Here is a 57,671-nt window from a genome sequence, read left to right on the forward strand (position 1 = left end):
GCGCTTTTCGTTTACTCTAAAAAATTATTCAGATACTGCTTTTCCCTCTTGTACATGCTCCATCGCCATATGAACAAGCGACGACACATGATGGTCATCTAAAGAATAATACACGACTTTTCCATCTTTACGAAACTTGACGAGCCCTTGTTTCAACAGGGAGCGAAGATGATGAGATGCTGTCGCAATCGAGCAGTCGACAGAAGCAGAGACGTCACAAACGCACAATTCCTCTTCGATCGTCAACGCATAAACGATTCGTAGTCGTGTCGCATCTGAAAGGATCTTAAATAATTTTCCGATTTCAAGCGTCGGAATCGTATCAACGACTTGTCCAATCTCAGACGCACGCTGTTCATCAATAGCAATCGTTTCACAACGGGGAATGTCCATGTCCGTCACCTCGTTTCTATTTCTATATTGCACCATGAGAAACAGGACATTTGCAAGTTCAGCGCATCCGCCTACGAATGAGCCAAAATACAAACCATCCCCCTACGTAATCACCGATATCCCAAACGATTCGATTTTGATCGACCGCACGTACACCGATATCGATGATCTTCGTACTCTCCAATCGATTCCTATAACGCTTACGTAATCGAGCAGGAATCGGGAGACGAAGCAGTATTCGATAATAGATGTCTAAGTGGGTGTGTCCCCAAATTTCTGTAGCGATCGAACTTGTCTTGATATACAACGGACGTTTGTAGCGTCTTTCATACTTTTCCTTCAGCAAGAGAGCCATTTCATAAGATACACGATTAGGACGCGGAAATAAAATTTTCCCCAAATGGTAGATCCCCCGATTATCCACGCGAATGATTTGTGGTTCCAATCGATACCGGATCCAATAGCCCCGAAAACGGATCATCTGCCATTTCAATACAATCACCTCTGAACGGATTATACCCTGTTCTGAAGAGATTGATGCCATTCCCATACAGCATCTGTCATATGTTGTGCAGCACGTCGTCGATCTTCTTTAGCAAAAATTTCCGAGATGACCGCATATCCTTCTAATGGGATAGGAAGAGAAGCGACATTCGTTGCCGTAATTCCACCAATGCCGATTAAAGGTAAGCGCACGGCTTCGCGAATCGCTTGAAGCATCGTGTGTGACATCGAGTCGGCGTCTGCTTTCGATGACGTCGCAAATAGAGAACCTACACCTAAATAAGATGCTCCATCTCGTTCTGCTTCAATCGCTTGCGCGACGGTTGCTACCGATACGCCGATCACAGTGTTCGGTAAGAGACGGCGCGCTGCGGTTAGAGGAATATCTTCTTGTCCGATATGCAAACCAGCTCCGACAAGTAACGCAATATCAATTCGGTCATTGATAATCAAAGGAACATCATGACGATCCGTCAATCTCTTTAACCGGACTGCCTGTTCGAAGAATTCCTTTCCCTGCGCTGTTTTTTCCCGTAATTGTATAATCGTTGCACCACCTAAAATCGCTTCTTCAACGACCGTTTCGATTGCAACTCCCGGATGATATCGACGATCTGTCACCGCATAAATGGAATAATCAATTGACATGTTCTACCACCTCCATCAAATCTTGCTCCGTCATCAGACTGATTGCATTGAACAACTCTCGTTTGAAATTACCTAGACCTTTTTCTGATGCTGCCTGTCCTCCTGCTTTTCCCATGATAAATGTTCCGTGGACTGCTGCCTCAAACGCAGAATATCCTGCACCAAGAAAACTCGCAATCAAAGAAGCTGTCATACACCCCGTACCTGTGACGTCTCCGAGACGCGGCGTACCTACTTGTAGTTCCACTTCGCGCATGCCATCCGTGATGTAGTCGATTGGACCTGTGACGACAATGACGGACTTTTGTTTACGAGCGAATGCACGAATGATTTCTCGATCCATGATCTCATCACTAGCAGCATCGACTCCTTTTGTTCGTCCATTCTCCCCAAGCAATGTCTTGATTTCTGAAGCATTTCCTTTAACGACCGTACATCCGAGTCTACTCAATTCTTTTGAAAAGGACGTACGCAATGATGTAGCTCCCGCTCCAACTGGATCAAGGATGATCGGAACGTTCAAGCGTCTCGCTTCGCTTGCGGCGAGTCGTTGAGCTGCTTGCATGTCTGCATCAATTGTTCCAATGTTCAAGACAAGAGCTTGCGCAAGTCGAACCATCTCTTCCACTTCGCGAATATCCTCCGCCATGACTGGAGATGCGCCAACGGCGAGTGTGACATTGGCGCAATCATTGATCGTGACTGTGTTCGTCAAATGATGAATGAGTGGTTTGTGTTTAAGAATGGTCGTAAACATGTGTATCCCTCCAAAGTGAATGAAAATGATGTGTCGGTCCAATCCCTTGTCCGAGAGCAAATCCATGACGAATCGCCTCTGTAACATACTTCTTGGCCTGACGTACACTGTCCGGTAAAGCTTCTCCAAGTGCCATCCGTGCCGCAATCGCTGCAGATAAGGTACAGCCTGTTCCATGAGTATGTTGATTATCTAACCGATCTGATGTGAAACGGTATTCCTCTTGCCCGTCCCATAATAAATCCGTGGCAGCTCCCGGTAGATGTCCACCTTTTAGCAAGACGGCTCCAGTCTTCATAGCCAACTGATGCATCGCCAGTCGCATCTCCTCTAGATTAGTAACTGACTGCCCTGTTAAGCGCTCTGCTTCCGGTAAATTTGGTGTGACGAGTGTCGCAAGTGGCAGTAACTCCGCGATTAGTGCTTCCTCTGCCTCCGTCCGCAATAGGGCATGCCCGCCTTTTGCGACCATGACAGGGTCTAGTATGATCGGAACTGTCTGTTTGCGAAGATGTGTTGCAATGACGTGAATCGTTTGTGCATTCGAGACCATACCGATTTTGATAGCATCCACACGAATATCTGAAAAGATTGAAGCTAATTGGGCATCAACGATTTCCGATGATAACTCTTCTACTGCTTGAACGCCCAGTGTATTTTGAGCCGTTACCGCCGTCAAAACACTCATCCCATAAACGCCCAATGCCGAAAATGTCTTTAAATCTGCCTGAATTCCAGCTCCACCACCGGAGTCAGATCCCGCAATCGTCAATACATGTTTCATATTTTTCTCACCTTTCCATCGAGCAATGTAAGGGAGTTGTTACCGACAAAAAAAAGCGTCGACCGCTGTAAAAAAGCAGTCGACGCTATACGAAATCGTTATCCAACCATTTCGGTATTCGTTCGGCTCAACTTTCCTACGCTGGTATTATCCAGTTCAGGTAATAGGGTCGAAAACAGATTGGTTTTCCTCTCAGCCGGATTCCTCCAGCTCCCCTAGTTGCTCAAGTATTCATTTCGCCTTAACTGTAGCATAGCGGCAAGAAAAAAACGAGCCGAAGCTCGTTTTGAATTATAGGTATGCTAATGGATTAACTGCATTCAGAGGAGAAGAGGCACTGTACTGATAGCCTCCGACATGTAGTTCGAAATGCAAGTGTGGTCCTGTTGAATTCCCAGTACTACCAAGTGTTCCAACTTGCTGACCTTGAGAAACTGTTTGTCCTGCATGAACAGATAATGAACTCATATGAGCGTAGACTGTCGTATAGACTTTCCCGTCAAGGAAGTGAGAAATCATGACGTGATTTCCATAAGGCCCACCACCTGAAGCTGTAATGACCGTTCCAGCTGCTGCTGCGACGATTGGTGAGCCGACCGAACCACTGAAATCGACACCATTATGGAACGTATAGCCGTTCGCACCGCTTGCTGGTCCAAACCCTTGTGATACGCCACCAGAAGATGGACGAACGAATTTCCCACCGCTCGAAACAACGGGTGGGGCAACTGAAGTAGGTGATTCTGAACTCTTACCTGCTTGTTTTGCTGCTTGAGCATTCGCTTTAGCGGCTTTTTCAGCTGCTGCTTTCTCGGCTGCTGCTCTTTCAGCCGCTGCTTTAGCTGCTGCCTTCGCTGCCGCAATCGCACGTTCTTGAGCTTCAAGTGTGGCTTGTAGTTCTTTCGCGTCTAGAAGTTCTGTCGTAAACTTCGTCTTACCTTTTCGTAATTTTTTAAGCGTAGCACTGCGTTCTTTCATTTGAACTTTCAACGCTTTTTTTTGTTCGATTAATGTTTTCTTCTCTTCAACCTGCTCCGCCTTTTTTTCAACGAGCGCTTGTTTTGCTTCCGCTAGCTTTTGTTGGGTTGCGATGTAATCCGAAATCATTTTATCATCTTGCTCCGCGATTTTTTTCCCTGCCATGACACGACTAAATAAATCACCTAAATCCTTCGATCCAAAAATGACTTCTTCCCATTTGATTGAGTTTCCATCGTTTTCTTGGAAGACACGTAGACGATCACCGAGTAGTTCTTCTTGTTTTTTCAACATCTCTTCGTAGCGAACGATGTCTGCTTTTAATTCATCAATTCGCAAATTCAATTTCTCGATTTGTTTATTTTTTTCGGAAATCTGAAAAATCTTTTCGTTGATCGCTGCATCGATTCGATTGATTTGACGTTGTTCTTTCGAAATTTTCGACTCTTGTTTTTTAATTGCTTTTTCTAATTTACGTTGTTCTGCGGCATTTTCAGCCTTTTTTTCTTTGATCGTTGCTGCCGCAATTGGTTGTGTTCCTGTTATAAGTAATGCTCCTAAAACAATGGTAGAAATTAGTTTTTTTAGCATATATCGTTTTCCTCACTTATGTTTTTCATATTTTATTATAGTATTCAAGTTTCTCTCATATCTGAAATAGATTATAGCACCCTAATCGTTTCAAAAAAATTTCATTTACATTTCAAATGAAAACGTTTTTTTGTAATATAATCATTTATTTTTTGAAAATCGCAAAAAAAGAACCGCTGCATAAGCAACGATTCTTTACTGTTTAAAACATCGTCATTGGGTTCACTGAGCTAGCTGGACCAGTTGCACTATAGCTGTATCCACCGACGTGGATTTCAAAGTGTAAGTGTGGACCAGTTGAATTCCCAGTACTTCCACGTAAACCGATTTGTTCACCTTGACTGACGCGTTGACCTGCGTGAGCATTGAGTGCGCTCATATGAGCATACAATGTTGTGTACGTTTTACCGTTTAATTGGTGAGCAATCATGATGTGGTTTCCGTAAGGACCACCACCTGATGCTGTAATGACTGTTCCTGTTGCAGCTGCAACGATTGGAGTTCCAACCGGACCACCAAAGTCGATCCCGTTATGGAACGTATAACCGTTTTCTCCACCTGCTGAGCCATAGCCTTGCGTGACAGCCCCAACCGTTGGATGGATGAACAGACCACCGGATGATGGTGACGGTTTAGGTGTCGCAGGTGCTGACGGTGTTGGCGCAGCTGGTGCTGGCGCAGCTGGTGCTGGCGCAGGTGTAGATGCTTTTGGAGTCGATTGTTTCGTCGAACCAGAAGGTTTCGCTGCTTGCGACGCTTTCTCTTGTGCTGCCTGCTGAGCCGCTGCTTCTTTAGCTGCTTGTTGCTCAGCTTCTTTTTGAGCCGCTGCTTGAGCTGCTTCAGCTTCTGCTCGCGCTTTTGCTTCACGTGCTGCTTGAGCTTGACGCTCTTTTTCGATACGTGCTTCACGTTCACGTGCTGCCTTTTCAGCTGCAATCGCTTTTTCTTGAGCAATCAGAATTTGCTGGACTTCTTTTGCATCCATCAATTGTGTTTCAAATTTCTCTTTTTTCTTACGTAATTCTTTTAAGCGTTTGTTTCGCTCTTTTAATTGCGATTCAAGTTCTGCTTGTTGGCGTTTCAATTCTTGCTTTTCAACAACCAATTGTGCTTTCTTGTCTTTCACTTCTTGTTGTGCATCCGCTAATTGCTTTTGCGTATTTTGATAATCCGTGATCATTTTATCATCTTGCTTTGAAATCGATTTTCCGGCCATGACACGGCTAACGAGGTCACCGACGTTTTTTGCCCCAAAAATGACTTCTTCCCATTTAATCGAGTTCCCGTCATTTTCTTGCATGACACGAAGACGATCCCCAAGTAGTTTTTCTTGGCGTTTTAATTTCGCTTTATACTTTTCGATTTCTTTTCCAAGTTGAACGATTTCTCGTTCCGTCGCCTTAATTTGACGATCTTTCGTTTCGACAGCAAAGATCTTTTCATTCAAGGCTTCGTCTAATCGATTGACTTCTTGTTGCGTCTTAGAAATTTTTTGACCCTCCTGATTAACGGAAGACTCTAAGTTTTTTTGTTTTTTAGCATTGTCTTGTTGCTGTTGTTCGTTTTTAGCTTTCTGTTCACTTAAATCGTCAGCTGCTGCAAAATGAGGTGCTGATGAAAGAACTAGTGCGGAAACGATGAGCGACGCGAACGTTTTTTTCATGTAGTATTCCCTCTTTTTCTCTAGTAGTATGTCGATGCATTATATGGAATAACAGTTACGTTAAAATTAAATTCTATAATAGTTTTTCTTATTTATAGGAACGTTTTTGATTATAGCATTCATTCCTCTTCCATAATATTTCAGTGATATTTCATTTTAAATAAATTGTTCCTCTTCTATGTAATAGAAAATGATGGAAAACAGCTTCCCATTGCAACTTTGATTCATTTTTGGGAAACTGAAGCGAATGGAGGGAAACATCAGATGAAACTAGATCATACCGGCATCGCCGTTCGCGATATGCAAGAAGCAATCTCATTTTATACAAAAGTACTTGGTGGAACATTAACAAAAGAGTACTCAAACCCCGCACCTGGTGTCGCTTCCAACATCGCCGTCATCGAGTTCGATGATGCGCATATCGAGCTGTTGACACCAACTAGCCAGGATAGTCCAATCGCTCGTTTTTTAAAACAACGTGGAAAAGGAGTCCATCACATTGCCTACCGTGTTGATGATTTAGATCAAGCAATCGCCGAAGCAAAACAACAAGGCTTAACATTTTTAGAAGATACGTATCGAACGACGCCGTTTGGACGACGACTGATTTATATGAACCCTCGTCATTCACATGGGGTTATCACGGAACTCTGTGATTATCCAGAGAACTCATAAAAAAATCAGCACTGCGACAACGCAGTGCTGATTTTTGTTTTATACGATTAGCCGAGTTTTGCAACGATTTCTCGATTGAATGCAGGAATGTCATCCGGTTGTCGACTTGAGATAAAATTATCATCAACGACGACTTCTTCGTCCGCGAAATCTACTCCAGCATTTTCTAGGTCGATGCGAATTGATTTATAACCTGTCATTTTTCTTCCTTTAACGATTTTGGCGTTAATCATCAACTGAGGTCCATGACAGATCGAGAAGATCGGTTTTTTTGACATATCGAATTCTTCGACGAATGAGACGAAACGCTCATCTTCGCGTAGTAAATCTGGTGAAAATCCACCTGGTATCAAAAGGGCATCATAGTCTGCCGCCGATGTCTCATCAATTGAGAGATCAACGGTTACTTTTGCATCTTCCTGTTTACCAACAAGCTCTGCACCTTTTTTGGCACCAATGACAGTAATGTCGTGCCCCGCTTCTTTTAACGCATCAACCGGTCCAGTGAATTCTACATCTTCAAAATGATCGGCGAGTACGACTGCTACTTTTTTAGACATGTGATTCATCTCCCAAGTTGTTTGAATTTAAATCGGATCTTCTCCGCGATCTCGTGGAGAAACCGGATCATCTGGCATCTCGTTTTTCCCTTTTAGGATTTCCTTTTGCTGCTCCTCTGTCAGTTTCCGTTCTTTATCAGACAGACGATCCCGTTCATCTTCCAATTTTTCATTTGGACGATCGGTTTCTTTTGGTGCCATCGAAAACCCTCCTTAAGGATGCATTTCTTATAACGAATCGACGACTTTAACAGAAAGGTCAACATCGATGTTGCCACGAGTCGCTTTTGAATACGGGCAGAAATTGTGTGTCTTCTCAAGTAGTTCTTCTGCTTCTTCTTGCGATACCCCAACGACTTCGACGACGAGTTTCGCCGCAATTTTCACACCGTTATCCGCTTCGTCCTGTAAGAGGCTGACTTCTGAATTCGTCCGCGTCTCGACTCGTTTTTTCGCTTGGCGCGCCATCAAATTGTAGGCACCATCAAAACAAGCGGCATATCCTGCTGCGAATAACTGTTCCGGGTTTGATGTCGGAATGTCTTCTTTGCCTTTTGTTCCAGGCATGACTAAATCAAGATTAATGACGTTATCATCTGAAGCGACTTTCCCGTCGCGACCACCGACTGCAGATGCGCGTGAAGTAAGAATGACGTTTGACATGATAGAAAACCCCTTTTCCTGTTGAATTAAAAAAGACTTTTTTGCCACATAAACAGTAATACCCGTCACTGGCGGAGATAAACACAAGGAGTGTTCAATCCCTTTACCCTGCCATTCTTTCAATAACGAAAAAAGACGATGAACTTAATGTCCATCGTCTTTTGATTTTGCTATTTTATCCGATATCCTCTGCTGCAACTTCTTCTTGATCAGGCAATTGAAGATAAATCGACTTCACTTGGTGGTTATCGACTTCCATGACCTTGATCGTATACGCTTGATAGCGGAATTCTTGACCACTTGATACTTCTGTATCCTGTGCCATGACCCAACCACCAATCGTATCAATATCTTCTTCTTCGATACCTAGGTTAAAGCGTTCATTTAAGTCATCAATCAAGACACGACCTGAAATCCGGTATAATCGCTCATGAATCTGTTCGATATCCGCTTTCTCATCTTTATCGAATTCATCTCGGATTTCTCCGACGATTTCCTCCAATATGTCTTCCATTGTGATGACACCAGCTGTCCCTCCGTATTCATCAATGACGAGTGCCATTGGCGTCCGTTCCACTTGCATCTTCAGCATCGCGTCTTGAAGAGGTGAATACTCGGATACGATCGGCAAGTTGTGGATATAATAACTTAATGCTTTCCCCTTGTTCGCCATATGGTCCGTAAATAATTGTTTTGCATTGATGAAGCCAAGTATTTTATCCTTATCTCCTTCTTCCGCTACCGGATAACGTGTGAACTGATACTCTTCAACGAGACGAATAATGTCCTCCATCGATGCATCGTTCGAAATCGTGATTAAATCTGTCCGCGGTAACATGATGTCTTTCGCGATCCGCTCATCGAACGAGAAGATATTTTGCATGTAGGAAAGTTCAGTCTGGTTGATTTCTCCACTCTTGTAACTCTGCGTCATGATGATTTTAATTTCTTCTTCCGAGTGAACTTCTTCGTGACCAGCAGGTTCAACACCAAACAAACGAAGAATGACCCGGGCTGAACCGTTCAATGTCCAAATGAAAGGTTTCATGACCTTACCGAACCAATAAAGCGGTGGTGCGAGTAACATCGTGATGGCTTCCGTCTTTTGAATAGCCAAGGACTTAGGAGCTAGTTCTCCAAGCACGACATGAAGAAACGTTACAATTGAGAATGCAAGGACGAACGAAATGATCGTCGAAACGGAGTTTGGGATGTCGATTTCTTCGAACAACATACTGAGAATCGCACCTACCGTCGATTCTCCTAACCACCCGAGACCAAGCGCTGTCACGGTAATTCCAAGTTGACAGGCTGATAAATAATAATCCAAATTCTCAAGCAGCCTTTTCGCTACTTTCGCAGTCTTGCTTCCTTCTGTAATCAACTGATCGATTCGAGACATTCGCATTTTGACGACCGAAAATTCGGCGGCAACAAAAAAAGCGGTTAAAATGATGAGTAGTGCAATGACGAGTAGTCGAATAATGATCGTCGTCGTGTCGAATGTCTCCATTGAGTGTGTACTGTCCAATCGTTTCCCCGAAGAAAGGGGATTCACCTCCATTAATATAAAGCCAGATGCAAAGGCATCTGGTCGTTTACAGCAAAAAGAAGCTTTATTCTTTCAAAGCTTCCTTACTTTTTCATATTCATACTATAACGGAACTTTTGCAAAATGTGTACTTGAAGACACGATTTCAATCGGTCAGACCACGTATAGGATGAAGATTACAATCATGAGCAACATCGCGATTCCCTTTAACAACGCACTTGATAAGATACCGAGAACCGTACCGATTCCTACTGAAACGGCTGTTTGCCATGTTTTTTTACTAATGATTTTTTCCGTCAAGATGGCAAAGACGAACGGGAAAATCAATAGTCCGATTCCTGGTAAAATAAACGGTCCAGCAATCAATCCCACTGTCGTCGCGATTTTAGCCGCTTGAGATCCTCCCCGTCGATCAACAGTGTAGGCGCTGACGAGATAATCCAGTGTGAACAAGAGAATGATGAAAATCGCTTGAATCACCCAAAAACTAATCGATAATTCAGAGAAACCGAATCCGAATCCATAAATCAAAAAGCCTACTACTAAAATCGGCGCACTTGGGATGATCGGATATACGAGTCCTGCAAAAGCGACGAGAAAACACACGACGATTAGACTCCATAATAAAATTGTCACTTCCATCCCTCCCTTCTTCTAAAGTTCTTGCTTTTATTACGAACGTGAAGAGGCAAAGGTTTCATCAAGCGCTTGTTTCAATCGTCCTTCTAAAAAAGAACGATCCCACTCATTTTTATAGCATTATATTGATTAAATTCCTGGTTTAAAGTTCTTTAAAACCCGCTTGACTGACTGATTTTGAGCAATATGTTTGGTAGAAGTGTATGGATGTGTTTTACTTCTTTTCATAACGTGAATAACTTAATTGTTATAATAACGAATGGAGGATGAAATGAGATGGCTCAACAAAACGAAGCTACATTGCATACGGATTTTACGAAGATTTATATTGACGGTCAGTGGCGCACAGGCGCAAGTGACAGCAACATGACGAACACAAATCCATTCACTGGAGAAGAGCTCTTTACGATCTCTGCCGCGAACCAACAAGATTTAGATGACGCGTATGAAGCGGCTCAAGTTGCTCAAAAAGACTGGGCGAAAGTTCCTGCCTTAAAACGCCAAGGTCTCATCGAAAACTTCCTGAAGGTGTTGTACGAAGAAAAAGAGACTATCATCGATTGGCTAATCAAAGAGTCAGGAAGTACACGTATTAAAGCGGAAGGTGAATTCCTTGCCTCAGTCTTGATCGTAAAGGAAGCTGCTACCTTCCCATTACGGATGCACGGTGAAATTCGTCCATCGGTCGTACCAGGCAAAGAAAACCGAATCTATCGTAAAGCACTTGGCGTCATCGGTGTCATCAGTCCATGGAACTTCCCGTTCCACTTAGCTGTGCGGTCGATCGCTACTGCTATCGCTATTGGGAATGCAGTCGTCGTTAAACCGGCAACAGACACACCTGTCTCAGGCGGTTTAATTTTTGCTAGCCTGTTTGAAAAAGCTGGATTACCAAAAGGTGTTTTAAATGTTATCGTCGGTCGTGGTTCAGAAATCGGTGACGCCATCGTCGAACACCCTGTCCCACGCTTGATTTCCTTTACAGGATCAACTGAAGTCGGTCGCCACATCGGAGAACTTGCCGGTAAACACCTGAAGAAAACAGCGCTTGAACTTGGCGGAAACAACGTCTTCGTCGTACTTGATGATGCTGATCTCGATCGTGCGGTTGAATCTGCTGTCTACAGCAAGTTCTATCATCAAGGTCAAATCTGTATGTCGACGAACCGAATTCTTGTCGCTTCTTCGATTCATGATGAGTTCGTCGAAAAATACGTTGCTCGTGTGAAAGAATTAAAGTATGGTGATCCATCACATGACCGGACACAAGTCGGACCACTCATCAATCAATCACAAGTCGAACGCATCCTTGAAGATCTTGAAAAAACAAAAGCTGCCGGTGCAACCGTTCGTGTAGGTGGAGAAGCAAAAGACAACGTCATTGCGCCAACTGTCGTCACAGGCGTCACGAACGATATGCCGCTTGCTAAAAATGAAATTTTTGGACCAGTTGCCGTCATCATCCCATTCGATACAGATGAAGAGGCACTTGAAATCGCAAACTCTCTTCCATACGGATTGAGTGGTGCAGTGCACGGTTCATCTATTGAACGTGCGACCGCTTTTGCACTGGAAGTCGAGACAGGTATGATTCACATCAACGACCAATCGGTCAACGATGAGCCACATATGCCATTTGGTGGTGAAAAAGATTCAGGACTTGGTCGCTTTAACGGTGAATGGGTACTTGAAGAATTCTCAACTGTACAATGGTTGTCCGTCATGCATGATCGACGCCAATACAAACCATTCTTTGAATAAATAATCGAGAGCAGGGAACTCTTCCCTGCTCTACATACTTAAAAAAGGAGCTGAACGGTTATGCCATTATTACGATTCGACATCATTGAAGGACGTTCTGAAGAAGAGTTGAACGTGTTACTCAACACTGCACATGACGCGATGGTCGAAGCATTCGACGTGCCGGAACGTGATCGGTATCAAATCGTGCATACACACAAAGCCCACGAAATGGTCATTCAAGATACAGGTCTTGGTTTTAAGCGGAGTAAAGATATCGTCCTTATCAGTGTGACAAGTAAAACGCGGACGAAAGAGAAGAAGCAACGTCTCTATCAATTGCTCGCTGAACGATTAGAAGCAAATTGTGGACTTGCTCCGACTGATTTAATGGTTTCAATCGTCGAAAATGATGCGGCGGACTGGAGTTTCGGTCTCGGTGAAGCACAGTTTTTAACAGGTAAACTATGAGCGTTCAACAAATGAAACAATTAAAGGGGGGGGGTGTTACCGATGATTTCCGGTAACACCCCCCCTTTTTCTTCATTCATTAAACTATTAACATAAACCCTAACATGACTTATTCCACAGTGACTTCGACCTTCTCACGGGGATTTTCTCGCTGTAACGGCGCTTTCCAACTAAACTGATCAGGTTCTGGAACGAAATCGAGACCTCCTGGATGAAACGGTTGGCAACGGAGCAAACGGCGTGTCGTCAAATAACTCCCTTTTACTGCACCATGACGTTCAATTGCCTCCATCCCGTAATGGGAACACGTCGGATAGAATCGACATGTGGCTGGTTTCATGGGAGAAATGACTTTTTGATAAAAGCGAATGCCTCCCATTAAGACACGTTTCATAACGTCCCTTCTTTCTTCTTTTTTTCTAGTGTAACGCATCTGTCCATCATTTTCAGATGTTCTGCTTTATACTATAAGCAGATTTAAAAGAAGGATGTGTTGAGATGAAGGCATTAACATTCCACGAATTCGGAGGTTCTGATGTATTACGCTTCGAAGACGTGCCAACGCCAACAATCAGCGAACAGGAAGTTCTGATTGAAATGAAAGCGATCGGTCTGAATTTTGCAGATATTTATCGTCGAAAAGGAAACTATCATTTAGAAGGACAGCCTCCCTATATTTTAGGTTACGAAGGAGCAGGAGTCATCACCGCAATCGGTGCAGCCGTTTCAACGTTCCATGTAGGTCAACGGATTGCTTTTGCGGACGTTCCGCTTGCGAACGCTGAGTACGTGGCGGCACCCGTTGATAAATTGATTCCGCTTCCTGACGGTATCTCATACGAAACAGCAGCTTCTGTCTTATTACAAGGATTGACGGCACATTATTTGACTCGCGACAGTTATCACGTTCAACCAGGAGATACCGTCTTAGTTCACGCTGCTGCCGGTGGCGTGGGGCAATTACTGACACAACTCATTCGTTTACTTGGTGCAACTCCGATTGGCTTAACTTCTTCTCCCGATAAGGCACAGATCGCAAAAACTGCCGGTTGTGAGTCTGTCTATTTGTACTCAGAGAACTGGGTCGAGCAAGTGCTTACACAAACTTCTGGTAGAGGGGTCGATGTCGTTTATGAGTCTATCGGTTCTACGCTAATGGACAGTTTCCATGTAACGAAAGTACATGGGACCGTCGTCTTCTATGGTATGGCAGGCGGTGATCCCGCACCTGTCGATCCACGTTTTTTAATGGATACATCCAAAACATTAACAGGTGGCGACCTTTGGAATGTGTTAACGTCTTCTGAGGAACGCATCCGCAGATCGGGTGAGCTGTTTGATTGGATTTTATCTAGTCACCTTAACCTGTCCTCTCCGACAATTTTTGCTTTATCTGATGGAAAAGCAGCGCATGACTTTTTAGAAAGCCGACGTAGTACAGGAAAGTTACTGTTAATTCCTTAATCATTTTCTAGAGACGACTCTCCGTGAGTCGTTTTTTTGTGTGAAATTGGAATTATCGATTGATTTTTTATAATGAAGAGAGTAAAGTAAATCTCATCAAAACCTAAAACTCAAATTAGTTTTGAGTTTTAGAAAGGGGATTTGTATTTATGTTTCGCTCAGAATGGAAGAAATTGAAGAGTCCGATGATGATCGTCGTTATTCTCGCCCTCATCCTCGTACCGTTTCTTTACAACTCCATCTTCTTATCTGCATTCTGGGACCCGTACGGTCGTACAGAAGATATTAAGGTAGCTATCGTCAACGAAGATCAGGCGACAAAGTTTAAAGGAGAGAAAGTCGACATCGGGGATCAATTCGTCGATAAACTCAAAAAAAATGATGATTTTGATTGGCAGTTCTTGTCTCAGGATAAGGCAGAGAAAGAATTGCGTGACGGAAAAGTCTACATGACAGTCGTCATTCCAAAGAATTTTTCTAAAAATGCAACGACACTACTCGATGATCACCCGAAGAAGATTGAGTTAGAATATTACTTGAATCCAGCGAAAAACTACTCGGGAACACAAATTTCGAGTACTGCCGCAAAACAGTTAAACGAAAAAATCCGAAAATCCGTTACGAAACAATATAGTAGTGCTATATTCGGTGCGTTAAAGAAAATCGCAAACGGAATGGAAAAAGCGTCGGACGGTTCCTCTAAACTCGAGGACGGTAACCATAAAACAGCGGATGGCGCTAGAACACTAGCAACAAATCTTGGAAAACTCGCAGATGGCAGTCTGACACTGTCCGAAAAACTCGGGGAAGCGAATCAAGGTTCGAAAAAACTGAGTGATGGTGTCACGACACTCGACGAAAAGACCACCCTCTTCGCTCAAAAAACGGGTGAGCTATCTTCTGGATTGAACACACTCGATGAAAACGGTGGCAATTTACAGGCAGGTGCCGCGCAACTTCAAGAAGGCGCAACAAAACTCAGCGGTGGCTCAACACAGGTACGCCAAGGGGCAGAACAACTGGCTGCGGGTACTGCTCAGCTTAATGAAAAAATTCCTCAGTTGACGGACGGATTAAATCAACTGGATGAAAAAGCACAAGCTGCGAATGCCTTTTTAACACAACTCAATCAAGATGCTGAACAGGCGAAACAGGACTTACGGGCCCGTCGCCAAGCACTTGAGGCAAACGTCGCTCAACTAAAAGAAGTTATTTCTGCTTCTGAACAGTTATCAGATGAAGAAAAACAAACATTACTCGGTTCTATTGGTTCATTAGAAGAAAATATTCAAAGTCTTGCTGCTCAAGAAGGTGCAATTGATCAGAGTCTTGCTCAAGCAACAGAAGCAACGAAGAAAATCGGTCAACTCGCCGCAGGTGGTCAGCAAGTCCAGTCTGCTGTATCGCAACTAAACGCTGGACAATTAAAGCTCGTCGATGGTGCGAAACAAGTCGAGTCTGGCGCACAACAATTAGCTAGTGGACAACAGACGTTCAATGAAAAACTCGGTCAGTATACTGCGGGTGTGCATAAAGCCGCAACAGGCGGTGCCCAACTAGCTGACGGCGCGAACCAACTGTCAGATGGTACACATCAACTTCAAGCTGGGGCTAGCGCGTTGAATAACGGATTAGGACAATTGGCATCTGGTTCTTCTACGATTACAGATGGTATCGGCAAAACGACCGAGGGTGCTTCAAAAATCGCGGATGCCAACACGAAACTTGAAGATGGAGCTAAAACACTGAAGGATGAGCTCAGCAAAGGAGCTAAAGACGCGACGGTCAAGCCGACAAAAGAGCGGGATAATATGCTAGCAGAACCCGTCGTCTTAAAAGAACATGACTATTCGACTGTCAACAATTACGGTTCTGGTTTATCAGCTTATATCCTTAGTATTGCCTTGTTCGCAGGTGCCTTGATGTTCTCTTCGGTCTATCAGATTCGTCCCGAACATGGTGAGAGTCTGACATGGCGCTTCCTCGTCGGTAAATTATCACTTATCTTACCGATTGGCGCATTACAAGGTGTCGCAGCGGCCACAGCCATCGTCTATGTGCTGGATGCTGATGTCGCGAGTGTCCCTGCGCTCTATGGATTCGCTGCCTTGACAGGTATGACGTTCATTACCATTCTGTTCACGCTCGCGATGCTACTCGGTCGCGTCGGACAGTTCCTTGCCTTCTTACTACTCCTTCTTCAAATCGGTGGTAGTGGTGGAACGTTCCCTGTCGAAATGACGCCAGGGTTCTTCCAAGCGATTCACGCTTTCTTACCGATGACATATTCGGTCGGTGGATTCCGCGAAGCGCTTGGACTCGGTGTGACGGATGCCCTCGTATCCAATAGTCAAGTCCTTGCGACCATATTAGTCGTCGCATTAATCATCAGCTTCGTTGGAGGGCTCGGAGCCAAACGGATTCTACTCTCAACGAAAGCGAGACGAAAACAACATGACACAGTCTGATAAAGAAACTTTGATACTCGACTCAGCAATGGCTTGCTTTTCAGAACTCGGTTATAAGGGAACGACGATCGAGCGTGTCGCCCGACGCGCTCATGTCGGAAAACCAACCGTCTATCAATTGTTCGAAAGTAAACTCAATCTGTTTGAATCACTCGTAACACGTGTGTTGCAAGAGATGAAAGAAGAAGCAGAACGCGCTTACATCGAACAGGCGACCGTAGAAGAAAATAAACAAGCAATGATCGACGCCATCGTCTATCATCAGCAACAACACTTATTCATTCTTCAAATCATCGAAGAAACACGCAACTTAAAATTACAAGAGATGCAGGAATTACGGATGCGGATTGAACGACATGTCGTCGAATATATCAAGACATTACTTGAGACTCGTCTTGGTCAAGACGATCGCGACATACCGGTCGATGTCACGGCCTTCCTGATCTTTCGAACGTATATCGCGTTGATCGCCGAATGGCCATCGATTGCGCGTCCACTTGAACTCGATACGATTCGACGTGCCATGTTGCGCGTTCTGTGAATAAAAAACCGCTGATCAATGGTGAACTGCCCCATAAAAGTTGGACATAAAAATCCAACTTTTATGGGGTGTTTTTTATGGTCAAATATACAAAGGCGTTTAAAGTCCAGGTCGCTGAGCGTGTTCTCAGCTTTAGCAAAACATGCGCCACATAATGCTTCCACTCGTAAGCAAGCAACATGACGATCAATCCGATGCAAAAGAATAGCAACATGGACCAACTGAATGGTTGCGAGATGATATACCCACTTATTCCAATCAGTAATACAAGCATGATTAAAATATCTGGAAACAGAAAAAAAGGCGATACATATCTGACATGAATGTCCTCTCCTTTTCCTTCATTACAGCGTTTAGTCGTACGTTCATCGATTCGTCACGTTTTTTCCTGTAAGACATATAGTCATCTTTGCTCCTTCCCTTATACTAAAAAAGGAATGGAGTGATGATCGTTTTGAGTTTATCGACCGGAATCATCTTTGTATTACTCGCTTATACACTTATGTCGCTTTACGACATGTGGCAGGTTTACCGGACAACGAGCAAGCTCTGGATATTTGTTTTATTTCTTGCAACACTGATCAGTCTTGTTCTTGCCTTTTTCGTGGCACCTGTACTTGCACTATTCTTCTACTGGTCACGCCACTCGTTGAAACGAAATATCGGTATCCTGTTACTGATTATCGTCTGCCTCGTCTCAATCATGACGAAACTGTCTGCATGATCGACTTCCTTCATGATCTATTCATGAAGGTTTTTTTCATGATCTATTTCCGAAGAAGAGACGTCGCATCAATTCACGTTCCGGCATTTCTGTTGTATTGAGTACATTTAGAAATGGTCGGTCATCATATGGAATCGTCAGAATCTCCGAACGTATTTGTCCTTTTTCTAAAGTGAGGATTGCTACTGGGGCAAGAGCTGTTTCCTGACACCCGACCGCTCCAGGGTTGATGTACAGCGTTTGATCCGTCTCAACTTGTTGTGCTGGATGGTGGTGACCAAAGCCAATGATTCGCGCCTCATTTCCGGAAAAAAGGACCGGTAAGTTTTCTTTCGTTCCATCCACTGCTGGCTTTAAGGGCTCCTCACCGATTTTCTTCGTCTGATCGGCATAGGCATAATGTGTCAGATACATCATTTGTTCCTGATGGGTGACATTCAATACACGCGGTAAACGCTCCAAATAACTCTGATTCTCCTGCGTCAATGAATCTGCAATCCATTGGTGATGCTCTTTCGCATGTTGGTAACTAGCGGGATAGACATCCCCATGAATCAAAGCAAGGACGCATTCATCATGGTTTCCTGAAATCGTCTGAATATCAGGTCGCTGCCTTAACAAATCGATGACCTCATTATGTTCAGGTCCGATACCGACGATATCACCGAGGCAATATATAGCATCGATGTCTGAAGACTGATCGAGATAGGACAACACGGCACGCAATGCTGAAGCATTCCCGTGAATATCTGTAAAAATCATTACTTTCATGTAAACGCCTCCATTGTTAGTACATTAGGATTTCCCGATGATAGCGTGAATTCCTATTAGATTTAGAGAAAAAATAAATTGTCAGAAAATATTGATTATTGATCAGAAGCATGTTAGGCTTAGAAAAATTCACAGAGAGGGGCACGATCGAATGATTCCGACGCAACAGCCATTTAACCAAGCCGGACGACTGATTATTCTATGCATGAGGGACTGAAAACTTTTCCGATGATGAAACGGAAATGATTTTTGGGCCCTCCTTTCGATGCATCGAATGAGGCGCCCGCACAGAATGAGTGGCGCCTATCCCAAAAATGGATAGGCTTTTTTCATGGCAAAAAATAGAGATAGAGAGATAGATAGAGAGAGGATGACAACGTTGAAAGAATATGCGATGGATCGAATGGTAAAAGTATCAGCTGGAATGGCGAATGCCGTTCTTGTAACACTCGGTGTCGGACTCCTGATTGAGACGCTCGGAAATTTTTTACATATCCAAATGCTACTGACGATTGGCGGCGTCGCAAAAGTACTGCTTGCTCCTGCACTCGGTGCCGGTATCGCCTTTCAGCTCGGAGGAAACACACTTGTCCTGTTCAGCGCGATGATCGCAGCGACGATTGGTGGTGCTGCGCTTCAATCGACTGCTTCTGGACTCGTTCTTGTACCCGGTCAGCCAATCAGTGCGTTACTCGCAGCTGCGGTCGCTGTATACGTTGGAAAACGCATGACTGGAAAAACGAAATTTGACATGATGGTCATCCCGATGAGTGCTGTCCTTGCTGGTGGCGTGACCGGCATCGGTGCTGCTGCCGTAACGACGCCACTCCTTACAAAATTCAGCGCTATGATCACCGCTTCAGTCGAGTCGTCTCCTATTGCTACATCTCTTGTCATTGCACTCATCTTTAGTGTCTTATTGATGTCTCCTGCTTCGTCTGCAGCACTCGCTATTGCTTTGCAGCTTGATCCTGTGGCAAGTGCCGCTGCACTCATTGGCTGTTCCGCTCAATTCGTTGGCTTCACATTGATGGCATATCGTCAGACGGATCCCGGTGGTTTAATTGCTTCATTCTTTGTCACACCTAAAGTACAATTCCCGAATATCGTTAAAAATCCACGTCTTGTCGTTGCACCGTTTCTCGCAGCGATGATTTCAGCTCCTGTAGCGACGCTTCTTCTCTCTTTGAAAGTACCATATGAACTCGCTGGACTCGGTTTAAATTCGATGATTGCGCCACTCAATATCTTCGTCAACCAAGGTCCTCAGGCGTTCCTTATCTTCTTCTTGACTGGTGTCGTTTTACCTGGCGTCTTGACACTCGTCTTCTATCGATTGACGACTGTCGCAGGCTGGACGAAGCGTGGCGATCTTCATCTCGAAATCCAATAAAATAATATTTCTACCTTCCAACTATTCTTGATTGATTTCGGGAATAGTTTTTTTAATGCAAAAAAAATCGTTCCTTCGAAAAGGAACGATTTCGGTATGATTCTGACTGGGCTCGAACCAGCGACCTCTACCCTGTCAAGGTAGCGCTCTCCCAGCTGAGCTACAGAATCATGCTGTGTTGTTACTGGGTATATTTTTATTATAGCAGCATATCGAAAAGTGTAAAGCCTTTTTAACAAAAAAAATTATCTTTTTTCAAAAAGATCTTTTTGAATAAAACAGTTTTAAAGTTGCGGCTTCTATGAGTGTCCTCTACTATGTAAATAAGCACATATAAACGAAAGGAGTGTTCATATGAACTTTTTAACCCGATTCAGTTTAAAGAATTCGGTGGCTGTTTTCATCATCGCCATTCTTTTAGTTTTAGGAGGCGTCTATTCTTTCTCGAAATTAAAAGTCGATCAGTTCCCAGAAATCGAATTTCCTCAAATCTCTGTTGAAGCAGTCTATCCTGGTGCTTCGCCCGACGATGTCGATAAACAAGTCGTCTCGAAGCTTGAAACTGCCTTGAAAGGAATCGAAGGGGCTACCAAGCTGACAAGCTCTTCTTATGAAAGCATCGGTATCTTAAACATCGAATTCCCATTCGATACTGATATGGATAAAGTCGAACAACAGATTGATGCTGCAATCCAAGATGCGAATCTACCGGAGGAAGCAACGACGAAATTAAATCGTCTGTCCTTTGGATCGTTCCCAATCTATAATATCTCTTTCTTTAGCAAGGATGGTAAAGACATCGAAAAAATCCTAAAGGAAGATATCGAACCTGAACTTAATAAAATTCCAGGAATCAATAGCGTTTCGGTTGGTGGCTATAAGGATGATCTCGTTCAAATCACCGTCGATAAGGAGAAAGCGACGAAAGCGGGTCTTTCGCTCACGAGCATCAAGGAACAAATCAACGGAAAGTATGTCTCGTTCCCATCTGGTCAGCTATCAGAAAATGATTCAAAAATACCGATTCGCGTTGAGGAAAAACTAGAAAATCTAGATAAACTAAAAAATCTACAATTGACACCTGTTGCAGGTGCGACTAGTTCAGCTAGTAGCAATCAAACAGGTGATTCATCTGCTGGCGGCCCACCACAAGGTGCAACACAAGGACCACCAAGTACAACAGGTGGAGCAGCTACAGATCAGGCGTCTGAACCTGCAGAACCGATTCGTCTAGAAGATATTGCAAAAATCGAAGCAGTCTCGCAACAAAGCGAAAAAACACGTTACGATTTAAAAGATTCCTTATCGATGGCAATCACGAAAAAACAAGATGCCAATACGGTCGAAATCGCAGATGAAGTCACGAAGATCCTTAATAAATATGACGATCAAGTCGACTATACGATTGGGATTGATTCAGCGAAGGATATCGAGGAATCCGTCGCGACACTCGTCAAAGAAGGATTACTTGGTGCCCTCTTTGCCTCTCTCGCTGTACTCTTGTTCTTACGAAATATTCGCGCAACGATTATTGCCATCGTCTCGATTCCTTTATCGTTACTCATTGCTGCTATCTTCTTGAACTGGCAAGATATTTCTCTGAACATCATGACATTAGGCGGGATGGCCGTTGCAGTCGGTCGTGTCGTTGATGATAGTATCGTCGTTATCGAGAACATCTTCCGGCGTGTCCGAAAATCCGAATCCGGTATGACGGATGAGATCATCGAACAATCGACAAAAGAGATTCTAAAAGCAATCACGTCATCGACGCTAACGACCGTCGTCGTCTTCCTGCCAATCGGATTCGTCGGTGGAATCACTGGTAAGTTCTTCTTACCGTTTGCTTTGACAATTATTTTCTCATTACTTGCTTCACTACTCGTTGCGATCACGATCGTACCGATTCTTGCGAAATTTGCCTTTAAGAAGGTTCCAGCAGAAGAAAAAGAAGGTGCTCTTCAACGGTGGTATGGCAAGCTGATTGAAAAGTCACTCTCGCATAAGGCGACGATCTTAATTGTATCGTTCATTCTTCTCGGCGGTTCTCTAGCGATCGTTCCACGTCTCGGCTTTACGTTCATTCCGAACGAAGCCTCAAAGACACTAACGGCATCGCTTGAACTTCCGGCTGCCACATCGCTCGAGAAAACGAGCGACGTCTCATTTGAGATGGAACAGATGTTTGATAAAGAACAAGCAATCGCTGACGTCACGACGTCTGTCGGAGCACGAGACTTTACGACAGGCTTACGTCTCGATAATAAAGCAAGTTATTTCTTGAACCTGAAGGACGGCGCGAACGTTGAGAAAACGATCAAATCACTTGAGACACAGATGGAAGACATCGCTCAAGAGGAAAACGTCAATGTCAAAATCAGCGTAGCTGAATTATCAACAGGTGGTCCTCCGTCGAACAACAACGTCGATGTCGACCTGTTCTCGAACGATCTTGAAGCGCTTCAAAAAGCTGCGAAATTAGTCGAGGATAATATGTCCAAAAATAGTGATTTAAAATATATCACAAACAACTTCAGCGAAAAACAAAAGCAATTCCTCGTTGAAATCGATCCTGAAAAAGCAAGTGATCGTGGACTATCCGGCTTCCAGATCCTCGGGACCGTCAATGATCAAACGAAGCCTGTTACTGTTGGCACGTTGAATCTTGATAATAAAGATCAAGATGTACAATTGTCTTATGAAAAAGGACTCGTTTCGAAGAAAGATCTCGAAGACGTCCAACTGTTCTCAGCAAACGGTCCTGTTGCTCTAACAGATGTCGCGACCGTCAAAGAAGTTGAGACCTTCACATCAATTCAAAAGCTCGACGGAAAAGTGTATGCTCGCGTTTCCGGACAAGTTAAAGGAGACGACGTACAAAACGTTTCTAATGCTGTAAAAACAGAGGTCGAAAAAATTAATTTACCAGACGGTGTCTCGTTGACAAGTGGTGGTGGGAATGATGATACAGTCGAAATCTTCCAGTCCCTCGGAATCGCGATTGTCGTTGCAATCGGGCTTGTTTACCTGACGATGCTGATCACGTTCGGAAAAGCACGAATTCCGTTCATCATCTTGTCTTCACTGATTTTTGTTCCAATCGGTTCACTCGTCACGCTCTTCTTGGCAAATGAACCATTATCGGTCAGTGTCATGATCGGCTTCTTAATGTTAATTGGTATCGTCACCACGAATGCCATCGTTCTCGTCGACCGTATTGGTCAAAACGTTGGTCGTGGTATGCCAATTCGCGAATCATTGATTGAAGCGGGTAAAACACGATTGCGTCCAATCCTGATGACCGCATTCGCAACGATCATGGCATTGGTACCACTCGCATTAACAACTTCTTCAGGGACATTGATCTCAAAAGGTCTCGCCCTAACAGTTATTGGGGGGTTAACGACATCTACGTTGTTAACACTCATCATTGTTCCAGTCGTCTATGAACTGTTCTTCTTCAAAAAAGCGAAAAAAGAACGAACAACCAATTAAGTGAACATCAAAAAAGCCCATCGCTTGGATTGCGATGGGCTTTTTATAGTGTGAGGCTTATGATTCCAACGGTTCATCCGTCTGCTCCAATGTACCGTCATGTTCAGCCACAAATCAGCATGCCGGTCATTGTCAAACAGTCCATCTCTTTCATTCAAGACGAATAATAGATGAATCCAACACCCTCTTTTATCATGTTTTAAGATGTCGAAGTCTTTACTGGTTTCCAAGGAGCAAGATGAAAATACTCTTCCATTGTCAACCCACTGAGTTTCAGGCGAGCAGCAAGCGTCGCCCCTACATAACGGTAGTGCCAGCTTTCATACGTATAACCTGTCCACGATTCTTTACCAGATGGATAACGAAGATGGAAACCGTACTGGTGCGCATTCGCGAACAGCCATTTCGCCTCTTTCGTCTTCGCAAAACTGAACATCGCGTATTTAGAAGAATCTGCTCCCCCGATATCAAAAGCGAGTCCTGTCTGATGTTCGCTTTTTCCTGGCTCCGCACTATAAGTACTCGCTTTTTCATATCCATCTCGCGCGACATATTTATCAAACAATGCCTTTTGGTAAGCGTACGAACGGTATGTACTAAATGCGACCAGCGTAATCCCCTCTTTTTTTGCTGCCAAGCGCATTTTCTCAAAAGCTGCACGCGCTTGCTGATTCTCTCCAGGAGCGTACGTCGAACGGAGTGCTAAGTTCTTATTCGCGATGAGTGTCTTGCCAATACGTTTCCCACCGATTTGTTCATCCGTCAACAGATATTTCGTACTCGCATAGCCAATCTTCGTTCCGTACTGTATTTTGGACCACGTACCGATTTTTGATAGTTCTGTTACATAAATCCCTGTCGGAATGACTGCAATACTCGGTTGCTCGACTGATGTCCCTTGACGTAAATGAAGGGATGTCTTGGCTTGACGATAAGAAGAGGTCGCCGCCTCAGCTTCTGATATATAAGTCGATGTACAGGCTACCGTCAATGCCAATGTCGTGATGAGTGTCTTGATGTATTTCATGAATCGTGTATCTCCTTTATGCATGAGGATCTGCATCCACATTTTAGATTAGAATACCATTATTTTTTTCAAACAGGGTTCATTCGGAATGCTTGTCATGAAAATGAAGTATTTCTGAAGTTTTCTAAATGTAGCTTAAGGGTGAATTGCAATGGGTAAATAACGTTGAATGCGCTTTCGAAACAAGTTCTGAAACAGAAAGGAGGAGCGTACGTGACATTGTGGGAATGGATCTTCAGCATTGGTAGCGTCTGTTGGATCAGTGAAATGATTCGTTTTCGGAATCGATCCGATTCCCAGTCGGGCGCCGCAGAACAAGTAAGTTTTTATTTGATTTTCTTTGTCTTGAGTGGAACGATCGTCTGCTCTTTCCTCTTTGCGGACGAAACTGTTTCTCCCTGGTTGCGCATCACTTCCTGCCTGCTGTTGTGGAGTGGAGTCGCTTTACGCCTTTGGGGAATTCTCCACTTAAAACAACAATTCACTCGTCACGTCGTCGTCGCAGCTGATGACAAGCTTGTCAGTAGTGGTCCTTATCGTTTCTTGCGCCATCCATTGTACAGTGGATTATTGTTGATCACGATCAGCTTTCCTCTGTTCACGGGACAAATGGTCCTATTCGCTTTCGCTGGAGTGCTCATGTTCTTTTTCCTACTCTATCGAATCCGGATCGAGGAAGCGATGTTGACAAAAGGTTTCGGACCTGCCTATACGATGTGGGCTGCAAAACGAAAACGTTTGATTCCATTCATCTATTAAAAGGAGAAGTGATCCATTTGAAGAAACGTGCAATCGTCATTGGAGCTGGTCTTGCCGGTATGTCTGCTGCCATTCGTTTAGCTGGAGATGGTTACGCAGTCACGATGCTTGAAAAAAATGCAAACGTCGGTGGGAAACTAAATCAGCGCAGCGGGAAAGGATTTACTTTTGATACTGGTCCATCGATTTTAACGATGCCTTGGGTACTCGAACAACTCTTCTCAAGTGTTCATCGTAACTTAGATGATTACTTAGAAATCGAACGCATTGAACCGCAATGGCGTACTTTTTTTGAAGATGGAACAAAAATCGACGTCAAAGGTGACTTACCTGGAATGCTTGAAGAAGTCGAGCAAATTTCGTCACGAGCGGATTTCGTCGAATTGTTCCGGTACTCAAAACAAATGTATGACTTATGTCTCGACAGCTTTTATAAATACAGTCTCGAAGATTTAAAGGACTTAAAAAAATACCATACGATGTCTGATTTATTAAAGATGGACCCGATGAACACCGTCGCGACCGGAACAAAAAAACACCTCAATAATCCGTATCTCGAACAGCTGTTCAACTACATGGTCATGTATGTCGGTTCCAACCCTTATCAAGCGCCAGCCGTCTTCAATCAAATGATTTATGTACAGATGGGGCTTGGCATCTATTATGTTAAAGGCGGGATGTATCAAATCGCGCGTGCTATGAAACGATTGCTTGACGAGCTCCGCGTCACGGTGCATCTCAACTCACCGGTTGAACAAATCGTCCTTGAAAATAAAAAAGCAGTTGGTGTCCTTTCGAATGGTACGTTCCATGCAGCCGACATCGTCGTCTCAAATCTTGAGGTCATCCCGACTTACGAACGAATCGTACCTGAGAAAAAAGCCCGGAAGCAGGCAAAAAAATTACAGGCATCGTTTGCTCCCTCTGTTTCTGGACTCGTATTATTACTTGGTGTGAACCGTGAGTATAGTGGACTAGCACATCACAACTTCTTTTTCTCAGAAAATCCAGAGCGCGAATTCGCTCAAATGTTCAAAGAAGGAACGCCTCCTGAGGATCCGACGATTTATGTCGGGGTTTCGTCGAAATCTGATGCTTCGCAAGCGCCCGATGGAAAAGATAATCTGTTCGTCTTGACGCATGTCCCTCCTCTAACACTCCAAAAAGGTGAGGTCGACTGGGATGCTTATCGTGAAGTTGTTCTTGATAAACTCGAACGAATGGGACTTTACGGTCTTCGGGAATCAATCGAGTTTGAATATCGCTTCACCCCAGAAGATCTGAAGGACTTATATGGTCCAAACGGTGGATCGATTTATGGTGTCGCAGCTGATCGGAAGAAAAATGGTGGATTCAAGATTCCATCGAAGAGCGAGTTATACGAAGGACTTTATTTCGTTGGTGGTTCTACACACCCAGGCGGCGGTGTGCCGATGGTCACCTTATCCGGTCAATTAACGGCTGATTTGATCCGAAAACATGAAGGTGCTATTCCTACGCCTTAAGATTTCTTTGATTACAAAAGAGACGGAAACTGATTTACTCATCAGTTCCGCCTCTTTTTTACTTTACATTCGTCAAAAGTGGTACGACGTGAATATCTACCTCTCCTCCTGATTTCACTTCCAACCGGCACACGGCTGGCATCGGTAAGGATTTCCAAAATGTATAATCAAATGTCGGATCGAATGTTTCGAGAAGTAACACCATGATGTTTCCATGTGTTCCAAGAACAACTATTTCGTCGGAATGCTTCTCCACCAGTTCATCGATGAATTGCCGAATGCGTTGCGCTGCTTCTTTGTTCGTTTCGCCCCCGAATGGATTATCGTTCGGATGTTGCCATACATACATAACCGCCTCCTGAAAACCGTCAAGCTCTCCAGGTGCTAGTAATCGCTCTCTTAGTTCTTCTACCTCAATAATTGGTTGTCGACGTGCCTCCGCGAGCGGTGCAACCGTCTCGATTGCCCGCTGATACGGACTACTATAGAATCTGTCGATTGGAATTTCTTGAAACGTTTCAAGTAAACGTCTTGCATCTGCCTGTCCTTTATCGGAAAGTGGACGTCTCCGTTCATCCGGTGAGTATGTCGAATGTGCGTGCCGTACGAAATAGAGTGTCGTCATGTTTGAATCTCCTTCTTACTAGTGTATCCAGCGGTATCCGATTCCGCGAACCGTTTCCAGATGCTGTTCGATTGGAAAACCGCAAACACGTAGTTTTTCTCTTAAATGTCTGATATGCGAGTCGATTGTCCGCTCGTCTACAGACGCTTCCGCTCCCCATAACATCGTCGTCAGCTGATTCCGCGTCCAAACACGTCGTGGAGAATCTAAAAATACACCTAACAATTCAAACTCCGTCTTCGTTAACGAAATCGTTTGTTGGAGGTAACAACAACGATAGCCTTCCCGGTCATAGGATAGACCAGCATGCCGCTGCTGTAATAAAACTTCCATTCGTCCGATCAGTTCTCCTTCTTGAATCGGCTTTGATATGTAATCATTCGCCCCTACTTCCCGTGTCCGAATGATGTCTTCCCGCTGATTCCGTGCCGTAACCATCAATATCGGGATGTTAGAGTGTTTTCGAATGAGACGACAACATGTCCATCCGTCCATATCTGGCATCATGACGTCTAATAAAATAAGATCAAATACGTTCTGACAGCAGAGCTCAAGAGCTTGTTGCGCAGAATCCACAAGCTGACACGTGTACCCATACGGCTGAATATACAGTTTTAACAGTTCAAGCATTCTCGGTTCATCATCTACAATCAATACATGCGGCATTTTATTTCTCCCTCCACTGCAGTGTCACTTGTGTTCCATGTCCAAGTTGACTCTTGATGTTCAATTCAGCTCCATGTGTCTGCGCAATTGCTTCAACGATGGAGAGTCCGATTCCAGTTCCTCCATGTTTTCGAGAACGCGATGTTTCCGTTCGGTAGAGCCGTTTCGTTACATGAGGTAAGGAGTCTGCAGCAATCCCTTCTCCTGTATCTTCGATTTGAATGAAAGCCCCTACTGCGTTGACACCATAACGAACGATGATTGTTCCCGACGTCGTATGTCGACGTGCATTTTCAATGATATTTACAATCATCTGACGGAGTTGCTGAGCGTCACCCATCACTTGTAATGGCTCACCTTCTATCTCAAAAGAAATATTTTCTTGTTCGATGTCTAGACGCATCAATCGTATCACTTGATGAATCAAGTCTTCGACATCGACAGGTTTTCGTTCCATCATAAAAGCATTGGCATCAATTCGTGCCAGCCAAAATAGTTGTTCAATCCATTCATTCATTTGCTGACTTTCTTCTCGAATGATCGTGATGTAGCGTCGTTGTTCATCCGGTGTCAATGTTTGGCGTTTGAGAATATCCGCATATCCCTTTATATATGTCAATGGTGTTCGTAGTTCATGAGATACGCTTGCTAAAAATTCGGATCGTTCCCGATTTAAAAAATCGAGATCCTGTTTTAACTGCTGAATCGAACGCGCCAATTGTCCCAGTTCGTCTTTTCGATCAATTGGCAACTCTCCACTTCCCCCATCCAATAGACGCGCCGTCGCTTTTTCCATCTGAATCAACGGACGAGAAATGATTCGGGTCGTCCAAATGCTTGCAGCACCTGCCAATAAAAGTGCAAGCAGACCAACTTGGAAAAACTGCTGTTTCAACGGATCAAGTACGTGATCCACGATTGCTTTAGAAGCGAACATGAAGACATGACCACGATGTTCCTCGTCAATGGTGATGGGACTGTCCGTCATTAAAAAGTTACGCATCGTTACGATTTTTCCTCGTTGACGATAATCAAAATCTGTATGTTGTAATACACGTCTCATCTCACTCGTCAAAGGACGTGATGCTTCGAGTTGTTTCCCTCTTGCATCGGTGATCACGACAGTAAAGGATGAGTTCGCTTCCATCATACTGACATGACGCATCGTCGTTTGGTCGTAGGAATCGACCAGGACATCACGATGGGTATTCCCTCGGTTCAGCAAACCATCCACCACTTCCTGTGTTCGTATTTGAGACAACTGATAATATAAAGTCCCGAACAATACACTGCCACAAATTAAAAATGCCGCAAGAACGATTCCTCCGACCGAGTATGAAATACGACGCATGACGTTTCCCTCCTTATCTCTCCATTTTAGTATAGCGAAAAAAAACATAATCAATGCCGATAAACGAAACTGTCACTTCATCTGCACACGATTTGCACATACGCTGGGTATAGTAAAGAAGACTAATGACTTCAGGAGGGTTTTAATATGAAAAAATCATTGACGTTAACTTTACTTGCTCTTAGTTCTACGCTTTGGCTCGGTGCATGTGGATCCGCTTCAAATGACGATGGAAGTAATAGTGACTCACACGACATGTCACATGGAGATATGATGCATTCGAGTGACGGAAAGGTACCGTCTGGTTTAAAGAAAGCTAGTGATCCGACTTATCCGAGAGGCAGTAATGTCACTTTGACGACGAATCATATGGACGGAATGAACGGAGCAAAAGCAACGATTGCCGGTGCTTATGATACTGTCGTCTATGCAATCAGTTATAAACCGACTACTGGTGGAAAGATGGTGAAAGATCACAAATGGGTCATTCAGGAAGAACTTGATCCAGTTCCAACTAAGCCACTGCAAGTTGGTGATGAAACGACTGTCAAGGCAGATCATATGAAAGGTATGGATGGAGCTAAAGCGACGATTGATGAAGTAAAAGAAACGACTGTCTACATGGTGAACTATGAACCAACGGACGGTGGAGAGATGGTGAAAAATCATAAATGGGTCACCGAGGATGAGATAAAGAAATAATAAAAAAGCCCGCTTTTCCTATAAAGGAGAAGCGGGCTTTCAGTATGATTCTGACTGGGCTCGAACCAGCGACCTCTACCCTGTCAAGGTAGCGCTCTCCCAGCTGAGCTACAGAATCATGTTTGCAGTACGTAATGTACTTGCTAGGACATGTATTAATATATCAAGAAACTAAAAGGCTGACAAGTCTTTTTCCGAAAAAAAAAATAAAAAAATTAAAATGGAGGAATTGCCCCCCGCTTCCTCCATTTTGAATGACTTACAGGAAGGTTGATACTCGATCGATCGGTAAACGGAGTGCTGGACGTTTTTTTGCATCTTCGACCGCTTTACCGACAGCAATTAACATGACCGGTACATACCGTGACTCGGTAATAAACGTTTCCGTAAAACGTTGATGATCAAATCCACCCATTGCGAGTGTTGATAATCCACGCGCTTCTGCCGCAAGCATCAATTGCATCGCAGCAAGACTCGCATTCGACATTGCCGCGTCGCGACCATACGCTTCACTTTGATAAGCGCCTTCTACTTGTGCCTTGATCGAATCGAACAATTCTTCTGTCATACCACCCGCTTCTACTGCCGGACCGTAGACCGGATTATAGTTTCGATTGGCTTGAACATCCCCTAGAATCGCAATGATTGCTGAAGCCGAAGTGATGGCCGGCTGATTGTATGCAATTGGTGCAAGCTGTTGCTTCGCTTCTTTTGAATGGAAGACCGTGAAATGCCAGTGTTGTAGATTCCAAGCACTCGGCGCCGCTGTCGTCCATTCTAATAGTTCTTCCACTTCCTGTTTTGAAAGTTTGAACGTTTCGTCGTAATGACGAACGGAACGTCTTTCTGTTAAGACACGCATTGTATCCAGTGTTGCCTGTGTCATGTGCAAATCCCCCTTATTATTATCAGATTACTTAGATATCGTAGCATGTCTCTTTTTCATTGTCCTCTACCAATACTCCAAATAAATCATCTGTTATAAAACAATGTTTGACATTAAACTTCTGTACTAATACAATAAAAACAAGAAAAAAGACTATTTTGTTTATTTTGAAGGAGGAAAAACACATGGAACAACCCCTTTACCAAGAAGCGTCTGCTGAGTTTTATCGTGAACTTCCTGTTAAGACATGCGCTCATTGTGGGAAAGAAATGGACGAGCAATGTGAATCCTATCAATCAGAATGTGTTGAATGTGCTGTAACAGAACACTAATAACATGTAAAACAATCACTTAACTAGTGGTTGTTTTTTTGTTTTTATATACTCTATTTCTAATTAAGTTGATATTTTTAGAAAAATCGATTTTCCGTCATCTTTTTGTCATCTATTTGTTACAAAAGAAACAATTAAAATGTTACATTATCTGTATATGATATTTTTTGACACAAGGAGCGACAGACAACGATGGATCCATTTACCTCAAGCCACGCTAGCGAACTCGGTCCACGACCGCGGACAAAAAAAAGAAAGTTCTTCCCTCGATTTTTCTTACTTCTTATACTCGTTTTTCTCGGAGTCGGAGGGTATATTGCTTATCGATACGTCTTCACACCTGAACAACAGGCAATCACTACCGGTAAGTCCATTACCGAAGTTCCTGTCGTCAACATGGAGAAAGCACGCGTCGAAAAATGGAATGGTGTGACCAAAAAAGTCGCTTATTTAACCTTTGAAGACGGACCATCCGCATTAACATCAGAGTTACTTCGAACATTAGATCAACTTCATACTCGCGCTACTTTCTTTTATCTCGGATCACAGGTAGATGTTTTTCCAAAAGAAGTTAAAGCTGCTGCGAAAGCCGGACATTACATCGGCTTACATGGTGAAACACACGATTACGATACATTGTACAAAAAAGGACAGTACGTTTCAGAAATGAAAAGCGTTCAGAAAAAAATTTATGATTTAACAAAACTGACACCACATTTGACACGACCACCTTACGGATCTGATCCTGGCATTACGAAAAAGATGGCATCTGCCATCCACGCTGCAGACTTCCGAGTATGGGACTGGTCGATCGATTCAATGGACTGGTATTACAAAGATAGTGTAAAAGAAGTGGCAAATACGGTCATTCGGCGAGCAGAGCGTCCATTTGAAATCATTCTCTTGCATGAACAACCACAAGCTATCAAGGCCCTTCCGGCCATTGTTGCCGGACTTCAGAAAAAGGGCTATCAGTTCGCGATTTATGATGAAGATTTCCATATTCCGTACAACTTCGTGCAATACTCGAATTTATAAGGAGTTACTATCTAGATGAAAAAATCATTCGTAGCAGTACTGTTCCTGTCGAGCTTCGGACTCGCTGCCTGCTCCAACGATTCACCAGCCTCTCTTCATGAACAGCTAGAGCAACAAGTCAAAGGTGAAGAAAAAGCATTCACGTTAGCTGATCAACGTGCTCGTAAGGACGAAATTTCAGTTAATACGTACCAAGCCGTTCTTGATGCAGGTGCTGAAGAAATCAAACGCTCTCAAAATGAACGGGAGGAACTAGAAGCCTTAAATGACGAACGGCTTTCTTTATTGAAACAAGAAGAAACGTTACGTAAGGAAACGTACGCTGAACTTGATCTTGAAGAATTGAAGGATGCTGTAAACAAACTTGATGGTAAAGCAAAAACAGAGGGAACTGCCTTAGTGGCAATCATCAAGGAACGCCAGCAGACGTTTCAAACGTTCTCGAAAACGTATCGACAAGCGATGGACGCTGAAAAGAAAGTGCTTTCACGCTTGACTAAAAAACCGGATTTCGTTAAGATTGATGAGTCAACAGCGGATTTAAATCGTTTAACACGGAAAGCTACCGCGTCATTAAAGAAGTGGAATACGCTGACCGTTCGGTATAATCAAACGAAAACCCGGCTGTATCGTTTGCTCGACACATCAACTCAATAAATCACACAGGTTGCAACCAAACCCTGTCCAAAAAACCTGGACAAGGCCCCGTTGCAACCTTTTTTGTGTGGTTTTTACTAAAAATGGAGGGAAATTATTCATGCATCGCTCAAAAGCAACCTTATTCGTTCTCATTGGCGCTATCAGTTATGGTGTCCTCTCAACGATCGTCAAACTCGCTTATGCAGCTGGATTTAACTCAGCAGCCGTTTCTGGGAGTCAATTTTTCTTCGGTTGGCTGATGATTTTCGGTCTTGCCTTATTTACGAAAAATCTTCGTCTCGATCTCAAGACAGCTGGTCTTCTCATGTTGATCGGTATCTCTAGTGGTACAACTGGTTATCTGTACTATCAAAGTCTTCAGACCGTATCGGCATCCGTTGCAATCATTCTCTTATTCCAATTCACTTGGATTGGTGTCATCATCGATGCGCTCGCATTCAGACGTTTACCATCTCGCGCGCATTTCCTGTCTGCGATTCTGTTGATTGGCGGAGCCATTCTTGCGAGTGCCGCTTACTCGAGTCCACTTGACTTCCGTGGAACATTATTCGGTCTTGGAGCGGCTGTCAGCTTCTCAATTTTCTTACTCGCTAGTGGACGCATCGCCAATCATTTACCCGTCATCAAGAAGAGTTTTTACATGATGACAGGCGGTCTTGCTTTCGTCATGACGATGTATCCACCGACGACGTTCTTGTCCTCTGCGAACTTCGAAAATGGACTTCTGTTATACGCGATTCCGCTCGGTCTGTTCGCGTTAATTTTACCACCGCTCTTATTTGCTGCGGGCGCGCCTCACCTCTCCCCAGCAAGCGTTTCTTTGCTTGGAGCAGCTGAACTACCGACAGCAGTCATCTGTTCCGTGTTAATTTTAGGTGAACATCTGATGAGCTCTCAATGGATTGGGATCGTCATCATCCTGATCGGAATTTTTTATCCAATCTATCGCTCGAGCAAAACAGCACCTGTTGCGAACGTACAGCAAAACGACCTTTCCTGATCTCAGGAAAGGTCGTTTTTTTACTTCTGTCGCTTCATCGCATCTGCAACGAATTCGACATCTGTGCCAATGATGATTTGAACACTTGTTGCCCCCATCTTCATGACACCTTTTGCTCCAGCCGCTTTAATCGCCGCTTCATCAATGATGCTTGGATCCTTTACTTGAAGACGTAAACGTGTCGCACAGTTGTCAATCGACGTGACATTTTCTGTTCCTTTCAATCCAGCAAAAATTTGAGCTGCTTGTTGTTCATATTTATCGTCTGAGTCCGTCAAAACGACTCCCGTGTCTGTAACGAGCGATTCATCTTCACGACCTGGTGTCTTCAGATCGAATTTTGTGATCATGAAGTAGAACAGGAAGTAGTAGACGACCGCGAACGCGAGACCAACCGGGATGATCAACAATGGTTTTTTCGCAATCCCGAAGTTCAAGGCGTAATCAATGAAACCAGCCGAGAAGGAGAAGCCATGTAAAATACCGAGTAAGTTAACGATGGCCATCGATAGACCCGTTAGTACAGCATGGATGACGTATAAAACAGGTGACAAGAACATGAACGAGAACTCAATTGGTTCCGTAATTCCTGTCAGGAAGGATGTCAGTCCAAGACCAATCATCGCTCCGGCAACGGCTTTTCGATTTTCCTTACGCGCAGCCATGACGATGGCAAAGGCTGCAGCTGGCAAGGCAAACATCATGATCGGGAAGAAGCCAGCTTGATAAATCCCCGCTGTTGGATCTCCAGCGAAGAAACGCGCAATATCCCCGTTCGCTACCGTACCATCTGCTTTTTCGTATGAACCGAAAACAAACCAAAAAATATTATTTAAAACATGGTGCAAGCCGACAGGAATCAGGAGACGGTTAAAGAATCCAAACAAAGCAGCGCCTCCTGCGCCAAGACCGACCATCCATTCACCGGCACCGTTGATACCTTGCTCGATGAACGGCCAAACATAACCAAAGATGAAAGCAAGTACGAGCATGACAGCTGAGGTAATGATTGGAACAAAACGACGGCCTCCGAAGAATGCCAACCAATCCGGTAACTTAATATTGTAGAAGCGATTGTATAGAAGACCGGCAACGATACCCGCAATGATCCCACCGAATACTGCCATATTGACGGTTGAACCGAGCGTCGCCTGGTTCGCAATCGAACCAAGTGTCGCGCCATCGACCTTGGTCGAGGAATCATTGACGATCGCCGCAATCGCATCATATTTTGCTTGAATCTGTGCACTGGAATAATCCTTGTTCATCGAGTCGACGCCATTTTTTAAGACAAGATACCCGATGGCTCCGGCAAGACCCGCTGCCCCACTCGCATCAATCGATAGACCGATTGCGACACCAATGGCAAATATCAATGGAAGGTTATCAAAAATTGCCCCTCCTGCTGCTACCATCAATGGAATATCTAGCATATCCGCCGAACCTAATCGAAGTACGATTCCGGCAGCTGGTAATACTGCGATTGGTAACATCAAAGCCTTACCAATTCGTTGTAGAAACTGCAACATCCTTTTCACCCTTTCCTGAATAAAACGATAATGACAGAACAATGTAAACGCTTTTACGTTTTTAATTATTCCATATAAATATCTAAATGACTAGACCTTTATACAAATTATTCACTATCTTTTTTATTAGTATAAAAATTCATTATAGCAAACACTAAAAACCGGACTAGAGTAATCCTCCAGTCCGGTTTTTCTATTTAATTCCCACGGTCTTAACGACGAGTTGTATCTTCAAAATTTTGTTGAACGTTTCCTACGGTTTTCTTGGCGTCACCTTTTAATTGATCTTTTTTACCTTCGCGCTCTGTCGATTTATCTCCTGTTGCTTTACCGAGTGCTTCTTTTGCTTTACCCGCTACTTTATCAACAAGACCATCTGCTTTTTTATTGAGACCACTGTCATTTGACATAACCATTACCCCCATTTAAAAAGTTTTTTTTGCGATAGTTGTATGTTCCCGTATGACTGAATTTCAAACATTTCCTGTATCCATACCGACACTCATCCAAACAAAAATAACAGTGAACATCTTGTTCACTGTTATTCGATTTGAATGTATTCATTTACTGGGCGACGGAAACGCCTAACACTTGTTCAATCCGTTCGAACGCCCAATCCAACTCTTCTTTTGTGATGACAAGCGGTGGTGCAAAGCGAATGACTGTCTCGTGTGTTTCTTTACAGAGTAAGCCTTTCTCTTTCAACGCTTCGCAATATGGTCGAGCTGCTTCTGTTAGTTCAACACCAATGAACAATCCACGACCACGTACTTCTTTGATCATCGGGTTGTTAATTTGTTTTAATTTTTCCATGAAGTACGTACCGAGTTCGAGTGAACGTTCCGGTAACTTTTCGTCTTCTAATACTTCAAGTGAAGCAATCGATACGGCACAAGCGAGTGGATTACCACCGAACGTCGAGCCGTGTGAACCTGGATTGAAGACAGAAAGGACATCTTTATTCGCGGCAACACATGAGATTGGGAATACCCCACCACCCAGTGCTTTCCCAAGAATGTACATGTCTGGTGTTACCTCGTCCCAATCAGAAGCAAACCATTTACCGGAACGACCAAGTCCAGATTGAATCTCATCCGATACGAGCAAAACATTCTGCGCACGACAAACTTCTTGTGCATCTTTTAGGAAGCCATCATACGGAATTAAAATTCCTGCTTCGCCTTGAATCGGCTCCAAGATGAATGCCGCTGTATTTTCAGTGATTGCCTGTTTTAGTGCCTCCAGATCGCCGTATGGAATCGTCTTGATTCCAGGAAGAAGCGGTCCAAATCCTCGTTGATATTCTGCCTCCGTCGACATGGAGACAGCTGTCATCGTTCGACCGTGAAAGTTTCCTTCACAAACGATGATTTCAGCATCACCTGGGATTTGTTTCACTTCATATGCCCAGCGTCGTGCTGCTTTCACTGCCGTCTCAACAGCTTCCGCACCTGTATTCATCGGTAATACCATGTCTTTACCCGTCAATTGTGCTACTTTTTCATAGAAAAAGCCCAGTTGATCATTGTGGAAGGCACGTGACGTCAAAGTGATCTTATCCGCCTGTCGTTTTAGAGCTTCGATGATTTTCGGATGACGATGTCCTTGGTTGACGGCTGAGTAAGCACTCAACATATCCATATAACGACGTCCTTCCGGATCCGTGACGAAGACACCTTCTGCTTCTGAAATGACGATCGGGAGTGGATGGTAGTTATGTGCTCCGAACTGTTCTGTCTGTTGAATGATTTTCTCTGTTTGATTCATCAAGATTCCCCCTTATAGCTCTTTAGAAAACGCTTTCAAGATCATTATAGCAGATTTTCTTGTATAATCTTCATCTAAAAAATGTATAACCTAGAGGATTGGGATGCGTAAGAATTGAATATATTGGGAAAAGACAAGACAAGTGAACCGTCATCTCTTTTCATCATAAAGGAGCGTGCGCACGTAATGGATCGTTCGACCATTGATTCCTATGAAGTCGTCATTCAAGAGTTTCCACTACCGTCTTTCATCTTAAATATCGATTTGACCATTCGTTCCTGGAACGAGTTAGCAGAACAGCATTGGGGCTGGACACAACAGGAAATCGTTGGCCAAATCGTTCCTTTACTTGACCAGGAAGATATGGCATTCAGCCATCAAATTTGGCATTCCTTTTTAGAACGCCGTCAATCGGTCCAATTGCCGAATGCCTCCTTATTCCATAAGTCTGGTACTCCCATGACCTCAACGTTGCTACTGTCTCCTCTACTTGATGAAGTAGGCAACGTCGTTGCTGCTTTCGTTTGTGGTATTCCGTCTGCTCAACAACCGATTACAACAAAACCATTATTTCAAGGTTTGATGGATTTACGTCAGGCGTTCGATCAAATCGCCAGTGTCGCTGTATTTGACGCGCGTGGTGCAATTACGTATATAAACGACCAACTCATGGATGTAACAGGTTACTGTCCTGAAATGCTTATTGGTCAGCCATGGTCCGTAATTCTCGATCAAACTAGTGCGACTGTCTCAGAAATCCGAACACAACTCCGTGAACGCAAAGCGTGGTCTGGTCGTCTTAGTCTCACTTCACATACGGGTGAACGAAAACATCTCCAAGCAACATTGATTCCGATTTATGATGCAAACGGCGTTCGTTTTCAGCATCTGTTCATCGGTAACGACATTACGGAAACAACTGTGCTTGAAGAAGAACTTGATTTTTTAGTGCATCACCATGAGATGACGCATTTATTAAATAAACGTGGATTTTTACGCGAAGGGGAAGCATTGTTCCAGTCTGCTGCATCACATGAACCCATTGCACTCATTTTGTTCGATATCGATCGTTTCAAAGTCATAAACGATTCGTTTGGAACACATGTCGGGGATCAACTCCTTCAAGCAATGGCAACACGGCTTTTGGAACATACGACGGGTGTCCTTTCTTTTCATCCGACGAGTGATTTATTCGGTGTCCTATTACCTGCACCCTCGAGTAATCTACTCTTTCAATATGCTCGAAAATTACAACAAGCGTTACAACGTCCTTATTACATTAACGGTCATTCACTCATCGTTTCTTGCACATTCGGTATCACCGTCTATCCGTCTGAAGCGAAAACACTTGAAGATTTATACCGCCGCTCTGAAACTGCTCTCTATGCGGGAAAATCAATTGGTACGGGAACGATTCAGTACTTAACACACGAGATGGACACACAATTCACACGTAAAATCCAACTCGAACGTTCTCTCTTCACAGCACTCGAAGATCAGTCGCTCTACCTTGCTTATCAACCGATCATCGAGCTTCAATCACAAGCCGTCAAAGGATTCGAAGCGTTATTACGCTGGAATCATACGGCGCTCGGAAATATTCCGCCGGATGAGTTCATTCCACTCGCCGAAGAAGCTTCTCTAATCACACCAATCAACAACTGGGTCATCATCGAAGCATGCGAACAGCTCGCGAAGTGGCAACAAACGATTGACCCTGAATTGACGATGGCGATCAACATTTCACCGCACCAATTCCAAAGTGACTCCTTTATTCGAACGTTGCAACATATCGTAACGGAGCGACTCGTTTCGCCATCTTCCGTCACGCTCGAGATGACAGAGAATATTGCTATCTTACAGACACAACGAACCGTCGAACGCATGCACCTCATTAAGTCACTCGGTTTCCGCTTATCGATTGATGATTTTGGAACAGGCTACTCTTCTTTACAGTATCTCAGTGCGTTTCCAATTGATGAATTAAAAATCGATAAAGTGTTTATTGATGGACTAGCAAAGAACGATCATGCTTTGCTGGATTCTATCATTCAACTGGGTCGCAATCTAGAGTTGAACCTCGTCGCTGAGGGTGTTGAGACAGAACATGCCTTGACTTACTTGAAAATGACAGATTGCCAGTACATGCAAGGGTTCATTTTCTCTGAACCACTGTCCGTACAGGATGTCGAAAAACGATTCTCAACCCCTTAATAAAAAAAGAAGTCACGGTGGAAAAGCATCCACCACGACTTCTTTTTTCATATCGTTTTTTACAATTACAATTGAATTTCTCCTACGACCATTCCGTAAACAGCCACTCCGGCTAAGATAACAAGAATCATGCTAGCAATCCACTCATAACGTGACATGCCTGTCCGTTGCTGTTCTCGTTCTGCTAACGCATATGCTAAAATGCCTGGCGCATAAACTAATGCCGCAATGACGATGTACCAAACGCCCGACGCATAGACGAGCCAAATAGAGTACGCGGATGCGATGACCGAGAAGAGTAACATTTTTCGATTCCGCTCTTCCCGCGAAGTCCGGATGCTGTACAAGGCTGATAACAGATACGGTAAGAGCGCACAAATCCCTGCAATACTTGATAGAACGAGATACGTCTGTGCAGAGAATAGCGCAATCCCAGCAACAATCTGTGTGGCGATCTGTGTAATCAGTAGTGCTCCGACTGGTGCCCCTTTTCGATTCGTCTTAGCGAATGCTTTCGGGAACGCACCATCTTTCGCAACCAAATATGAAATCTCTGATGCTAAAATCGTCCATCCAAGAAGCGCTCCGGATAGAGAGATGATTAAACCAATCATGATGATCGTCGCGCCGACTGGTCCGATTGCTGCCTCTAATACATACGCCATCGTCGGTTCCTTTAATCCAGCCAGTTTTTCTTGACTAAGGACGCCAAGTGATAAGACAGAAATTAAGATATAGATGACTAAAACACCAACGAGTCCTGTTACCGTCGCTTTTCCGACATCACTTCGATTTTTAGCACGACTCGATAAAACGACTGCCCCTTCAATTCCAACAAACGCCCAAAGCGTGACGAGCATCGTTCCCTTTACTTGATCGAAGATTGAACCGAGTTCTGTCCCATCTCCCCAGATGTCTAAATTGAACGTTTTGATATTAAAGGCGATCCCAACCAATAGAATGAAAATTAAGATTGGAACGAGCTTTGCAATCGTTGTAATCAGATTGACGAGGGTCGCTTCCTTGATCCCGCTTGAGACAAGCCAGAATAATCCCCAAATGACGACCATACTCATTAAAAGAAGGAATATCCGATTTTCTGCCGCGAAAATCGGGAAGAAATAACTAATCGCATTGAAGACGAGCGTGATGTTCGCAACCGTTCCAATCCATGCAGATACCCAGTATCCCCAAGCACTGTTGAAACCGACGAAACGTCCGAACCCTTCACGTGCATAGGCATAAATACCACCTTCAAGTTCGGGTTTACTGTTTGCAAGGTGCTGAAAGACGAGCGCGAGCATGATCATTCCAATTCCTGTGATACTCCAGCCGATGAGAATAGGTCCTGCACTTGCACTTTGGGCCATTGCACCGGGAAGGTTAAAGGCACCTCCACCGACCATCGAACCGATGACCATTGCTGCGAGAGCAAAGAAGCCGATTTTTTGCTGATTCATGATGAGACACTTCCTTTTTCCGTATATCTATTACATCTTACGTATATTCATTCGAAAGACACAAAAGTCATTATAACAAATCACCTTTTAAAGTAAAGAAAGGATTTGAGACGAATGAACTGGATTCATGTATTTCAGCTCGAGGACCTCTTCAAACTCCTAATAGCTGCTGCCCTTGGAATTTTCATGGGATTCGAGCGTGAAATAAAAAATAAACCGGTCGGTATACGCACTAGCCTCGTAATTACCCTCATCAGCTGTCTTTTAACCATCGTATCGATCAAATCCGTTTCACTCTATCACGATATGGCGACGAATGTTCAAATGGATCCGATGCGCCTTGTCGCACAAATCATTGCCGGAATCGGCTTCATTGGTGCTGGTGTCATTTTGCGTCGCCCTCACGATATCGTCAGTGGATTGACGACGGCCGCCATTATATGGAGTTCAAGTGGAATTGGAATTGCTGTCGGTGCAGGATTTATATGGGAATCAGTTTTTCTTGTTTTGTTTTTGTTCTTCTTATTAGAGGGGTTGACTCGAGGAATGCGCCGTATTAATAACAGTCGGTTCGAAGCGAACGTCCTTGTCGCACACTTGCTCCTTCCTGCTGATCTGGATCCATCTGAAATCATCTTCGCTCTTGAACGAAAAGGTGTTCATATTACGAATATGCGCATGCGAGGAGATCCGGTTCGATTGACATTACGAATGTATTCCCCGCATAAACTGACCATATTCCTACTTTATGACTATTTAAAATCACTCGGAATTAAGGATATAGACCTTGATCAGTGAGAATTATCTGAAAATTTATGTTGCATTTTTAATCACTTTCACTTAAATTAACAATATGTTCACATTTTTCTGAAATATTTAACTCTAACTCTCGGGGGGTCATCGTTCCATGAATAAAACATCGAAAATTGCGTTTGCTGGACTATCTAGCATCGCACTACTTGCTGTCGCTGCATGCGGGCAAGGAAATGATGAAAACACAAGCGGATCTGATTCAAAAAACAAGAAAAAGGAAGTCACGCTCGTTTCGACGACAGATGTACCTCAGCTTGATCCGACGAAAACGACGGACTCGACTTCCATCATTGTTACGAACAACGTCTTTGAAGGACTTTATCGACTTGATGGTGATAACAAGCCGACACCTGGAATCGCAGAAAGTGTCGAAGTATCAAAAGATAAAAAGACATATACGTTTAAATTGCGTAAAGATGCGAAGTGGTCGGATGGATCAGCCGTCACAGCAGATGATTTCATCTATGCTTGGAAGCGTGCACTTGATCCAAAGACAGCCGCAGAATACGCATACATTTTACAGGACTTGAAAAATGCCAATAAAATTATGGCAGGCAAAGCTGAACTCGATGAACTCGGTGTCAAGAAAATCGATGATCAGACACTTGAAGTACAACTCGAAGCTCCAGCACCTTACTTCCTTGGTTTGACGAGTTTTCCGACTTACTTACCATTAAAGCAATCATTCGTTGAAGATAAAGGCGATAAGTTCGCGACAAGTGTGGACACTATGGTCTTCAACGGACCTTTTGTCCTCGATAAGTGGCAAGCGAACGCGGGTTGGACATATAAGAAAAACCCGGATTACTGGGATAAAGCAAACGTCAAGATGGATCAGATCAACGTTAAAGTCGTTAAGGAAATCTCGACTGGCGTCAACCTCTTTGAAGCAAAAGAAGTCGACTTCGCACCGATTACATCTGAATTCGTTTCACAATATGAAAAATCAGAGGATTACAAGACACGTCCAGATGCTCGGATCAACTTCCTCCGCTTTAACCAAAAGAATAAAGCATTGAAAAACAAGAACATCCGAAAAGCGCTCGCACTTGGTTTTGAGAAACAAGGGATTACGGACGTCATCCTAAACGATGGATCAAAACCAGCAAACTTCATCGTTGCGAAAGACTTCACGTTCACACCGGATGGTGAGGATTTCCGAGCGAAATATCCGGATCTTCAAAGCTATGATGCCGATGCAGCGAAAAAAGCTTGGGATGCTGGATTGAAAGAACTTGGTGTCAAAACAGTCGAACTCAGCATGCTCTCACGGGATGAAGATGCATTCAAGAAAGTCTCTGAATACTTAAAAGGTGATCTAGAGAAACATCTTCCTGGTTTGACGATCAATATCAAACAACAACCGTTCAAGAACTTCCTCGACCTCGAATCGAAGGGCGATTATGATATCTCTGCAGCTGGATGGGGACCTGACTATCAGGATCCAATGACGTTCCTCGATATGTGGTTGACAGGCGGAAGCTTCAACCGGATGGAATACTCGAACAAAAAATTCGATGATCTCATCAAAGGGGCAAAACAACAAGCAGATGAAGCGAAACGTTGGTCTGATATGCAAGAAGCTGAAAAAATCTTGCTAACCGATGACTACGCGATCGCGCCGATCTATCAAAAAGGTGAAGCGTACTTGCAACGGACAAACATTGATAAATTATACCGTCACCCATTCGGTGCCGATATGAGCTTTAAATGGATGGAAATCAAGTAAACGAGGACCTGACGCACACATCGAATTCTTTAATCAACAAGTAGTGGACCTCGTCCGCTACTTGTTTTTGATTTCCTGAAGATATCTCTAAAAACAACAAAGACCCCTTCTGACGGAGCCATCGGGGGTCTTTACTGTGCGATTTGTTTATAAAAAGCGATTTCTTCATCTTGTCCTTCTTCCACTGCTCGGAAGAATTCAGCAAAATAGGCGTACAAAACGGTGCGTTCTTCATACGTCGGTCTGGCTTGACGAATAACGGAGAATGCAAGGTTTCGCAATTGACGTTTCGTTCGCCGATGTGTCGGAAGTGCATAAAATTGACGCGTGAATGAACGATAGACGTCCGCAATCAAGACTTCATGTCCTTCAAAATATGATTTATCCATAAATATAGTCCCCTTTCCACTTTAGTGATCCTATTCTTTTCTACGACTCTTTTAAATAAAGAGTTTCAAAGAAAGTGAGATTTCTCACAAATGATATAGACCTTACTATAACAAGCTTTCCAAAATGATTCAACATCCAAACTATTAAGTTTCATTAAGAATATTTAGACCTTTTGTAAAGTATCTTTCTTTGATTTTAGATCATCTATTTCTAATAAAAAACGGTCTGAGTCCCGGAAAGAGACTCAGACTCGCGATGGACTTTAGTTTGCTTGTACTGAAATATGCTGGAAGTGTTTCACATCGAATAAACCACTGTCGGTCAACTTCAATTCCGGAATGACCGGTAAGCAAAGGAACGACATCGTCAAATAAGGATTAAAGGACCGATCCGCTTCTAATACATCAAGTGCATCGTTTAATGCTTCGAGTGTATCCCCGACTTCTTGGAAAGGACGATTCGTCATCAGCCCAGCGATTTCGAGCGGTAACTCTGCAAGCACGTCTTGCCCATTAACAGCAATGACACCCCCACCCGCTTGAACAAGACGTTCTGCAGCGAGTTGCATCTCTTCGTCTGATGCCCCAACGATGACGAGATTATGTGAATCATGGGCAACGGTCGCAGCAATCGCTCCACGCTTCATCTTAAATCCTTTGACGATCCCAACTGCTGAGAACGATGTCCCGTGATGACGCTCAATGACAGCAATTTTTAAGAGATCCTCCTCTGGCACAGGAACGAAATGCCCTTCTTGAAGTGGAACGTCGAGAATTAAGTGCTCGGTGACGATGCTTTTCGGAATGACTCCGATGACATGCGCACGTGCTGATTCGAGTGGAAGGGCGAATACTTCTGGTGTGATCGGTTTTGTATTCAAGGTTCCACGTAATGACTCCGGCACATGAGCACGGCGAACGGGTCGAATCGTTTTCCCTGCTCGTGCGACACAATTCCCTTGAATATAAACCTCATCAATCACGACGTTATCGGCATCCGATAACAAGACGAAGTCCGCCCGGCGTCCTGGTACGATGGCTCCCCGATCGTCTAGACGATACGCGTTCGTCGCGTGCAACGATGCCATCGCATACGCTGTTTCGCGTTTAATCCCATGACGAATCGCATAGCGAATATTATAATCAATCGTACCTTCGCGTAATGTATCGTCCAAATGTTTATCATCCGTACAGAAGAGAAATCTGCTGGCATTACTCTCTGTCACGGCATCGAGTACTTCCTTCAAGTTTCGGGCTGCTGACCCTTCCCGTACTTCGACATACAGACCACGCCGTGCTCGTGCAATTGCATCTTCCTTACTGACGGATTCATGATCCGTCCGAATTCCAGCGACACCATAAATGTTGATTTCGCGTGGTCCGAGTCCTGCAGCATGTCCATCGACAAGTTTCCCTGCGTCTTCAATCTGTTTAATTTTTTGTAACATGTCGCGATCGGCTCGTTCGACAGCCGGATAATCCATGACTTCCCCTAAACCATGGACACCCGGATGATTGACGAATGGCGCAAGTGCCGCAGCATCAAGTGATGCCCCCGCATGTTCAAACGAAGTCGCCGGAACACAGCTCGGTAACATCATGCGCACGTCAAGGGCGAGATCTTCTGCATCATCTAGCATGAAGGACAAACCTTCTGCGCCTTTGACGTTCGCAATCTCATGTGGATCCGCGATGATCGTCGTGACGCCTAGTGGTAAAATCGCCTGCTCATACTCACTTGGTGGTACCATCGATGATTCGATATGGACATGGGCATCAACAAAACTTGGAGCGATGAACAGACTCGTTCCCGGACGATTCTCGACTCCTTCATACCCCTCTCCGACAGCAGCAATAAAGCCTGAATCAATCGCTACATCTGCCGTATACGTCTCACGTGTCATGACATCGATGACTGAAATGTTCTGATAGACGACAGCTGCTTTCTCTTTTTTTGCAGCAATCGCAATCAATCGTTCACGTACTGTTTGTTCCATCCTGTCTCCTCCTGGTGTAAGCGTATTTTCACTATCTTACAATTAGTTTGGAAGCTGTTGCAATTTATTTTTTGTAACGTCAAGATGAAAGAGTATGAATTTAATGCCTGAGGGGGAAAAACGCATGAAATATCGTGTCGGTTCACTTATTCCAAACATCGATCCATCCGTTTATTTAGCGGATGGATCAAAGGTCATCGGAGAGGTCACGATCGGAAAAGACTCATCCGTCTGGTTCAATACAGTCATCCGGGGAGATGAAGGTCCGATCCAAATCGGAGAACGCGTCAACATTCAAGATGGTTCGATGATTCATCAGTATGAAGGGTTTCCGACTATCATTGAAGATGAAGTCACGATTGGTCATATGGCAATGATTCATGGAGGTATCATTCGAAAAGGAGCTTTGATTGGAATGTCGGCAACGATCCTTGATGAAGCCGAAATTGGAGAAGGTGCATTCGTTGCTGCCGGAAGTCTTGTTCCGCCAAAAATGAAGGTGCCTGCAGGGACAATGGTTATGGGGGTTCCTGCAAAAATCGTCCGCGATATCAGCGACCATGATCGATTCATCATGGAACGGACAGTTCGAAAATATGTGAAACGAGGGCAGCAATATGCCGATAGTTGTGAAGCCATTACAGAGGATTTGACAAGTTTGTGAAAACGTTTACAAAGTTCACAGGTTCTTAATACCTCCCCTCTTCCGTCTTTACAATTCTTTCGTACACTAGAGGTGCAAGAGATGAATCAAGACACAGAGAGGGGATTTTTATATGATTCCAGTATATGAAGAACGTATTATGTCTGATTTATTTTCATCTACGAGTAACCCAAGCTATGGTTTGCCGACATTACCTGAATTTGAAACAGATTGGTTGACAGCTGAGGTTCAAGTACGTATCGTTAAAGATGCCGAGCACCGCCTTGGAACATTAAACCGAGAGGAAGAACGTGTATGATTCAGCAACGCACTGTTCGCGCTTGGCTCGCTAGTCGCATCAAAAAATAATTTAATCACTTGATTACGTATTTTCCAAAACGATATAGCGCGTCAGCGCGCATACAAAAAGAGCCGAAGCGGATTCCCGCCTCGGCTCTATCTGTTTATTTAGAAATCAATCCTTCTTTAATCAAGAAATCACGCGCGACTTTTTCAGGACGCTGCTTCTCAACATCTGCTTTGTAGTTCAGTTCTTGCATTTTTTCATCCGTGATTTTATCCTTCAATGTGTTGAGGACTTTTTTCAGCTCTGGATGTTCTTTAAGGGTTTCTTGACGAACAAGTGGTACCGCATAGTAGGGTGGGAAGAACTCTTTATCATCTTTAAGTACAGTCAAATCAAATTTCTTCAAAAGACCGTCTGTTGAAAAACTATCGATGACATTCGTTCGACCGTTCGTCAATGCTGTATAGCGAAGTCCTCCATCAACTGGTTGTACATCTTTGAACTTCATATCCGGATACTTCTTCTTTAGACCAAGATAACCATCTTCACGGTTCGCGAATTCAATCGTTGAACCGAGAATCAAGCGATCACTGACTTTTGACATGTCCGACACTGTCTTCAAGTCGTACTTCTTAATGTCTTCTTTTGTCATGGCAAGAGCATACGTATTGTTGAAGCCGATCGGATCTAGGACATCGACCTGACTTTTTTCGGGAATCATCTTCCCGACTTTTGCATAGACCGTTTTCGGATCCGTCTCGACTTCCTGCTTGAGCACGTCGATCAACAATGTCCCTGTGTACTCGACATACGCGTCAATCTCCCCTTTTTCAAGCGCCCCGTAAGCGACCTTCGTCCCCCCGAGATTTAATTGACGTTCGACTTGTAGATCCGTTTTATCTTCGATTAAATCCGCTAACATATTTCCAAGAATCAACTGTTCCGTAAAGTTCTTCGATCCGATGACGATCTTATCTTCCTTGAGGAAAGAATAAGCGACTGTACCACCAACCAATAGGAAGACGATGCTTGCGATTGCGATCTTGCGTCCCGCTGACATCGCTTTACGGCGCTTCCGTGCCTTGTTTTTAATTCGACCATCTGCGAGCGGAATACCGTTCGGCGCCACCGAATATTCAATCCGGCTGACGACGAAGTCGATGATAAGCGCTAAGATACCAGCTGGAATCGCTCCGGCGAGAATCTGGTTATTATCAACCGTTTGAATACCTGAAAAGACAAGGTAACCAAGACCACCGGCACCGATGAATGCTGAAATCGTCATTAAACCAACCGCTGTGACGGCTGAAATCCGAATCCCTGCCATCATGATCGGTAAGGCAAGCGGAATCTGGACCTTACTGAGGATTTGACGATCCGTCAAACCAATTCCTTTTGCTGCTTCAAGCGTATCTCCCGGAATACTCGATAGACCTGTGTACGTATTTTTGACGATCGGCAAGAGTGAATAGAGCACGACCATGATGATCGCTGGTGTCGATCCGATACCGATGAACGGAATCAAGAAACCGAGTAAAGCAAGACTCGGGACGGCTTGCACGACGCTCGTCAGCGCGAGGACCGGCTTCGCGAACTTTTGATAACGCGTGATTAAAATCCCGATCGGAATCCCAAGGACGACGGCGATGACGACGGCAAAGACCGTCAGCTGTAAGTGCTCCAGTAATAAGTCACCGATTTGATCGGTATTATTTTTTACATAATCAAAGAAACCGTTCATTGGACTTCCTCCTCATGAATGAATTGCTCACTCAAGACGGAAAGTAAGCTACTACGTGTGATTAATCCTCTTAGTTTTCCTGTTGCATCTGTTACCGGCAGATAACCTGTCTCTTCCTGATTCATGACTTCAAGGACATCAAGTAACGAATCGTGTTCATTGACGGCAATGATTTCGCCCTCCATTACTTCTTCAATTCGTTGGCTCTTATCCGGGATCGTTTGGATGTTCTTTAACTTAATCAGCCCTTGTAAAACGCGGTCACGATCAGTGATCAATAGACTGTCGACTTTTCGCCCACGCATGATCTCAATTCCCTGTAGCAATGTACGTTTGCCACTGATTGAAACTGGATCCTCAATCATGATATCTTCTGCCTTAATGAATTCTGGACTACTCCAAATTTTATTTTTTCCGATGAACGATTCGACATATTCATCTTTTGGATGACGCAGGATTTCTTCTGGAGTATCGAACTGAACGATTTCCCCGTCACGCATGATACATATCCGATCCGCTAACTTGATCGCTTCATCCATATCATGAGTGACGAAAACAATCGTCTTTTTCACTTCCTCTTGTAAGTTGAAAAGCTCTTCCTGCAAATCATTACGAGTAACGGGATCGAGAGCACTGAACGGCTCATCCATCAGGATGACATCAGGATCATTCATCAGAGCACGCGCGAAACCGACACGTTGCTGCTGTCCGCCACTGAGTTCGCTCGGATAACGATCAATAAATTGTCTCGGATCAAGCCCGACCATCGTTAATAGTTGTTCTGTCCGCTGATCCATCTCATCGTGATCTTTCCCCTCAAGTCCAGCAATCAATTGAATGTTTTCCCGGACCGTCATATGAGGGAACAGACCAGTTTGCTGAATGACATATCCCATATGGCGTCTTAATTCGATCGTATCCGTCTTCATGATATCCTTCCCATTGACCAAAATCGTGCCTGAAGAAGGTTCGATCAATCGATTGATCATTTTAAGTGATGTCGTTTTCCCACAACCACTTGGTCCGATAAAAACAACGAGTTCACCCTTTTGAATCTCGAGCGATAAGCCTTTTAAGACGACATTTTCCTTAAACTGCTTGCCGACGTTTTTGAATTCGATCATTCCTTCTCACTCCTTTTTACTATTTCCATATATTATGGTTTCCCAAAAAGATTATGGTTTAAACAAATTTCCATCAAATCAGTTTTATTTCTTTGAAAAAGGGGAAATTCTTAGTTCTTTTTTTAAAAATAAAGGGAATACCTAAATAAAGAGTACTGATAAAGCATGTTTTGATGAAGGAGGCCCTTAACGATGAACATCAAGAAACCCACCATCATGATGATCGGATTGCTTCTCCTAACCCCACTTTCAATTCCCTCACAGGTCGATGCAGCGAGTTCTACGTTTGTCACAAAAGGAACGACGACCAAAAAAGTCGTCGCATTGACATTTGATGACGGTTCAGACGGAACGAACATTGCCAAAATATTAAGTGTCTTAAAAAGTAATCAAGTGAAAGCTACTTTCTTTTTAACAGGCAGTGGTGCAAACAACCATCCTCAATCGATTAAAAACATCACAACCGCCTCTCCAACACATCAAATCGGCAATCACTCGTATTCACATCCGGATTTCACGACTTTATCAGCAAGCCAAATGACAAGTGAATTATCCCGGACGGAGTCGCTCATCCGATCCTTGACCGGAAAAACGACGAAACCGATTTTTCGGGCGCCGTTCGGTGCGAGTAACAGTAAGGTATTGAGTGTCGTCGGAGCGGCTGGTTATACGAAAACGATTCAATGGAATATCGATTCGACGGATTGGAAAGGCATCTCTTCAACAGCCATCTTGGATCGTGTAATACCAAAAGTCGTTCCTGGATCAATCATCCTCATGCACACTGGGGCTGGTGCGAAAGGAACACCAACCGCCCTGCCGACGATGATTTCGAAATTAAAAGCAAAAGGCTATTCGTTCGTCACGATTTCAGAACTGTTGCGTTCTACGACCCCAACCGGTACGACGTATACGGTCAAAGCGGGCGATACACTCTATTCGATTGCCCGTAAATACAATGTCTCGGTCTCTGCCCTCGCGAGTGCGAACAACATCACAAATTGGAGTCTACTCAATGTCGGTCAAGTCTTAAAAATCCCGACAACGACGTATACGGTTAAAGCGGGTGATACACTTTACTCGATCGCGACACGTTACGGTGTCACCGTCACAGCATTAATGCAGGCGAACGGCATCACAAATCCGAATCTCTTACTCGTTGGACAAGTCTTGAAAATCCCAAAATGAATATACTGATCACAGCACAAAAAAACGATTCCTCTCTAGTCGCGAGAAGAATCGTCACATGTATGAAAAAACCGGCGAAATTGCGCCGGTTTTTTTGTCGTCAATCGCTTGACCCCTCACCTCTTATGACTCTGAACGGACCCCATTGATTCCAAGATCACACTGAACTAAGTCCGCATATGTTTGTCGACGGACGACTTCGCGGGATTCCCCGTCCCGAACGAAGACGAGTGCCGGACGTAAGAATTGATTGTAGTTGCTTGCCATCGAGAAGTTATACGCTCCCGTTCCAAATACAGCGAGGGTATCGCCACTCTTTGGCGTAACTAACTGCGCTTTTTCAGCGACGAGATCACCTGATTCACAAGCTGCTCCAACGACAGTCATTTCGGTCGTTTCGCCACTCATCCGGTTAGCGATGACGGTTTCATAAACCGCTCCGTAAAGTGCGGGACGAATGTTATCCGTCATTCCACCGTCCACCGAAAGATATGTCCGGACGCCTTCGATCTCTTTGATTGCCCCAACTGTATAAAGTGTCGTCCCTGCATTCGCAACGACCCAGCGTCCTGGTTCGATACCGATTCGCGGACGTTCGATGCCAAGTCGTGCCGTTTCCGTCTCAATGACATCCATGACGCGTGCGATCGTCGCTTCAAAATCAAGTGGCTGGTCGTCCTGCGTATAGGCAATTCCGAACCCACCTCCAACGTTGACTTCGCTGACTGTGAAATCATGTTGTACACGAATTGTTTCGACGAAGCCCATCATCGTCCGAGCCGTCTGTTCGAACAGCGACGGATCTTGGATTTGCGAACCGACATGACAATGGATGCCAAGTAACGATAGATGTTCTGATGCTAAAATCGCTTCGATTGCGTCCAAGTAATCTGACGCATGTGTCGAGAAACCGAATTTCGTATCGACACCACCTGTCTGAATTTTCGCATGCGCTCCACCGATGACTTGTGGCACGATCCGAATCAAGACATGAACCGTTCGACCAGCTTGTGCCGCAATCGCTTCCAGTTGTGCAATCTCTGCAAAGTGATCGATGACGATTCGTCCGACACCTTCTACGACAGCATACTGAAGATCAGCCGTTGATTTATTCGAACCATGGAAATAAATTCGTTCTGCTGGAACGCCCGATTGACGGGCGATGAAGAGTTCCCCGCCCGTGACGACGTCAATTCCAAGACCATGACGTACGACTTGTTCATACACCGCACTGACAGTCAATGCTTTAGAAGCGAAGGAAGCATACGTATTCGGATACTTATCAAGGAAGTGTTCCCGGACGGTCGCCAGTCGATCCGTCAGCTCCCGTTCTGCCATCACGTACAATGGTGTTCCGTACTGTGCTGCAAGATCGGTCGCTGCGACACCATCGATGTGCAACGTGTTGTTTTCTTCTGTCAGGTATTGACTTCCATACATAATAAGTTCCTCCTTATAGATACTGATGCGTCAAACGCCAAGACCGGGCACACATCTGCTCTGAATTGTTCGCTGCTCCTGTCCGAGTAATATCGTCAATTTCAACGCCATCCCCGTATAGCACGACCTCGTCTCCGACCTCAACCGTCCCATCGACAGCGACGAACGTATGACTCATGAATAATTTATTGATGACCGGATAAGGTTTTTCTTTAATATGAACAGGCAGAGCGGCACGCCCACGGACGACACCGTCTCCATAGCCGACTGGTAAGATGGCAATCCGCATCGGTTCTGTACTCGTAAAGTTCGTCCCGTACCCAACGTGTTCACCCGGTCCGATTTCGCGAATTTCAACGACCTCCGTCGTCATCCGGAGCGAAGGAACGAGCCAGTCCATCTTTTCAATCGGTGAATAGCCGAATAAGAAGATTCCAGGGCGGACATAATTACAAAATGCGAGACGCGGATCGTGTTTGACGATCGTCGCACTGTTTTCCGAGTGCATATACGTAAACGTATGGCGCTTTCGTAACACATCGGCAATGGCGACGAAACGTTCGACTTGTCCATCGTGATCCGCATCCGGCTCATCGGCAAGCGGAAAATGTGTATATAAACCTGTTAAAGCGAGCGAATCTGCTTGCGCAAGCGCAAGAACAGCTTCCGCCTCTTGAAGCGAACTGACACCAAAACGATTCATCCCGACGTTGATCTTCAAATGTAACTCGATTCCTTGCAGCTGTTTACTGTTTAGGGCGAGCCATTCTAGCGATGAGACACCGAGTGCAATTCCGAAACGTCGTGCTGTTTCAAAATCCTCCGTCGGATTCATCACCAGTACATAACTGTCTGAAAAATTCGTTTTGATTTCAATGGCTTCATACAACTCGGCGACAGCAAAGTGCTGAACATCAGACGCCGTCAGCGTTTCGACCATCTCGAGCATGCCTAAGTTGTACGCATTGTTCTTGACCACGGCAAAAATATGTTTACGTGATCGAGCGAAGACCGATGCGACGTTCTGTCGCACCGCCTTCCGATCGATCGTGACGAGTGTACGCGTCGTCATTCTGCGACAGCTGGTGTCACATACGTCAACCAATCCGCATATTGCGGCAATTGACCTGTGACGGCTTGACGGTAAAGATCGAGCAACTCATCTGCGACGTTCCGTGTTCCGCCGTTGATGGAGATATGATCGATTTCACCGACACTCGTGATTTCAGCAGCTGTTCCTGTTAAGAAAATCTCATCTGCGACATATAACTCATCGCGTCCGATGTGACGTTCGACGACAGGATAGCCTTGATCTTGTGCCAAACGGATGATGACTTGGCGTGTGATACCGTCGAGTACTGAACAATCAAGTGACGGTGTATGAATCGTTCCGTTTTTAAGAAGGAAAAGATTCGCAACACTCGCTTCACTAACGTTTCCGTTCATGTCGAGCGCGATTGCTTCATCAAATCCATCACGGATGGCTTCACCTTTTAAGAGTTGTGAGTTCATATAGTTGGCAGCCGCTTTCGCTTGCATCGGCATCATCGTTGATGAGACGCGGCGGTATGATGCGACTTTGGCACGGATGCCAGCACCTTTATCGAAGTATTCCCCAAGCTCCCAGCAAGAGATACCGACATGAACTGTCGTATCTTTCGCCATCAATGCTTGCCATGGCGTACCGAGGAACACGAATGGACGGATATAACAAGATTCGAATCCGTTTTTCGCAACTAGATCAATCGTCGCCTGGACGAGTTCATCAACCGTATACGGAATTGTGACGTGGTAATAGGCGCAACTACGGAAAAGACGTTCAATATGTTCCTTCAATTGGAAAATCGCCGGTCCGTCCGGTGTCGCGTAGGCACGAATTCCTTCAAAGAATCCACTACCATAGTGAATCGCATGTGACATGACGCTCGTGTTCGCATCTTTCGGATCATGAAAGACTCCATCTAACCAAATTACTTCTCCATACTGTGTATCCACTGCCATGTGTTTTCCTCCTCTTCGACGTCAATCAGAGTGAACGTAAATCATCCACCAATTGCGTCTTCTCTTCTGTTTTCGCATCTTTCTGTTTGATGACACGTGCAGGTGTTCCGGCAACGACGCTTCCAGCAGGTACGTCTTCTGTGACGACACTACCGGCAGCGACGACGGCATCTTTACCGACTTTGACGCCTTCGAGAATGACTGCATTCGCACCAATCAAGACACCGTCTTCAATGATGACAGGTGTTTTTGAAGGTGGTTCGAGGACACCCGCGACCACGGCACCTGCGCCAACATGAACGTTTTTCCCGATCGTCCCACGTGCACCGACGACAGCGTTCATATCAATCATTGTACCATCTCCGATCGATGCACCGATATTGATGATCGCACCCATCATAACGACCGCGTTGTCACCAATGACGACATGATCACGAATCCATGAACCTGGTTCGATTCGCGCATTCAAATGACGTGTATCAAGCATAGGTACCGCACTGTTGCGACGGTCATACTCCACATGAACATCCGTGATGCGATCTGAATACTTTTCTAAGAAAGTAGCCGCAAGTCCTGCATCTGCGAAGAAAATTTTTGATTCATCTGATCCGAACGCTGTAGCACCTTCGATCGTCAAGCCCGCCAAATCGCCGTTGACATAAAGTTTTACCGGTGTTTGTTTTTTTGCATCTTTAATGAATTTAGCAATTTCGTAAGCATCAGTGAGTAACATGTGAATCCTCCTGTGTGTAGAGCGTCTCTAACGTATAGAGTCCCGCTGTTTTTTGAATGAGTGCTTCAGCTGCTTTGATCGCACCAGAAGCAAATACTTTTTTCGATAGCGCTGTATGTTTGATTTCAATCAACTCGTCGACACCTGCGAATAAGACTTCGTGTTCTCCGAAGATCGTTCCACCGCGCATCGCATGCATCCCGATCTCGTTCGTCTCCCGCTTTTGCCGCGTCTGTGACCGGTCATACACAGGTGTGACGTCACGTGCCGTCTGAATCGTTTGCAGTAACAACTCGGCCGTCCCACTTGGAGCATCGACTTTTTGATTATGATGTTTCTCAAGCAATTCGATGTCATACGCCCCTGCCAGTGGCACCAGTGTCTTCAGTAGTTGCTGCACCATTGCGATACCATACGACATGTTATACGACTGGAAGATCGGAATTTCTTTTGCAGCGTTCTTGATGGACGCAAGCTCCGCTTCAGAAAAACCAGTCGTCGCGATAACGAGTGGCGTCTTTGTCGCCAGCCCGTATGCGAGTAGATCCGGTAGCAAACTCGGATGCGAGAAGTCGATGATCGCATCGACCGTTTCTGACATCTCCGTCAGCTCGGCATATGAAGCGATTGTATCGGATGACTTCGTCCGGTCAACGATCGCAACGACACTTTGCGCTGCTAGTTCGACGACGTATTGTCCTGTCGCCCCATAACCGTGTAACGCGAGTCTCATCGAACCACTCCTTTGTAAGCACGCATTGTTTCAAGTAAATGGGCATGACCCACTTCCGATTGACGGACGAGTGGCAAGCGCGGTGCACCGACAGCAAAGCCAAGTTCTTCAAGCGATGCTTTAACTGGAATCGGATTGACGTCACTGAACAAAGCACCGATGACTGGTAACAAGTCTGCCTGAATCCGGCGGGCCGTGGCGAGATCTTGCGCGAGTAACGCTTCAGCAAGTGCTTGTGTCTCTGCTGGATACGGATTTGAAAGAACCGAGATAACCCCCTGTGCCCCCCATGCCATGTAAGGTAGGATTTGATCATCATTTCCACAGAAGACCGCGAAGTCTTCCGGAATCGCCGCCATCAGTTCACCCATGAAGCTGACGTCTCCACTCGCTTCTTTAAACGCCTGGATCCGAGGATGACGTGCCAATGTCACCGCTGTTTCGACGGCAATCGCAACACCAGTCCGTGACGGGACGTTGTACAGCATGATTGGTAATTGTGTAGCATCAGCAACTGCCGTGAAGTGTGCGATGAGACCAGCTTGTGATGTTTTATTGTAATAAGGCGTCACAAGCATCGCTGCGTCCGCACCGAGGCGTTCTGCGAGTAATGTTTTCTCGATCGTTACTGCCGTGTTGTTCGAACCCGTTCCTGCAATGATGGGTACTCGTCCTGCCGTGACCTGAACGGCAGTCGTCAGTAGTTGTTCGAATTCCGTATTCGTCAATGTCGAGCCTTCTCCTGTCGTCCCTCCGACGACAAGTGCCTGAATCCCTGCTGCGAGTTGTTGCTCGATCAAGCGTTCGAATACATGTAAATCCAACTCGCCTGCTTCATTAAATGGTGTGACGAGTGCTGTACCTGCTCCTTTGAACATGAAGAACTCCTCCTTTTTTATGAATGAATCGACTGTTCGATCGCTTGGCGTGCAACTTGTACGGCGTTCGACGCAGCACCTTTTCGGATGTTGTCAGCTACACACCAAAGATGGAACGTGTTCGCGAGACTATCATCTTGTCGAATCCGACCGACGTAGACGTCGTCCGTCCCACTCGCATCGAGTGGCATCGGATAGCGTGTATTCGCGACATCATCGACGAGGACGACGCCGGGTGCGTTTTTAAGTGCTTCACGGATTGTTGCAACCGTCGTCGGTTGTGTAAACGTGACATTGATTGCAACCGAGTGAGAGTTCGTGACCGGAACCCGGACACACGTCGCACTGACAGGCAATGCTGGAAGATTGAAGATTTTTCGTGTTTCATCAATCATCTTCTGTTCCTCTTTCGTATAGCCGTTCTCAAGGAACACATCGATATGCGGCAAGATGTTATCGTGAATCGGATGCGGATAATTGACAGGTTCTTCTCCGCGCGCCCCACGCGCCAAGTCCTCGATCCCTTTTTGACCAGAACCCGATACTGCCTGATACGTCGTGTAATTGATCCGTTCGAATCCCAGTGACTGGAGCGGTGCTAAGGCGACGACGGATTGAATCGTCGAACAGTTCGGATTCGCGATTAAGCGATCCATCGCTTGAATTGCTTGTGGATTAACTTCTGGTACGACGAGTGGAATCGTCTCCTGCATCCGGAAGGCACTTGAGTTATCGACGACGAGTGTTCCATTTTCAGCTAGTAAAGGGGCATATTGTTCACTGATCGTTCCGCCCGCTGCGAACAGCGCGACATCGATACCGTCTTCCGTAATGTTCGGTGTCAACGCTTGAATCGTGATGTCTTCTCCTTTGAACTGTACCGTGTTCCCTGCTGAACGAGCAGAAGCATAGGCGGATAAGCGGCTGACCGGGAAATCCAGTTCTGCGAGTACTTGTAAC

56 protein-coding genes, 2 tRNA genes and 1 riboswitch (1 of these 59 only partly in view) are annotated in these 57,671 nt (G+C 44.6%); of the genes, 22 read left to right on the forward strand and 36 right to left on the reverse strand.

Going from position 1 to position 57,671, the window contains the following annotated elements:
- Positions 1-24: 24 nt before the first annotated feature.
- From B2U10_RS12120 to B2U10_RS12150, 7 genes are all read right to left on the reverse strand, one after another.
- Entirely contained in the window at positions 25-393 is a 369-nt protein-coding gene (locus B2U10_RS12120; RefSeq protein WP_035412491.1) for an ArsR/SmtB family transcription factor, read from the reverse strand.
- Positions 394-451: 58 nt separating this feature from the next.
- Positions 452-793, reverse strand: coding sequence for a hypothetical protein (locus tag B2U10_RS12125; RefSeq protein WP_235514032.1), 342 nt, complete (start codon positions 791-793; stop codon positions 452-454).
- Positions 794-906: 113 nt separating this feature from the next.
- Positions 907-1,545, reverse strand: coding sequence for a thiamine phosphate synthase (gene thiE, locus B2U10_RS12130; protein ID WP_035412485.1), 639 nt, complete (start codon positions 1,543-1,545; stop codon positions 907-909).
- The gene (gene thiM, locus B2U10_RS12135; protein WP_290787980.1) at positions 1,535-2,302 is read right to left on the reverse strand and encodes a hydroxyethylthiazole kinase; all 768 of its coding nucleotides are present in this window, start codon (positions 2,300-2,302) and stop codon (positions 1,535-1,537) included. The genes thiE and thiM overlap by 11 nt, the downstream gene beginning before the upstream one ends.
- Positions 2,283-3,086, reverse strand: a complete 804-nt coding sequence (gene thiD / locus B2U10_RS12140; RefSeq protein WP_056063516.1) for a bifunctional hydroxymethylpyrimidine kinase/phosphomethylpyrimidine kinase — start codon at positions 3,084-3,086, stop codon at positions 2,283-2,285. The genes thiM and thiD overlap by 20 nt, the downstream gene beginning before the upstream one ends.
- Before the next feature lie 116 nt (positions 3,087-3,202).
- Positions 3,203-3,313, reverse strand: a riboswitch (TPP riboswitch).
- Between the two features lie 64 nt (positions 3,314-3,377).
- Complete coding sequence (locus tag B2U10_RS12145; RefSeq protein ID WP_035412479.1) at positions 3,378-4,655, reverse strand: murein hydrolase activator EnvC family protein; 1,278 nt, start codon at positions 4,653-4,655, stop codon at positions 3,378-3,380.
- 202 nt (positions 4,656-4,857) lie between these two features.
- Positions 4,858-6,318, reverse strand: a complete 1,461-nt coding sequence (locus tag B2U10_RS12150; RefSeq protein ID WP_290754057.1) for a murein hydrolase activator EnvC family protein — start codon at positions 6,316-6,318, stop codon at positions 4,858-4,860.
- Positions 6,319-6,582: 264 nt separating this feature from the next.
- Between B2U10_RS12150 and mce the strand changes: the two genes are divergently transcribed.
- Positions 6,583-6,993, forward strand: a complete 411-nt coding sequence (gene mce / locus B2U10_RS12155; RefSeq protein ID WP_035412473.1) for a methylmalonyl-CoA epimerase — start codon at positions 6,583-6,585, stop codon at positions 6,991-6,993.
- Positions 6,994-7,040: 47 nt separating this feature from the next.
- Here mce and B2U10_RS12160 read toward each other — a convergent pair whose 3' ends face one another.
- The 5 genes from B2U10_RS12160 to B2U10_RS12180 form a co-directional block, all read right to left on the reverse strand.
- Positions 7,041-7,553 carry a type 1 glutamine amidotransferase domain-containing protein gene (locus B2U10_RS12160; RefSeq protein WP_035412470.1) on the reverse strand — a complete coding sequence of 171 codons (513 nt, stop codon included), beginning with the start codon at positions 7,551-7,553 and terminating at the stop codon, positions 7,041-7,043.
- 27 nt (positions 7,554-7,580) lie between these two features.
- Positions 7,581-7,754 carry a hypothetical protein gene (locus B2U10_RS12165; protein WP_197026247.1) on the reverse strand — a complete coding sequence of 58 codons (174 nt, stop codon included), beginning with the start codon at positions 7,752-7,754 and terminating at the stop codon, positions 7,581-7,583.
- Positions 7,755-7,781: 27 nt separating this feature from the next.
- Positions 7,782-8,216 (reverse strand): organic hydroperoxide resistance protein, encoded by a 435-nt coding sequence (locus tag B2U10_RS12170; RefSeq protein ID WP_035412467.1) that lies wholly within the window; start codon positions 8,214-8,216, stop codon positions 7,782-7,784.
- Positions 8,217-8,391: 175 nt separating this feature from the next.
- A complete protein-coding gene (locus B2U10_RS12175; RefSeq protein ID WP_290787985.1) occupies positions 8,392-9,729 on the reverse strand; it encodes a hemolysin family protein in 1,338 nt (445 codons plus the stop codon).
- A gap of 192 nt (positions 9,730-9,921) precedes the next feature.
- Positions 9,922-10,404 (reverse strand): DUF456 domain-containing protein, encoded by a 483-nt coding sequence (locus B2U10_RS12180; protein WP_035412760.1) that lies wholly within the window; start codon positions 10,402-10,404, stop codon positions 9,922-9,924.
- Positions 10,405-10,683: 279 nt separating this feature from the next.
- Here B2U10_RS12180 and B2U10_RS12185 point away from each other — a divergent pair, with 279 nt between their 5' ends.
- Positions 10,684-12,168, forward strand: a complete 1,485-nt coding sequence (locus tag B2U10_RS12185; protein WP_290787988.1) for an aldehyde dehydrogenase family protein — start codon at positions 10,684-10,686, stop codon at positions 12,166-12,168.
- Positions 12,169-12,228: 60 nt separating this feature from the next.
- On the forward strand, positions 12,229-12,618 hold the full coding sequence (locus tag B2U10_RS12190; protein ID WP_290787991.1) for a tautomerase family protein: 390 nt from the start codon (positions 12,229-12,231) through the stop codon (positions 12,616-12,618).
- Between the two features lie 109 nt (positions 12,619-12,727).
- Here the strand turns inward: B2U10_RS12190 and yidD are convergent, their stop codons facing one another.
- On the reverse strand, positions 12,728-13,012 hold the full coding sequence (yidD, locus tag B2U10_RS12195; RefSeq protein WP_035412458.1) for a membrane protein insertion efficiency factor YidD: 285 nt from the start codon (positions 13,010-13,012) through the stop codon (positions 12,728-12,730).
- Between the two features lie 104 nt (positions 13,013-13,116).
- On the opposite strand from yidD, the gene B2U10_RS12200 reads away from it, so the two are divergent.
- The 4 genes from B2U10_RS12200 (at position 13,117) to B2U10_RS12215 (ending at position 17,815) form a co-directional block, all read left to right on the forward strand.
- Complete coding sequence (locus tag B2U10_RS12200; RefSeq protein WP_035412456.1) at positions 13,117-14,082, forward strand: quinone oxidoreductase family protein; 966 nt, start codon at positions 13,117-13,119, stop codon at positions 14,080-14,082.
- A gap of 149 nt (positions 14,083-14,231) precedes the next feature.
- A complete protein-coding gene (locus B2U10_RS12205) occupies positions 14,232-16,550 on the forward strand; it encodes a YhgE/Pip domain-containing protein (RefSeq protein WP_290787994.1) in 2,319 nt (772 codons plus the stop codon).
- Positions 16,537-17,091, forward strand: a complete 555-nt coding sequence (locus B2U10_RS12210; RefSeq protein ID WP_290787997.1) for a TetR/AcrR family transcriptional regulator — start codon at positions 16,537-16,539, stop codon at positions 17,089-17,091. The genes B2U10_RS12205 and B2U10_RS12210 overlap by 14 nt, the downstream gene beginning before the upstream one ends.
- A gap of 445 nt (positions 17,092-17,536) precedes the next feature.
- Positions 17,537-17,815 (forward strand): hypothetical protein, encoded by a 279-nt coding sequence (locus B2U10_RS12215; RefSeq protein ID WP_056063494.1) that lies wholly within the window; start codon positions 17,537-17,539, stop codon positions 17,813-17,815.
- Between the two features lie 36 nt (positions 17,816-17,851).
- On the opposite strand, the gene B2U10_RS12220 is transcribed toward B2U10_RS12215, so the two are convergent.
- Positions 17,852-18,586, reverse strand: coding sequence for a metallophosphoesterase family protein (locus B2U10_RS12220; RefSeq protein ID WP_290788000.1), 735 nt, complete (start codon positions 18,584-18,586; stop codon positions 17,852-17,854).
- Between the two features lie 370 nt (positions 18,587-18,956).
- Here B2U10_RS12220 and B2U10_RS12225 point away from each other — a divergent pair, with 370 nt between their 5' ends.
- Positions 18,957-19,979: a PTS transporter subunit IIC gene (locus B2U10_RS12225; RefSeq protein WP_290788004.1), complete on the forward strand. Its 1,023-nt coding sequence runs from the start codon at positions 18,957-18,959 to the stop codon at positions 19,977-19,979.
- Between the two features lie 97 nt (positions 19,980-20,076).
- Here the strand turns inward: B2U10_RS12225 and B2U10_RS12230 are convergent.
- Positions 20,077-20,149, reverse strand: a tRNA-Val gene (locus tag B2U10_RS12230).
- A 184-nt stretch (positions 20,150-20,333) separates the two neighbouring features.
- Between B2U10_RS12230 and B2U10_RS12235 the strand changes: the two genes are divergently transcribed.
- Entirely contained in the window at positions 20,334-23,474 is a 3,141-nt protein-coding gene (locus B2U10_RS12235) for an efflux RND transporter permease subunit (protein ID WP_290788007.1), read from the forward strand.
- 199 nt (positions 23,475-23,673) lie between these two features.
- Here the strand turns inward: B2U10_RS12235 and B2U10_RS12240 are convergent, their stop codons facing one another.
- The gene (locus tag B2U10_RS12240; protein ID WP_290788010.1) at positions 23,674-24,501 is read right to left on the reverse strand and encodes a D-alanyl-D-alanine carboxypeptidase family protein; all 828 of its coding nucleotides are present in this window, start codon (positions 24,499-24,501) and stop codon (positions 23,674-23,676) included.
- 213 nt (positions 24,502-24,714) lie between these two features.
- On the opposite strand from B2U10_RS12240, the gene B2U10_RS12245 reads away from it, so the two are divergent.
- Together B2U10_RS12245 and B2U10_RS12250 are read left to right on the forward strand one after the other, a co-directional pair.
- On the forward strand, positions 24,715-25,260 hold the full coding sequence (locus tag B2U10_RS12245; RefSeq protein WP_290788013.1) for a methyltransferase family protein: 546 nt from the start codon (positions 24,715-24,717) through the stop codon (positions 25,258-25,260).
- A 17-nt stretch (positions 25,261-25,277) separates the two neighbouring features.
- Positions 25,278-26,765: a phytoene desaturase family protein gene (locus B2U10_RS12250; RefSeq protein ID WP_035412432.1), complete on the forward strand. Its 1,488-nt coding sequence runs from the start codon at positions 25,278-25,280 to the stop codon at positions 26,763-26,765.
- A gap of 58 nt (positions 26,766-26,823) precedes the next feature.
- Here B2U10_RS12250 and B2U10_RS12255 read toward each other — a convergent pair whose 3' ends face one another.
- The 3 genes from B2U10_RS12255 to B2U10_RS12265 are packed head-to-tail and all read right to left on the reverse strand — an operon-like array spanning position 26,824 to position 29,407.
- The gene (locus tag B2U10_RS12255) at positions 26,824-27,390 is read right to left on the reverse strand and encodes a histidine phosphatase family protein (RefSeq protein ID WP_290788018.1); all 567 of its coding nucleotides are present in this window, start codon (positions 27,388-27,390) and stop codon (positions 26,824-26,826) included.
- Between the two features lie 18 nt (positions 27,391-27,408).
- Positions 27,409-28,056, reverse strand: a complete 648-nt coding sequence (locus tag B2U10_RS12260; RefSeq protein ID WP_290788021.1) for a response regulator transcription factor — start codon at positions 28,054-28,056, stop codon at positions 27,409-27,411.
- Between the two features lies 1 nt (position 28,057).
- Positions 28,058-29,407 carry a sensor histidine kinase gene (locus tag B2U10_RS12265; protein WP_290788024.1) on the reverse strand — a complete coding sequence of 450 codons (1,350 nt, stop codon included), beginning with the start codon at positions 29,405-29,407 and terminating at the stop codon, positions 28,058-28,060.
- Between the two features lie 147 nt (positions 29,408-29,554).
- Here B2U10_RS12265 and B2U10_RS12270 point away from each other — a divergent pair, with 147 nt between their 5' ends.
- A complete protein-coding gene (locus B2U10_RS12270; RefSeq protein WP_290788027.1) occupies positions 29,555-30,109 on the forward strand; it encodes a YdhK family protein in 555 nt (184 codons plus the stop codon).
- A gap of 45 nt (positions 30,110-30,154) precedes the next feature.
- Here the strand turns inward: B2U10_RS12270 and B2U10_RS12275 are convergent.
- Positions 30,155-30,227: transfer RNA gene (locus B2U10_RS12275), tRNA-Val, on the reverse strand.
- Positions 30,228-30,368: 141 nt separating this feature from the next.
- Positions 30,369-30,995, reverse strand: a complete 627-nt coding sequence (locus tag B2U10_RS12280) for a nitroreductase family protein (RefSeq protein ID WP_290788030.1) — start codon at positions 30,993-30,995, stop codon at positions 30,369-30,371.
- Positions 30,996-31,180: 185 nt separating this feature from the next.
- On the opposite strand from B2U10_RS12280, the gene yhfH reads away from it, so the two are divergent.
- The 4 genes from yhfH to B2U10_RS12300 all read left to right on the forward strand — a co-directional run bounded on the left by yhfH (position 31,181) and on the right by B2U10_RS12300 (position 34,025).
- On the forward strand, positions 31,181-31,327 hold the full coding sequence (gene yhfH, locus B2U10_RS12285; protein ID WP_290788033.1) for a protein YhfH: 147 nt from the start codon (positions 31,181-31,183) through the stop codon (positions 31,325-31,327).
- Between the two features lie 192 nt (positions 31,328-31,519).
- Positions 31,520-32,365: a polysaccharide deacetylase family protein gene (locus tag B2U10_RS12290; RefSeq protein WP_290788036.1), complete on the forward strand. Its 846-nt coding sequence runs from the start codon at positions 31,520-31,522 to the stop codon at positions 32,363-32,365.
- A gap of 15 nt (positions 32,366-32,380) precedes the next feature.
- Positions 32,381-33,022, forward strand: a complete 642-nt coding sequence (locus B2U10_RS12295; protein ID WP_290788039.1) for a YkyA family protein — start codon at positions 32,381-32,383, stop codon at positions 33,020-33,022.
- 100 nt (positions 33,023-33,122) lie between these two features.
- Entirely contained in the window at positions 33,123-34,025 is a 903-nt protein-coding gene (locus tag B2U10_RS12300) for an EamA family transporter (protein ID WP_290788042.1), read from the forward strand.
- A gap of 20 nt (positions 34,026-34,045) precedes the next feature.
- On the opposite strand, the gene nagE is transcribed toward B2U10_RS12300, so the two are convergent.
- The 3 genes from nagE to B2U10_RS12315 all read right to left on the reverse strand — a co-directional run bounded on the left by nagE (position 34,046) and on the right by B2U10_RS12315 (position 37,321).
- Positions 34,046-35,554, reverse strand: coding sequence for an N-acetylglucosamine-specific PTS transporter subunit IIBC (gene nagE, locus B2U10_RS12305; RefSeq protein WP_035412415.1), 1,509 nt, complete (start codon positions 35,552-35,554; stop codon positions 34,046-34,048).
- A 212-nt stretch (positions 35,555-35,766) separates the two neighbouring features.
- A complete protein-coding gene (locus B2U10_RS12310; protein WP_035412412.1) occupies positions 35,767-35,964 on the reverse strand; it encodes a CsbD family protein in 198 nt (65 codons plus the stop codon).
- Positions 35,965-36,118: 154 nt separating this feature from the next.
- Positions 36,119-37,321 carry an ornithine--oxo-acid transaminase gene (locus B2U10_RS12315; RefSeq protein ID WP_023467138.1) on the reverse strand — a complete coding sequence of 401 codons (1,203 nt, stop codon included), beginning with the start codon at positions 37,319-37,321 and terminating at the stop codon, positions 36,119-36,121.
- 186 nt (positions 37,322-37,507) lie between these two features.
- Between B2U10_RS12315 and B2U10_RS12320 the strand changes: the two genes are divergently transcribed.
- Positions 37,508-39,535 carry an EAL domain-containing protein gene (locus B2U10_RS12320; RefSeq protein ID WP_290788045.1) on the forward strand — a complete coding sequence of 676 codons (2,028 nt, stop codon included), beginning with the start codon at positions 37,508-37,510 and terminating at the stop codon, positions 39,533-39,535.
- Positions 39,536-39,600: 65 nt separating this feature from the next.
- On the opposite strand, the gene B2U10_RS12325 is transcribed toward B2U10_RS12320, so the two are convergent.
- Positions 39,601-40,998, reverse strand: coding sequence for a basic amino acid/polyamine antiporter (locus B2U10_RS12325; RefSeq protein WP_290774806.1), 1,398 nt, complete (start codon positions 40,996-40,998; stop codon positions 39,601-39,603).
- A gap of 111 nt (positions 40,999-41,109) precedes the next feature.
- Here B2U10_RS12325 and B2U10_RS12330 point away from each other — a divergent pair, with 111 nt between their 5' ends.
- Both B2U10_RS12330 and B2U10_RS12335 read left to right on the forward strand, forming a co-directional pair.
- Positions 41,110-41,793 (forward strand): MgtC/SapB family protein, encoded by a 684-nt coding sequence (locus B2U10_RS12330; RefSeq protein ID WP_290788048.1) that lies wholly within the window; start codon positions 41,110-41,112, stop codon positions 41,791-41,793.
- A gap of 109 nt (positions 41,794-41,902) precedes the next feature.
- The gene (locus B2U10_RS12335) at positions 41,903-43,537 is read left to right on the forward strand and encodes a peptide ABC transporter substrate-binding protein (RefSeq protein ID WP_290754139.1); all 1,635 of its coding nucleotides are present in this window, start codon (positions 41,903-41,905) and stop codon (positions 43,535-43,537) included.
- A gap of 131 nt (positions 43,538-43,668) precedes the next feature.
- Here B2U10_RS12335 and B2U10_RS12340 read toward each other — a convergent pair whose 3' ends face one another.
- Both B2U10_RS12340 and ade read right to left on the reverse strand, forming a co-directional pair.
- Positions 43,669-43,926 (reverse strand): hypothetical protein, encoded by a 258-nt coding sequence (locus B2U10_RS12340; protein WP_035412398.1) that lies wholly within the window; start codon positions 43,924-43,926, stop codon positions 43,669-43,671.
- A 263-nt stretch (positions 43,927-44,189) separates the two neighbouring features.
- Positions 44,190-45,923: an adenine deaminase gene (gene ade / locus B2U10_RS12345; protein WP_290788051.1), complete on the reverse strand. Its 1,734-nt coding sequence runs from the start codon at positions 45,921-45,923 to the stop codon at positions 44,190-44,192.
- Between the two features lie 124 nt (positions 45,924-46,047).
- Between ade and B2U10_RS12350 the strand changes: the two genes are divergently transcribed.
- Together B2U10_RS12350 and B2U10_RS12355 are read left to right on the forward strand one after the other, a co-directional pair.
- The gene (locus B2U10_RS12350) at positions 46,048-46,587 is read left to right on the forward strand and encodes a gamma carbonic anhydrase family protein (RefSeq protein WP_047395039.1); all 540 of its coding nucleotides are present in this window, start codon (positions 46,048-46,050) and stop codon (positions 46,585-46,587) included.
- Between the two features lie 112 nt (positions 46,588-46,699).
- Complete coding sequence (locus tag B2U10_RS12355) at positions 46,700-46,885, forward strand: hypothetical protein (RefSeq protein WP_035412391.1); 186 nt, start codon at positions 46,700-46,702, stop codon at positions 46,883-46,885.
- Between the two features lie 145 nt (positions 46,886-47,030).
- Here B2U10_RS12355 and B2U10_RS12360 read toward each other — a convergent pair whose 3' ends face one another.
- On the reverse strand, positions 47,031-48,614 hold the full coding sequence (locus tag B2U10_RS12360; protein WP_035412388.1) for a glycine betaine ABC transporter substrate-binding protein: 1,584 nt from the start codon (positions 48,612-48,614) through the stop codon (positions 47,031-47,033).
- On the reverse strand, positions 48,611-49,738 hold the full coding sequence (locus B2U10_RS12365) for an ABC transporter ATP-binding protein (protein ID WP_035412384.1): 1,128 nt from the start codon (positions 49,736-49,738) through the stop codon (positions 48,611-48,613). Before B2U10_RS12365 ends, B2U10_RS12360 begins: the two co-directional genes overlap by 4 nt.
- Positions 49,739-49,930: 192 nt before the next feature.
- Here B2U10_RS12365 and B2U10_RS12370 point away from each other — a divergent pair, with 192 nt between their 5' ends.
- Positions 49,931-50,926, forward strand: coding sequence for a LysM peptidoglycan-binding domain-containing protein (locus tag B2U10_RS12370; RefSeq protein WP_290788055.1), 996 nt, complete (start codon positions 49,931-49,933; stop codon positions 50,924-50,926).
- Between the two features lie 123 nt (positions 50,927-51,049).
- Here the strand turns inward: B2U10_RS12370 and lysA are convergent, their stop codons facing one another.
- The 7 genes in view from lysA to B2U10_RS12405 are tightly spaced (at most 25 nt apart) and all read right to left on the reverse strand, a layout consistent with a single transcriptional unit that may run on beyond the window.
- A complete protein-coding gene (lysA, locus tag B2U10_RS12375) occupies positions 51,050-52,366 on the reverse strand; it encodes a diaminopimelate decarboxylase (RefSeq protein ID WP_290788058.1) in 1,317 nt (438 codons plus the stop codon).
- Positions 52,367-52,379: 13 nt separating this feature from the next.
- Positions 52,380-53,438, reverse strand: a complete 1,059-nt coding sequence (gene alr, locus B2U10_RS12380) for an alanine racemase (RefSeq protein WP_290788061.1) — start codon at positions 53,436-53,438, stop codon at positions 52,380-52,382.
- Positions 53,435-54,367, reverse strand: coding sequence for a branched-chain amino acid transaminase (locus B2U10_RS12385; protein ID WP_290788064.1), 933 nt, complete (start codon positions 54,365-54,367; stop codon positions 53,435-53,437). The genes alr and B2U10_RS12385 overlap by 4 nt, the downstream gene beginning before the upstream one ends.
- 25 nt (positions 54,368-54,392) lie before the next feature.
- The gene (dapD, locus tag B2U10_RS12390) at positions 54,393-55,100 is read right to left on the reverse strand and encodes a 2,3,4,5-tetrahydropyridine-2,6-dicarboxylate N-acetyltransferase (protein ID WP_029340774.1); all 708 of its coding nucleotides are present in this window, start codon (positions 55,098-55,100) and stop codon (positions 54,393-54,395) included.
- Positions 55,087-55,833: a 4-hydroxy-tetrahydrodipicolinate reductase gene (gene dapB, locus B2U10_RS12395; RefSeq protein ID WP_056063458.1), complete on the reverse strand. Its 747-nt coding sequence runs from the start codon at positions 55,831-55,833 to the stop codon at positions 55,087-55,089. Before dapB ends, dapD begins: the two co-directional genes overlap by 14 nt.
- Positions 55,830-56,711 carry a 4-hydroxy-tetrahydrodipicolinate synthase gene (gene dapA, locus B2U10_RS12400; protein ID WP_035412367.1) on the reverse strand — a complete coding sequence of 294 codons (882 nt, stop codon included), beginning with the start codon at positions 56,709-56,711 and terminating at the stop codon, positions 55,830-55,832. The genes dapB and dapA overlap by 4 nt, the downstream gene beginning before the upstream one ends.
- A gap of 17 nt (positions 56,712-56,728) precedes the next feature.
- Positions 56,729-57,671 carry the 3' portion of an aspartate-semialdehyde dehydrogenase gene (locus tag B2U10_RS12405; RefSeq protein ID WP_290754166.1) on the reverse strand. 50 nt of this gene lie beyond the right edge of the window, so only the last 943 of its 993 coding nucleotides appear in the window; its start codon lies off the right edge, out of view; its stop codon occupies positions 56,729-56,731.

Source organism: Exiguobacterium sp. UBA7533 (assembly GCF_002479335.1).
Lineage (GTDB): Bacteria > Bacillota > Bacilli > Exiguobacteriales > Exiguobacteriaceae > Exiguobacterium_A.

Coding starts and splice junctions, on each gene's coding strand:
- B2U10_RS12120 (WP_035412491.1), bottom strand. CDS start 393: ATGGACATTCCCCGTTGTGAAACGATTGCTATTGATGAACAGCGTGCG.
- thiE (WP_035412485.1), bottom strand. CDS start 1,545: ATGTCAATTGATTATTCCATTTATGCGGTGACAGATCGTCGATATCAT.
- thiM (WP_290787980.1), bottom strand. CDS start 2,302: ATGTTTACGACCATTCTTAAACACAAACCACTCATTCATCATTTGACG.
- thiD (WP_056063516.1), bottom strand. CDS start 3,086: ATGAAACATGTATTGACGATTGCGGGATCTGACTCCGGTGGTGGAGCT.
- B2U10_RS12145 (WP_035412479.1), bottom strand. CDS start 4,655: ATGCTAAAAAAACTAATTTCTACCATTGTTTTAGGAGCATTACTTATA.
- B2U10_RS12150 (WP_290754057.1), bottom strand. CDS start 6,318: ATGAAAAAAACGTTCGCGTCGCTCATCGTTTCCGCACTAGTTCTTTCA.
- mce (WP_035412473.1), top strand. CDS start 6,583: ATGAAACTAGATCATACCGGCATCGCCGTTCGCGATATGCAAGAAGCA.
- B2U10_RS12160 (WP_035412470.1), bottom strand. CDS start 7,553: ATGTCTAAAAAAGTAGCAGTCGTACTCGCCGATCATTTTGAAGATGTA.
- B2U10_RS12165 (WP_197026247.1), bottom strand. CDS start 7,754: ATGGCACCAAAAGAAACCGATCGTCCAAATGAAAAATTGGAAGATGAA.
- B2U10_RS12170 (WP_035412467.1), bottom strand. CDS start 8,216: ATGTCAAACGTCATTCTTACTTCACGCGCATCTGCAGTCGGTGGTCGC.
- B2U10_RS12175 (WP_290787985.1), bottom strand. CDS start 9,729: ATGGAGACATTCGACACGACGACGATCATTATTCGACTACTCGTCATT.
- B2U10_RS12185 (WP_290787988.1), top strand. CDS start 10,684: ATGGCTCAACAAAACGAAGCTACATTGCATACGGATTTTACGAAGATT.
- B2U10_RS12190 (WP_290787991.1), top strand. CDS start 12,229: ATGCCATTATTACGATTCGACATCATTGAAGGACGTTCTGAAGAAGAG.
- yidD (WP_035412458.1), bottom strand. CDS start 13,012: ATGAAACGTGTCTTAATGGGAGGCATTCGCTTTTATCAAAAAGTCATT.
- B2U10_RS12200 (WP_035412456.1), top strand. CDS start 13,117: ATGAAGGCATTAACATTCCACGAATTCGGAGGTTCTGATGTATTACGC.
- B2U10_RS12205 (WP_290787994.1), top strand. CDS start 14,232: ATGTTTCGCTCAGAATGGAAGAAATTGAAGAGTCCGATGATGATCGTC.
- B2U10_RS12210 (WP_290787997.1), top strand. CDS start 16,537: ATGACACAGTCTGATAAAGAAACTTTGATACTCGACTCAGCAATGGCT.
- B2U10_RS12215 (WP_056063494.1), top strand. CDS start 17,537: ATGATCGTTTTGAGTTTATCGACCGGAATCATCTTTGTATTACTCGCT.
- B2U10_RS12220 (WP_290788000.1), bottom strand. CDS start 18,586: ATGAAAGTAATGATTTTTACAGATATTCACGGGAATGCTTCAGCATTG.
- B2U10_RS12225 (WP_290788004.1), top strand. CDS start 18,957: ATGACAACGTTGAAAGAATATGCGATGGATCGAATGGTAAAAGTATCA.
- B2U10_RS12235 (WP_290788007.1), top strand. CDS start 20,334: ATGAACTTTTTAACCCGATTCAGTTTAAAGAATTCGGTGGCTGTTTTC.
- B2U10_RS12240 (WP_290788010.1), bottom strand. CDS start 24,501: ATGAAATACATCAAGACACTCATCACGACATTGGCATTGACGGTAGCC.
- B2U10_RS12255 (WP_290788018.1), bottom strand. CDS start 27,390: ATGACGACACTCTATTTCGTACGGCACGCACATTCGACATACTCACCG.
- B2U10_RS12260 (WP_290788021.1), bottom strand. CDS start 28,056: ATGCCGCATGTATTGATTGTAGATGATGAACCGAGAATGCTTGAACTG.
- B2U10_RS12265 (WP_290788024.1), bottom strand. CDS start 29,407: ATGCGTCGTATTTCATACTCGGTCGGAGGAATCGTTCTTGCGGCATTT.
- B2U10_RS12270 (WP_290788027.1), top strand. CDS start 29,555: ATGAAAAAATCATTGACGTTAACTTTACTTGCTCTTAGTTCTACGCTT.
- B2U10_RS12280 (WP_290788030.1), bottom strand. CDS start 30,995: ATGACACAGGCAACACTGGATACAATGCGTGTCTTAACAGAAAGACGT.
- yhfH (WP_290788033.1), top strand. CDS start 31,181: ATGGAACAACCCCTTTACCAAGAAGCGTCTGCTGAGTTTTATCGTGAA.
- B2U10_RS12290 (WP_290788036.1), top strand. CDS start 31,520: ATGGATCCATTTACCTCAAGCCACGCTAGCGAACTCGGTCCACGACCG.
- B2U10_RS12295 (WP_290788039.1), top strand. CDS start 32,381: ATGAAAAAATCATTCGTAGCAGTACTGTTCCTGTCGAGCTTCGGACTC.
- B2U10_RS12300 (WP_290788042.1), top strand. CDS start 33,123: ATGCATCGCTCAAAAGCAACCTTATTCGTTCTCATTGGCGCTATCAGT.
- nagE (WP_035412415.1), bottom strand. CDS start 35,554: ATGTTGCAGTTTCTACAACGAATTGGTAAGGCTTTGATGTTACCAATC.
- B2U10_RS12310 (WP_035412412.1), bottom strand. CDS start 35,964: ATGTCAAATGACAGTGGTCTCAATAAAAAAGCAGATGGTCTTGTTGAT.
- B2U10_RS12315 (WP_023467138.1), bottom strand. CDS start 37,321: ATGAATCAAACAGAGAAAATCATTCAACAGACAGAACAGTTCGGAGCA.
- B2U10_RS12320 (WP_290788045.1), top strand. CDS start 37,508: ATGGATCGTTCGACCATTGATTCCTATGAAGTCGTCATTCAAGAGTTT.
- B2U10_RS12330 (WP_290788048.1), top strand. CDS start 41,110: ATGAACTGGATTCATGTATTTCAGCTCGAGGACCTCTTCAAACTCCTA.
- B2U10_RS12335 (WP_290754139.1), top strand. CDS start 41,903: ATGAATAAAACATCGAAAATTGCGTTTGCTGGACTATCTAGCATCGCA.
- B2U10_RS12340 (WP_035412398.1), bottom strand. CDS start 43,926: ATGGATAAATCATATTTTGAAGGACATGAAGTCTTGATTGCGGACGTC.
- ade (WP_290788051.1), bottom strand. CDS start 45,923: ATGGAACAAACAGTACGTGAACGATTGATTGCGATTGCTGCAAAAAAA.
- B2U10_RS12350 (WP_047395039.1), top strand. CDS start 46,048: ATGAAATATCGTGTCGGTTCACTTATTCCAAACATCGATCCATCCGTT.
- B2U10_RS12355 (WP_035412391.1), top strand. CDS start 46,700: ATGATTCCAGTATATGAAGAACGTATTATGTCTGATTTATTTTCATCT.
- B2U10_RS12360 (WP_035412388.1), bottom strand. CDS start 48,614: ATGAACGGTTTCTTTGATTATGTAAAAAATAATACCGATCAAATCGGT.
- B2U10_RS12365 (WP_035412384.1), bottom strand. CDS start 49,738: ATGATCGAATTCAAAAACGTCGGCAAGCAGTTTAAGGAAAATGTCGTC.
- B2U10_RS12370 (WP_290788055.1), top strand. CDS start 49,931: ATGAACATCAAGAAACCCACCATCATGATGATCGGATTGCTTCTCCTA.
- lysA (WP_290788058.1), bottom strand. CDS start 52,366: ATGTATGGAAGTCAATACCTGACAGAAGAAAACAACACGTTGCACATC.
- alr (WP_290788061.1), bottom strand. CDS start 53,438: ATGACGACGCGTACACTCGTCACGATCGATCGGAAGGCGGTGCGACAG.
- B2U10_RS12385 (WP_290788064.1), bottom strand. CDS start 54,367: ATGGCAGTGGATACACAGTATGGAGAAGTAATTTGGTTAGATGGAGTC.
- dapD (WP_029340774.1), bottom strand. CDS start 55,100: ATGTTACTCACTGATGCTTACGAAATTGCTAAATTCATTAAAGATGCA.
- dapB (WP_056063458.1), bottom strand. CDS start 55,833: ATGAGACTCGCGTTACACGGTTATGGGGCGACAGGACAATACGTCGTC.
- dapA (WP_035412367.1), bottom strand. CDS start 56,711: ATGTTCAAAGGAGCAGGTACAGCACTCGTCACACCATTTAATGAAGCA.